We start from the raw sequence: 57,671 nt of genomic DNA on the forward strand, positions 1-57,671 counted from the left end.
CCTCGTGAACCAAGCAGCCCAAGCGCTGGGTCTGCGGGTGGAAGTGGTGAGCAAGCCGCCGGGGCAAAAAGGCTTTGTGGTGCTGCCCCGGCGCTGGGTCGTCGAACGCACCTTTGCTTGGCTAGGCAAGTACCGGCGCCTCGCCGGGCGTGATTACGAAACCAATCCCCGCAACAGTGAAGCCTGGATTAAAATCTGCCTCAGCAACTTAATGCTCAGACGACTCGCCAAACGGTCAATATCTAAACCTGACGATTAATTTATCCTATACCTTCTTAGAGGCTTCTGCCGAAAAGGCCACAAAAAACGGGGCTGCCCGCTACCAGCGAACAGCCCCGTCGAATTACTCATTTGCCGCTCAGCGACCACGACCGTGGCCGCCACCTCCGTGGTTGCCACCGCCACCGTTGTAGCCGCCATTGCCACCGCCGTGATAGCCCCCGTGGCCGCCTTCACCGTGGTAGCCACCACCGTAGCCACCCCGGTAATAAGGGCGCGCCACAATCACCGGACGCGGAGCATAATACGGGCGGCCATAGCCGTAGCCATAATAGGGCTGAGCCGAGGGATAATACCCGTAGCCAGCGCTGTAGCCGGGGCCTGAAGCAACACAGCCGCCCAACATGAACAGGCTGATAAACAAGGCAAAAATTACTGATTTGGTTTTCATGATATGGCAGCGTGTCGAAGCACGTCGAATTACAGGTGCGATTTCTGTGTACGCTGTCAACAAAATACGGACCAGAATTGGTGCCCAATAACCAATTGTGAAGCGAGAGGTTAAGCTTCGGTCGGCACTTCCGTTTCGCCGTTGATGACGCGGGCTTTGCCGGGTAGCGTCTTGTGGCGCTCCTTGCCGAGGGCGGCGCTGGGCTCGGGCACCCAGTGGTGGCGGCCGCCGGCTTTCTCGTCGTTGAACTCGGTGGGAACGTCGCCGGCTTCGGTGCGCTCTTTCCAGGTGAGGTGCTGGGTGCCGTCATCGGTGCGCTCCATCGTGATGCACTGCTCCACGGGGCAAACCAATGAGCACAAGTTGCAGCCCACGCAGTTTTCCTCGATGATTTCGGGCACGCGCGTCCCGGCATTCAGCTTAATAGCCTGGTGGGCCCCGTCTTCGCAAGCCGTGTAGCACAGCTGGCAGCCGATGCACTTGTCTTCGTTGATGTTGGCCGTGACCTTGTACTTCATGTTCAGGTCTTCCCAGTGCAGCACATTGGGCAGGGCCTTGCCCACCATGTCGTAGATGGTGTTGAAGCCCTTCTCGACCATATACTGTTCCAGCCCGGAAGTCATTTCCCGAATGATGCCGAAGCCGAAGTGCATGGCCGCCGTACACACCTGCACGCTGCTCGCGCCCAGCAGGATATGCTCCACGGCATCGCGCCAGTTTTCGATGCCTCCGATGCCCGAAATGGGCAAATTAATATCGGGGTGCTGAGCACAGTTTTTCACCATGTTCAGGGCGATGGGCTTCACCGCCGGGCCGCAATAGCCACCGTTGCTGCCCTTGCCGTCCACAATCGGATACGGGGCAAACTGGTCCAAATCGACGCCCACAATGCTTTGAATCGTGTTGATGAGCGAAATAGCATTGGCCCCACCGCGCCGGGCAGCCATGGCGGGCTCCGTAATGTCGGAGATGTTGGGCGTGAGCTTCACGATAACGGGCTTGGTGGCCACTTCCATCACCCACTCCACAATCATCTGGAGCACCTTGGGCTCCTGCCCCACCGCCGAGCCCATGCCGCGCTCGCACATGCCGTGCGGGCAGCCAAAATTCAGCTCGAAGCCGTCGGCGCCCGCGTCCTGGCTCTGGCGCACAATGTCGTGCCACTCCTGCCGGGTCTGCACCATGAGCGAGGCGATGACGGCGTGGTTTGGGAAGCGCTTTTTCACTTCCTCAATCTCGCGCAGGTTATCGGCCAGCGGGCGGTCCGAAATCAGCTCGATGTTGTTGAAGCCGATGAGGCGCTTGTCGCGGTAGTTCACCCCGCCGTAGCGGCTGGAAACGTTGACAACTGGCACGCCCAGTGTTTTCCAGACCGCCCCGCCCCAGCCGGCGTCGAAGGCTTTCATCACCTGATAGCCGGAGTTGGTGGGCGGAGCCGAAGCCAGCCAGAATGGGTTCGGCGATTTGATGCCGGCGAAGTTTATGGAGAGGTCAGGCATTGTAGGGACGCGCCATGGCGCGTTCAATTGTCAGGTAAAATATGTAATGCACAGCCAGCTTTTTTGCGCTGGTGCCGGAAGCGCCATGGCACGTTCCTACGACAGATAGGCGTGAATGCCGCGCGCCGTCAGCTTGGCCTCCGCCGCCGCGTTCACTACCTCAGCCCCGCCGTTCCAGGCATCTCCCGAAGCAAAGTATTTCGGGTTCGCAGTTTGTCCGGTGTGCGCATTTGCAATAATGCGGCCCTTGCCGTCCAGCTTCAGGCCGGGAATCAGACTCAGGAACTCGGCCTGCTTGGCCTGGCCAGTGGCCTTAATCACCATATCGCAGGTTTCCACAAACTCCGACCCGGCAATTTCCTGCACCCGGCCATCCTTCGTTTCAGTGCGGATAAACTTCACGCCCGTCACATAGCCATTACCGGTAATTTCAATCGGCGCCACGTTAAACAAGCCTTTCACCCCCACGCCCTTGGCGAGGTCGTACTCGAAATCATACGCGCCCATTTCCTCCTTGGCGCGCCGGTAAGCCAGAATCACGGTTTCGGCCCCGAGGCGTGAAGATTCCGAAGCGGCATCCATGGCGGTGTTGCCGCCACCCAGCACAATTACCTTGCGGCCCACGGCTACTTCGTGGTGGTGCTGACGCAATTCAGAAATAAACTCCACCGCACCGGTGCAGTTTATTTTATCCTCACCCGGCAGGCCCAACTCATTGGTTTTGCCCAAGCCGATGCCGAGGAAAATAGCATCGTATTTATTTTCTAGTTCAGCTAATTCCTCGCGTGATTTAATTAGCGAATTAAAGTGGGTATTATAACCGAATTGCGCCTGCAAATAGGCCATTTCGGCCAGCGTTTCTTCGTTGGTAATTTTGTATGGTGCGACGCCGTACACCGTCAGGCCCGAAGGCTGCGCTTTGGCTTCAAATACGTCAACTTCGTAGCCCAGCGAACGCAATTCACAAGCGGCAGAAATACCCGCCGGACCCGCGCCAATTACGGCCACTTTCTTCCCATTATCCACGCCGGGACCGAATAGCTTTTCGCCGCTTTTTATCACCTTAGTCGTGGCAAAACTCTGCAGCCGACCAATTTCAATCGGCTTCACTTCCTGCAAGTTGTATACGCAGGCGCCTTCGCACAGTACTTCCGTCGGGCACACTTTGCCACAGGCGTTACCGAAGTAGTTGGCCTCGTAAATAGTACGCGCTGCGCCGGTGTCGTTGCCCGAATTTATCTGGCGGATAAACTGCGGAATATCAATCCCCGAGGGGCAGGCCTTGATGCAGGGCGCATCGAAGCAGAAGAGGCAGCGGGAGCTTTCATAAAGCGCCTCGGTGCGGTTCATCACCGGCTTTAATTGCGCAAAGTTTTCCGCGAATTCCTGCTCGGTAGTTGGGGTGAAAAACTCGGCCACAGCTTTGAATTATGAGTTTTGAATTATGAATCATGAGTTTTGAATTACAAATCAAAGCGACTGCAAGGCCAACTTATAACTCATAATTCAAAGCTCATAATTTCCCTTACAGCTCCACCAGTTTCTCGTAGGTTTCGGGACGGCGGTCGCGGAAGAACTGCCAGGTATTGCGCACTTCCTCAATCATATCGAGGTCGAATTCGGCAATCAGCAATTCGTCCTTGTATTCATCGGCCTGCGCGATAATCTGGCCGCGCGGGTCCACGAAATACGAGGTGCCGTAGAAGCGGCCCAGGTTCCAGGGCTTCTCCTCGCCCACGCGGTTGATGCAGCCCATAAAATAGCCGTTGGCGGCCGCGTGGGCGGGCTGTTCCAGCTTCCAGAGGTACTGCGAGAGGCCGGCCACGGTGGCCGAGGGGTTGTACACGATTTCGGCCCCGTTCAGGCCCAAGATGCGGGCGCCGTCGGGGAAGTGGCGGTCGTAGCAGATGTACACACCGATTTTGGCGTACTTAGTCTGGAACACGGGGTAGCCCAGGTTGCCGGGCTTGAAGAAGAATTTCTCCCAGAAGCCGGTGGTGTGGGGGATGTGGTTTTTGCGATACTTGCCGAGGTAGGTGCCGTCGGCGTCAATCACGGCAGCGGTGTTGTAGAGGAAGCCGGCCTGCTCGCGCTCGTACACGGGCACAATCATCACCATGTTATACTTCTTGGCGTATTCGGCCATGCGGTCCGTCGTGGGGCCGGGCACCGCTTCGGCCGAGGCGTACCATTTTTTATCCTGGCCGGGGCAGAAGTACGGGGTGTTGAAGATTTCCTGCAGGCAGAGAATCTGCACGCCCTGGCGGCCGGCTTCTTCAATGAGCGGAATGTGCTTGGCTTCCATGGCCTGCATAATTTCGGCAATCGTGCCTTCGCCTTCGGTCATCGGCAGGCTCATCTGGATGAGGCCGGATTTAATAATTCTGGGCATTGTTTTTTTGGTGGGGTGAGAGTTTCGGTTTCGTCATTGCGAGGAGGCACGACGAAGCAATCCGCCCTCTCTCCGCGCAAAGTGTTGATTTGTGATGAACTGATTTATTTCAGCTGTCTAAAAAATCACTGATTAACGTATCAGTCAGCAATTAATAAAAAGCTTGTTACATTGTTAAACTAGCCGCTGAGAGAGGCAGAATTGGCTTCGTTGAACTGCGTTTACCGCCTTCCGCTGCGCTCCACTCGCAAAGACAGCCGTAACCTAAATATTCGGCTTATCACGTTTGATAAACTGCCCGTAGCCTTTCGAAACTTTGGTTTCACCAGCATCTACCGCTACTTGGCCGCGCAGCAAAACCGTGTCGATTTTGCCGGTTAGTTCCCAGCCTTCATAGCCAGAATAGTCGCAATTCATGTGGTGCGTTGCGGCCGAAATAGTGTGCTTTTTCTGCGGGTCAAAAATCACCAAATCGGCATCTGCGCCGATGCTGATGGTGCCTTTGCGGGGGAACATCCCGAAGATTTTAGCGGCATTGGTCGAAGTGACTTCCACGAATTTCTGCGGGGTAATGCGGCCCTTGTTTACGCCTTCGGAAAAGAGCAATTCCATGCGGTGCTCGATGGCTGGGTGACCGTTCGGGATTTTTGAGAAGTCATCTTTTCCCACTAATTTCTGCTCCCACATAAACGGGCAATGGTCGGTGCCGACCACATTCACAAGACCCTGATTGATACCGGCCCAGAGCGTGGCCTGGTCCTTTTTCTCGCGCAGCGGGGGCGACATTACCCATTTCGCGCCGTTGGCCTCGTCCTCATATAAGGACGCATCCAGCAGCAGATACTGAATGCAGGTTTCGACCAGCACGCGCTGGTTGCGCTCGGTGGCGCGGCGCACCTGGTTGAGCGCGCCCTCGCAGGTGAGGTGCACGATGTAGGCCTGCACGCCCGTGTAGTTGGCGATGTCGGCGAAGCGGCCGGAGGCTTCGGCTTCGGTCACTTCGGGCTGCGAGAGGTAGTGGTAGAGCGGGGTGAGCTTGCCCTGCGCCCGGTGCTGGGCGATGAGCGTGTCAATCATGTCGCCGTTGGTGGCGTGGGCCGTCACGAGGCCGCCGTGCCGTTGAACTTCCTGCATCAGGCCCACCATCTGCGCGTCGTCAATCATGAGCGCGCCCTTGTAGGCCATGAAGGTTTTGAAGGAGGTAATGCCTTCGGCAATCATGTCCTTGATTTCCTCCTTCGTGCTGGGGTTGAAATCCGTCACGGCCATGTGGAAGCTGTAGTCGCCCACGGCGTTGCCGGTGGCTCGGCCGCTCCACTCCTCGAAGGCCGAGCGCAGCGAATTGCCTTGCTTTTGCAGGATGAAGTCGATGACGGTGGTGGTGCCGCCGTGCAGCGCCGCGCGGGTGCCGGTTTCGTAGGTATCGGAGCTGAAGGTGCCCATGAAGGGCATTTCGAGGTGCACGTGCGGGTCGATGCCGCCGGGCATAACCAGCTTGCCGGTGCAGTCGATTACCTCCGCGCCATCGGCCGACAAATTGCGGCCGATGGACACGATAGTTTCGCCTTCAATCAGAATATCGCAGACGGCGTCCGAATCGGCGGTGACGACGCGGCCGTTTTTCAGGAGAATGGACATGGATTGGCAATGGTTTACTGGCGCGAGTTTAGCGAAGCGTAACTCGTGCCGATTATTCGGGCGAGGCTGCGCCTCGCATTAGAACGACGCTGCTGGCGCAGTCCTGCATCTCGCATCAGAACGAGGCGGCGCGGCCCTAGCTTGCCGCTGGCGCGGCAGTGGAGACTCAGCCTCCACGTCATTGCCAGTCACGAGTTACGCTTCGCTAAACTCGCGCCAGCACTAATTAACGTACTTATCTGCAATTTCCAGCGCCTCCGAAATAATGGCCAAACCTTCATCAATTTCCTCCTTATTAATGGTCAGTGGGGGGCAGATGAAAATGTAGTTCCAGCGCACAAAGGTGTACATGCCAAGCTCGCGGATTTTGGCAGCGACCTGGTTCATGATGGCCATTTGGTCGTTGGTGGCGTTCCAGGGGGCCATGGGCTCTTTGGTGTCGCGGTTCTTCACCAGCTCGATGCAGCCGAAGAGGCCGGTGTTGCGCCAGTCGCCGATGCTGGGGTGGTGGCGCATGAGCTGGGCCACCTGCTGGTCCATGTATTCGCCCATTTCCACGGTGTTTTCGAGCAGGTTGTCGCTCTCGTAGATGTCGAGCACGGCCACGGCGGCGGCGCAGGAGACCGGGTGCGCCGAGTACGTCAGGCCCAGCGGCAGGGGTTTGTCGTCGAAGGACTTGGAAATCTTCTCGTCCACCATCACCGCGCCCAGGGGCAGGTAGCCGGCGGTGATGCCCTTGGCCATGCACATGATGTCGATTTTGACGTTGTGGTGGTCGGAGCCGAACCACTTGCCGGTGCGGCCGAAGCCCGACATCACCTCATCGGCAATGAGCAGGATGCCGTGCTTGTCGCATATTTCGCGGATGCGCGTCCAGTAGCCGGGCGGGTACTTGATGCAGCCCGACGTACCCGACTCGCCTTCGAGCAAGATGGCGGCTACGCTGCCGGGGTTTTCGTAGCCGATGATGCGCTCCATGGCATCGGCGGCACGCTGGGCGCACTCCTCGGGCGTGGAGCTGTGCCAGGGGCAGCGGTAGAAAAACGGGTTTTCAACGTGGATGGTGCCGGGCATGGCCTGGCTATCCACGGCGAACTTGCGCGGGTCGCCGCCCACGCTCATCGCGCCATACGATGCGCCGTGAAACGACTGGTACAGCGACACAATCTTGTGGCGGCCGGTGTACACCCGCGCCAGCTTGATGGCGTTTTCGATGGCCTCGGCCCCGCCCAGCGTGAAAAATGCCTTGGTGAGGTTGGGCGCGGTGATTTCGGCCAGCTTCTTACCGAGGTCGCCGCGGGCCTTGGTAATCATGCCGGGGTACACGTAGCTGAGCTCGCGCATCTGGGCGGCCACGGCTTCGGTCACGCGCTGGTCGCCGTGGCCGATGTTCACGTTCATCAGCTGGGCCGAGAAGTCGAGGTAGCGCTTGCCGTCGCGGTCGTACAGGTACACGCCTTCGGCGCGCTCAGCGTTGATGGGGTTCAGGCCCGTTTGCTTCGACCACGAGAAAAGCGTATGGTCGAGGTTGTCGTGCAGGATTTGGGTTGGGTCGGGGGCGAGGGTGATTTCCATTTGGATGATTCTTTCAGAATGTGCTGCGGAAAACATCACTAAATATTTTCCGGATAATGCGTACTGAACGTGACGTTCTTTATTCCCAGATTATGGCACAAATTATTGAACGCTTCCTCAGAAAGCGGTCCATAAACAGGCTGGTCTTGAGATTCATTTTTCGTTCGTTTGATAAGATAATAGTGTGTTATTGATTCCAATACTTCGCTATCAAATTCACCAGTCAGCGGATGTTGCTTTACAAATAGATAATTTGAATTATAACCTACCGCCGAAATGTAAGCTGGTACAACTTCTTGGGTGTTATAAAGCGCACGGTGTGCGTGAAGGTCAATCCAAGTGACTGTGTAATTATCTACAATATTGTCAGTACCGTTGTCGAATAGTCCAAAGCAGCTAGTCAACAGCAATAAGAGAGCAACAACAGCCAATTTGTACCAATGCACATTTTTCACGCTAGCTCATCCAGTTCACCCGCGACTCGGGGTTCCACTTCGTCGTGGTCTTTTTCAACTGCGTCCAGAATTCAATCGAACTCTTGCCCGTGATGTCGCAGGCGCCGAATTTAGAGTCGTTCCAGCCGCCGAAGGAGAAGGGCTCGCGGGGCACGGGCACGCCGATGTTCACGCCAATCATGCCGGCGTTGGCGTGGTCCATCACGTAGCGGGCGCTGCTGCCGCTGCTGGTGAACACGGCGGCGGCGTTGCCGTAGGGGTTGGCGTTTTCGATGGCGATGGCCTCGTCCAGCGTGTTGGTGCGCATGATGGCGAGCACCGGGCCGAAGACTTCTTCCTGGGCGATGCGCATGTCGGGCGTCACGTAGTCGATGACCGTTGCACCTACATAATAGCCATCTTCGTGGCCGGGCACCACGGCGTTGCGGCCGTCGAGCAGGACCTTCGCGCCGGCGGCTTCGGCTTCGGTGATGTGCTGTTCGATGCGCTCCTTGGCCTCTTTGCTGATGACGGAGCCGAGGTTCTGACCGGCCACAATCTTCTTGGCTTCTTCCACGATTTTGGCCACGATGTCATCGACGGCCCCCACTCCTACCATAGTAGAGCCGGCCATGCAGCGCTGGCCCGCGCAGCCCGACATGCTGGCGGCCACGTTCGAGGCCGTCATTTCGGGGTGGGCGTCGGGCAGCACCATGAGGTGGTTTTTGGCGCCGCCGAGGGCTACGCAGCGCTTGAGGTTGCTGGTAGCGCGGATGTAGACGACTTTGGCAATTTTGGTAGAGCCCACAAAGCTCACGGCCTGGATATCCGGGTGGTCGCAGATGGCTTCCACGATTTCCCGGTCGCCGTTCACGACGTTCAGCACGCCGTCGGGCAGGCCGGCTTCCTTCAGCAGCTCGGCGATTTTTACGGCGCTCAGGGGCACCTGCTCCGAGGGCTTCAGAATCATGGTGTTGCCGAGCACGATGGCATTCGGGATGGTCCAGTGGGGCACCATGTTGGGGAAGTTGAAAGGGGCGATGCTGGCCACCACGCCCAGCGGCTTGCGCTCGGCGCGGGCTTCCACGCCCTTGCTCACTTCCAGGAATTCGCCCTGGATGAGCTGCGGCATGGAGCAGGCAAACTCGGTCAGCTCGATGGCTTTTTCGACTTCGGCGCGGGCTTCATCGAAGGTCTTGCCGTTTTCCTCGCGCACGAGGTCGGCGAGGGCTTTCATGTCGCGCTCCAGCAGTGTTTTATAGCGGTAGAAGATTTGCACCCGCTCCTTGATTGGCGTGGCCGACCACGAGGGGAAGGCGGCTTTGGCGGCCTGCACGGCGGCATCGAGCGCATCGGCGCCGCTGAGGGGCAGGGTGGAAATCAACTGCCCGTTGAGGGGGCTGAACACGTCCATCGTGGCCGTGGAGGCATTTTCTACCGAGTGGCCGGCCACGTAATTGCGGATGGCTGGATACTTCAACGTTTGGACTTCCATGTTACCTTAATGTTAAGCGGGGTGCAAGCTAAGGGTTTTGCGGGAGATGGGACAATGGCGCAAGTAGTAAATTTATCTTTTTTGCCCTCGCTTCCCCAAACAAACAAGCCGCCGGCCCCTGCGAAACACGCAGCAGCCGACGGCTTGTTCCGGGCTTTCGCCCCACGCAAATCCGCGCCTTCCTGACCTTTAGGCATTTAGCACCGCATTCTAATCTTGCCGCGCTTCCAGCCCAAAGGCCGAAATTTTATTCTTTCATAATCTTCCGCACTTCCGTGCCGTCGGTGCTGCTGATGGTGAGTAGATACACACCACTGGTCACTTTGGTCATATCGAAGCCCGTGACGGTGCGGCCAGCTTCGGCCGTGAGTTCCCGAACCACGGCTCCGCGCAGGTCGCGCAGGGTGAGCGTATGAGTCGAGGCCCCGCGCAGTTCCACCGTGAGCTGGTTGGTGACGGGGTTCGGGTAGGCCGCACCGGCGACGAGGCCGGTGGTGGTGGCAACCGTGGCCAGTACTCCACGGGCCTGGGGGCAAGCCGCGCCCGCCGTGTAGGAGAACGGCGTGGCGGAGGTGTTGCGCTCGGGGCCGCCAGCCCCGTACTGGTAGGTGAAGTACAGGTTGGTGACCGTGCCGGAGGCCAGGGCCTGGGTGTAGGTGAAATCGCCGGCCGCGTTCCTGGTCATCGTGTAGCCGGGGTACGTGTCGGTGGTACCTACCCGCAGGTAAAGGATGGCCAGGGTGCCGCCCGCAGTAGCGCCGAGGGGGTGGAAGGTGAAGGTCACGTTGCCGCCGCTGCTCACGGCGCCGTAACTGAAGTCGGTGGTAGTGGCGCAATACGCACCGGCCGGGGCGGTGCTGACGGTCACGCTGACGGCGGCCGAAGTTGTCACGGCGGCGGAGTTGTCGGTGGCCTTGGCCGTGATGGAGTAGGTGCCAGCGGCCACGCCCGTCCAGGGGTAGCTGTAGAGGCTGGCGGTGGCCGTGCCCAGCAATGTCGTGCCGTTAGAGAACTTCGTACTACTTAACCTCCTCTGCATCTTTATTAATCAGGAAGCTGCGGCCGTCCTTTTGCACGCGGGCTTTGCCATCAGCAAAGTCGGCGGCCTGCTGGTAGCGGCCGAAGGGCCTGGTGCCGGCGCTGGGGTCGTCGAGGTAATCGGCGGTGATGAAAGTGTAGCCGTCGGCCAGCTTTACCCGCGCCAAACCATCGGAGAAGGAATACGCTTCGAGGAAAATAACCGGCTTGCCGGGCTCGATGGGGCCGGCAATGTAGTACCAGCCGCGGTGGTCCAGCACGGCGGCGTGGCCTTCGGCGAAGTCGCGGGCGTTGAAATAATAGCTATCGAACTCCTCCCCTTGCTCATTCACAAAGGTATAGGCGTCGCCCACGCGGGCGCGGGCATAGCCGCCGGCGTAGGGGTTGAGGGCGTCGTAAGCCGGCGCCACTACCTCTTTACCAGCTTCATTCACAAAACCATAGGCACCATCCCTGGCCACCACCGCCCGGCCGGCCTGGAACGGACCAGCCGCCGTGAACTGCGCCGGAATCACGGGCTGGCCCTTGGCATCGGCAAAGCCCCAGCGGCCGTTTTTCTGGTAGGGCACCGGCTGGCTGCCGCCCAGGTGGCCGAGGCCCCACACGCCCAACGCAAGCACCGCCGCGCCCCCCACCGCGAGCGCCAAACGCGGCTGCCGCTGTTGCATGGCCCGCAGCTGCCGTACGCCCGCTTCCGTACCCGCCTTCAGCTTTTCGAGCACGACCGCTGGGGTAAATAGCGCCGTTGGGGGGGGTACTTGCTGCCCCGAAGCCCCGGCTGGCTCCGCCGCAGGCGCGGCCATCGGAGCGCTGGCGGGGGCTGGCGTGGGTGCGGGTGCGGCAGGCTGAGCATTGAGGCGCTCAATCAGCTGGCTTAGTTGCTGAATCTTGGCGTCAAGCTCCTGATTGCGGGCCGTCGATTCGGCCCGGGAGGCTTGCATGGCGGCTTCCAGGGCAGCTTTTTCGCGGGTTTCGGCGTGTAGGCGCGATACCAGCGCGGTGGCTTCGGCGGCTACGGGCGGGGCCTGGGCCAGCTCGGTGCGCAGCTGGGCAATGCTGCGCTCACGCTCGGTTTCGCGGGCTTCCATGGCTTGGAGCTGCGCGGCTACGTCGGCCTGCATTTGCTGCCGGGTGTGCTCCAGCTGCTGTTTTTCCTCGCTGCGGGCGGCCACGGCGGCAGCTGAGTCGTAGCCATACGGCAGGTCGTCGGGAATATCGGCGGCCCCGAGCCAGCCCCACAGCTGCCGGGCTTTCTGGGTCAGGAAATCGGTAGCGCCGTTTGGGACCGGTTGGATGGCGTGGTCGGGCTCGTCGGTTTCAGGCAATGAGTCCTCGTCGCACACCTCACTGTCGGCTTCGGGAGAAGAATTTCCGGCCGCCCCGGGCGCGGGCGGGGCCAGACTGGCGGCCCATTCGGCAAGGTCGGCGGCGCTCAGCTCGATTTCGGGAGTTGCCATTTGACGCAGTCGGCGCGGCAGCTCGGCCGGGTTGGTGAGCAGCTGGAAGCCGTTGCCAGTCCCGCTGTTGAGGGCCAGCTCCACATCGGGGCTAAAGGTGACGGGCCCGGCAAACACCACGATGCCGGTGATGAAGCGCAGATTGGCCTGCTCCGGGCTCAGGCGCGAGCCCAACCAAACTTCCAGCGCCTGCTTTTGCTGCACAAATTGCTCGAACGGATTGTCGAAACCGGCTGGGCTGGGCAACGGAGCACCATCGAGCAGCCACGAGCCGTAGCCCAACGCCGGAATGCTGAGCCGGCCGCCCCGCGGCACAAGCACGAGCAGCGTGATGCCGTGGGGCCGCAGCACCACCGCATCAAGCGGGGCGGCATCGGCCGTGGCTTCCACTTGTCCCAGGAGCACTGCATCGGGCCCGGATTTTTCGGCTTGCAGGGCCGCATTGGCCGCATCAAACAGGTCTTGCCGGAGGGAGTCAGTAAAAGGAGCGGAAAGGCAACGGTAAACCATACAATCGATTAAACGGGCCGGCTCCTCAGCCACCGGTTTCGGCAGCCGTGGCGGAGGAACACCGGCTAAAAACAAACCCAAAACCTGGCAAACTTCGGCAGGCCGTTAGTCGTCCTCGCCTTTCCAGCGGCCGTGGCCTTTGCCTTTGCCGTGGTGTTTTTTGGGTTTCTTGAATTTATAAGAACGGCCTTCATCGTCGCCCGAGCCGAAGATTTCGGCCAAAACGCCATGGTCGGACGGGCTTTCACGCACTACCACCGGGCGTGCCGACGCCGTGGGCGCATCCAATGCCAGCGCCCCCGTGGCCGTGGTGCGCACCGCCACGGGGCGCCCGCGCAAGTCGCAACCCTGACCTTCGCGCAGCTCGGTGCGGTGGCCGTTGGCGGCCACGATAAAGCCGTCTTTGGTGACCGTGGCGCCGGTGGGCAGGCGGGCATCGCGGGTCATGGGGCGGGCCTGGCCGTTGCGCACGACCTGCATTTCGCCATTTCGGCGCTGAAAACCGTCGTCGTTGGCGGCGTGCTGGGCGCGTACCGGGCCAATCAGCCCCAGCAACAGGCCGGCGGTTCCGATAAGCTTGAGGCTACGCATTGGCAAAGAGTAAACTGACTTAATAAGCAAGGTCACGGGGCATTGGAGTCCGTAGCAGGCCGTATACGTCAAATACGACGCCAGGCTGCCTCGACCGCAGCATTGAGTGGCCAGCCGCAGCGGCAAGGCCCCTGATAAACTGAGCTTTTGGCAGTTAAAATAGAAAGCACTGCCGCATGTGGCAGCATTAACCAACGGCCGGTTAAGGGTGGGCTGCCGGGCTTCTCCAGCTACTACTCACCGCGTGGCCGCAGCAGCTTGGCAATCAGGCCAGTCCAGCCAGTTTGGTGGCTGGCGCCGAGGCCGTGGCCATTGTCGGCGTGGAAATATTCGTGAAACCAGAGGTAATCACGAAAATTGGGGTCGGTTTGCAGCTGCTTGTCGTCGCCGAAGCACGGCCGGCGGCCGGTTTCGGGGTCGCGCAGGAAGAGCTTGGTGAGACGGGTGGTGAGGGCTCCGGCCACTTCGAGCAGGGTGTGCACCTGGCCGGAATTGGTGGGATATTCCACCTTAAAATCGTCGCCGTAGTAGTGATGAAACCGCTGCAACGACTCGATGAGCATGAAATTCATGGGCATCCAGACGGGGCCGCGCCAGTTGGAATTGCCGCCGAAGAGGCTGGTTTGGGACTCGGCGGGCTCGTAGTTTACCGTGAACTGGGTTTCGGTGCCGCGAAACACGAACGGGTGCGCTACATGGTAGCGCGAGAGGCTGCGGATGCCATAGGGCGAAAGAAATTCGGCCTCATCCAACATTCTGGCCAGCAGCCGCTTCACGCGGTGTCCGCGCAGCAGCGACAGCAGGTGCCGCGCCCCTTTGCCGGGTTCCTGCCAGCGCGAAACCAGCGAAGCCAGCACCGGCCGGTTGTCGAGAAACCAGTTCATGCGCGCCAGAAAAAGCGGAGCGCCCGCCAGCGTGTCCTCGTCAATCACCTCCACGGCAAACAGCGGAATCAGGCCCACCAGGCTTCGGACTTTCAGCAGCTCGTGGCCGCGGTCGGGCGTGTTTAGGGCGTCGTAGTAGAACTCGTCCTCGTCGTCCCAGAGGTCCATGTGCTCGTTGGCCACGTTGGTCATGGCATCGGCGATGTACAGAAAATGCTCGAAGAACTTGCAGGCCAGGTCCTGGTACACGGGGTTGGTCTGGCTGAGCTGCAGGGCAATACGCATCATGTTCAGCGCGTACATGGCCACCCAGGCGGTGCCATCGGCCTGCTCCAGAAAGCCGCCGAACGGCAGCGGGGCCGAGCGGTCAAACACGCCAATGTTGTCCAGCCCCAGGAAACCGCCCTCAAAAATATTGCGGCCGTCGCGGTCCTTGCGGTTCACCCACCACGTAAAATTGATGAGCAGGCGATGGAAAATGGTTTCCAGAAAAGCCACGTCCCCAGCATCGCCCCGGGCTTTTTGGTCTATTTTGAACACCCGCCAGGTGGCGTAGGCGTGCACCGGCGGGTTCACGTCGCTCAGTTTCCACTCGTAGGCCGGCAGCTGGCCGTTGGGGTGCATGTACCAGTCGCGGCACAGCAGCAGCAGCTGGTTTTTGGCGAATTCCACGTCGAGGTGGGCCAAGGGCAGGCAGTGAAAAGCCAGGTCCCAGGCCGCGTACCAGGGATATTCCCACGTATCGGGCATGGAGATGACGTGGGCATTGTTGAGGTGGGTCCAGCCGGTGCCATTGCGGCCTTCCAGGCGCTCGAGCGACGGCGGCGGCAAGGATGGGTCGCCCGCCAGCCAGCGGGGCACGTCGTAATAATAGAACTGCTTGCTCCACAGCATCCCCGCGTAGGCCTGGCGCTGCACCAGGCGAGAGTCGGCATCAGGCTGGTCGCACTGCACTGCTTCGTAAAACTGGTCGGCTTCGGCCAGGCGCAGCTTCAGGGTCTGGTCGAAATCAGCAAACGGCTGGGCATTGCCCGGCGCGGCCAGGCGCAGGCGCACCACGCGGGTAGCACCGGGGCCAATGGCCAGCTCGTAGTGCGCGGCGGCTTTGGTGCCGGTGCGTTCGGGGTTCACGGCCCCGGCCTGGCCGTGCAGCAGGTAGTCGTTGATGCCGTCCTTGAAAAACCGCTCGTCGGACGGCGCGTTGTAGAGGCGGCCGTTGTTGGTGGCATTGTCGCAGAACAGCAGGTTGGGCTGCTCATCGCAGTAGAGCGTGAGGGCGCCCAGGTCGCGGTGCTCGGCGTGCAGCTGGTTGTCGGCGGTGGCGGCGATGGTGGGCCGGTAGGCGTCGTTGCCCCAGGCCCAGGTATTGCGAAACCAGAGCTGCGGCAGCAGGTGCAACGTGGTATCGTCGGGCCCGCGGTTCACGATGGTGAGCTGAATGAGAATGTCTTCGGCATCGGCCTTGGCGAATTCCACGAACACGTCGAAATAACGGTTTTCGTGGAACATGGCCGTGTCCATCAGCTCGAATTCCGGCTTGCTGCGGTCGCGGCGGGCATTTTCCTTCACCAGCCACTCGTATGGGAAAGCGTGCTGCGGGTACTTGTACAGCATGCGCTGGTAGGAGTGCGTGGGCGTGGCATCGAGGTAGTAGTACACCTCCTTCACGTCCTCGCCGTGGTTGCCCTCCGGCCCGCTCAGGCCAAACAGGCGCTCCTTGAGAATGGGGTCCTGCCCGTTCCACAGGCCCAGGCCGAAGCAGATTAGCTGCTCGTCGTCGCAAAAACCGGCCAGCGCCTCCTCGCCCCAGCGGTAGGCGCGGCTGCGGGCCTGGTCGTGGGTGGTGAAGTTCCAGGCGTCGCCGTTGGCGCTGTAGTCTTCGCGCACGGTGCCCCACTGGCGCTCGGCTATGTAGGGGCCGAATTTGCGCCAGGGCTTGGTGTGGGCGTTGGCTTCGGCGAGGCGGGATTGTTCGGGATTCATTCGCAGGTTTCTATTAAAAAAGCACGTCATGCTGAGCGTAGTCGAAGCATCTCTACCGCAGCAGTAACAAATTACTTGCGCGGCAGAGATGCTTCGACTACGCTCAGCATGACGTGCTGATGTGATTATCCTTACCCGCCGGTGGCGAAACCGGGGTAGAGCGTCATGCCGCCGTCCATGAAAATGGTTTGGCCGGTGATGTAGTCGGCTTCGTCGGAGGCCAGCCAGGCGGCGAGGTTGCCCACGTCGTCGGGGTCGCCCACGCGGTTGTAGGGGATGAGGGTGAGCAGGGCTTTTTCCTCCTCCGGCGTGTCGCGCGCCGAGAGGTTGATGGGCGTGGCAATGGCGCCGGGCCCGATGCTGTTTGCCCGGATTTTGTGCGGGGCCAGCTCCTGGGCCACGCTTTTCATGAGCTGCATGATGCCGCCTTTGCTGGCCGCGTAGTTGACGTGCCCGCCCCACGGAATGACTTCGTGCACCGAACTCATGCAGATAATTTTGCCAGCCGCTTTGGAAATTTCGGGCTGCACGCCGCGCCGGATGAACTCGCGGGCCGCCTCGCGCAGGCACAGGAACTGGCCGGTCAGGTTCACGTCAATCACCTTCTGCCACTGCTCCAGGGTCATGTCGATGAACGCGGAATCCTGCTGAATGCCGGAGTTGGCCACCACAATGTGAATGGTGCCGAAGTGCTCGATGGCCTGCTTGAACATGGCCTGCACGTCGGCTTCCTTGCTTACATCGGCCTTGATGGCCAGGGCCGTGCCGCCGGCCGCCTCGATGGCGGCCACAGTGGCGTTGGCCCCGTCCACGTCGTGGCCGTAGTTCACAACTACGGAAGCGCCGTGAGCAGCCAGGCCTTTGGCCACGGCCACGCCGATGCCGGAGCTGGCCCCCGTGACGAGGGCAATTTGATTGGCGAGACGCCGGGGGTCGGGAGTAGCCATACGGGAAAATGGGGTTGGTAAAAGAAGATGTAAGCCTCAATTCTACGTGTCGGGCCTGTTCTTTTGATGAAGAACCAAGCGCAGCCAAATTGGGCCAACTCTGCTTACGCGGACGCCACCGCTTGGTTTATTAACTAAAAAAGCCCGACCACCTCCAAAGGCAATCGGGCTGCTGAAGAAGGAATAAGAGGCTACTTTTTTACCTCCCTACCGTCGGCATTGAAGAGTACATCGTGCTGTTTGCCGCCTTGGCTCACTTCGGCTTCGTAGGAAATGGCACCGGTGGCGACCGTCACGATTTTGGCAGCTTCCGTGATTTTGTAGGCGCTGTAGCGGGTAGCCAGCGTTTTCCGGACTGGGGCGGGGAGCTGAGCTACGGGTATTTCCGCTTCGGTTTCCCTGAGCACGCCGGCGGCGGTGATGACGGCCGACATTTCGGCCTTGCCCAGCGCAAAACCTGCTTCGTAGTCGGCGCCTTCTTTTTCCCATTTCACCGTCTTCACGGCGGGGAAGGCTGTTTGGAAGGCAGTGGTAACCGCGGCTGGCACTTGGGCCGCCACTAGTTTCTGGGCCTGCGCTGAACCACTCAGCAGCACGGCCGAGGCAAGTATTACTACGGTGGGTTTCATTGAATTGAGGATGAAGTGAAACATGGATTTCACTCCAAATCTATCCGGCCATTCTGGTGCTACTCTGTAGCGGCAAAACTGGGTTTACTTTTTTTCGGTGCCGGCACGGCCTGGGCTTTCAGCCTGACGCGCAACGTGTGCCGGGTACCGCCTTCGGCCACCGAATACCGCACGCCAAATCCGTAGTAGCCCCCGATTTGCTGCACAATGCTCAGGCCCAGGCCCGGCGACTCGGAGGCGGCGTTTTGTTTGCGGAACCGCTCGAAAAACCGGGCCGGGTCGCCGCTCACGGCCGGGCCGGTGTTGCTGATTTTCAACTCCTGGGGCGACAGGCTGACGGCCAGCTCGCCGCCGCGCACGTTGTGCTTCACGGCGTTTTGCAGCAGGTTTTGCAGCAGCGAGTCGGCCAGGCCAGGGTGCATGTACACCACCACCGGGCCGCTGATGTCCAGGCCGTAGCGCAGCTCGCGGGCTTCGAACAGCGGCTCCAGCTGCGCCATTTTTTCGGTCAGCAGCTGGTCGAGGCGGATGGGCACGGCCTCGGCGAACTGCCGGTTCTCGATTTTGCTGAGCAGGCTCAGGGCCTGGTGCAGGCGCGAGAGGCGCAGGGTGGCGCCGTAGAGGTCGGCCACGAGCGGGGCGGCGGCGGGGTCTTCGGCCAGGGCGGGCACCTGGAGCAGCTGCTCCAATTGGGCCTGCATGATGGCCAGGGGCGTCTGGGTTTCGTGGGCGGCGTTGGCCGTGAATTCGCGCAGGCTCTCGTAATCGGCCACCAGGCGCTGGCTGAGCACGGTGAGCGCCTGGTTCAGCTCAGCAAATTCCGACACGGCGGGCGTGGGCAGTTCCAGCACCTTGTGCTGCTGCAAATCGTAGGCGCGCAGGGTAGCCAGCGTGCCCCGAAAAGGCGCCCAGATGCGGTGCGACAGCCAGCGGTTTATCAGCACCACACCGCCGAGCAGCAGCGCCAGCACGCCCAGCATCACGCCCAGCACCACGCCCATCAGGTCTTCGGCCTCTACCAGCGACTTGCGCAGCGTGACCCACACCGTGCCGTCGCCGCTCACGGTGAGCGGGAACGTGAGCAGCCGGTGCGGCACCATTTCGTGCTCTATCTTGTCGAGCATCGTCGTGTCGCGGAAGCCCTCGGGCCGGCGCTGCCGGCTCACGGGCAGCAGGGTTTGGAGCAGCTCGACGGGCGGCAGCTCCTCGGCCCGGGCCTTCTCAACCAGTTCCTGCCGGCGGCTCTGCAGCTGCTCATCAATCTCGTTGCGCAGGGCCCAGTTGATGCCATAATACAGCCCCAGGCTTCCCACCACGAACAACAGGGCCGTGAGCAGCAGATAATAGCGGGTGGTGGCGGCGAGCAGGCGCATGATTATCGAAAAGAAGAATACGCTATACTGACCATACGCCTAAATTGCCCGAGCAGATTCCTACTCAGTGCTCAGCTTATAGCCGACGCCGTACATGGTACGGATGTAATTATCGGCGCCCTTCTCCTGGAGCTTTTTACGCAGGTTTTTGAGGTGGGTATAGATAAAGTCGAAAGAGTCTGCCGCGTCAACCGCATCGCCGCACAAGTGTTCGGCAATGGCTTCTTTGGTGAGGACGCGGCCGGGGTTGGCCAGCAGGTACAGCAGCAGGTCGTACTCTTTGCGGGTGAGGGTGAGCAGCTCGCCGCGCACGTGCACTTCGGCCAGGTCGGGCAGCACCAGCAAGTCGCGGAACACGAGCTGCTGCTGGCCCTGAAACTGCCGGCGCCGGATGATGGCCCGCAGCCGGGCATTGAGCTCGGAGAGGTGAAACGGCTTGATGAGGTAGTCGTCGGCGCCGAGGTCGAGGCCCGTGATTTTGTCGTCCAGCGCGTCGCGGGCCGTGATGATGAGCACGCCGGCCGGCGAGCCCGAGGCCTTGAGAATGCGGAGCAGGTCGAGGCCGGAGCCGTCGGGCAGGGTCAGGTCGAGCAGCACGCAGTCGTACTGATACAGCAGGATTTTTTCCTGGGCCTGGGCAAAATCGATGGCGGATTCGACAATATAGCCCGCCTGTTTGAGGGAGCTGAGCAGGGCCGTGCGCAAGGCCGCTTCGTCTTCAACGAGCAAGAGCTTCATGGAGAGGTATTTTTGGGCCCGTCGTATAATAACCGGGTGGGCTATCTAAAACTTCTCCGCGAAGGACGGCCAAAAGTTTGAAGACTTTCTGCGACAGGGCGCGTATGCGCAAGGATACGGCCTCCGCCGGGCCTGATTTTCTTCAGATTTGCGCCGGAGCTTTGCGTGGCTCATCATTCTTTCTGGCTCGTTTGTTCGTTCGCTTTTCCTGTTTGATTCGCGGTTTTGCCTCCGGCGTACTGGCCCTGGGGCTGTGGGCCGGGGCGGCCCGTGCGCAGGTGCCGGCGCCTCCCACGCTCGCGCCGCTGCCCGCCGTGGCCCCCGCCCCCGCCAGCCCCCGCCGGCTCGACGACTTCCTGCGGGTGGCCCGCCAAAACAGCCCGCTGCTGCGCGAAACGGCCAACCAGGTCAGCCAGAATAGCATTGACAGCCTGGTGCGCGCCCGCCAGAACGGCGTGCAGGTGGGCGGCATCGGCTCGGCGCTGTATTATCCTTCGATTACGAATAGCCAGGGCGAAAATGTGCTGGGCTACGACCAGGCCATTTCCAACGGCGGCAACTACGCGGCCATTGCCCAGGCCACCAAGCCCATTCTGAACCGGTTTCAGCTCCAGAACGACTACCAGATTCTGGCCAGCCAGGGCCAGGTGCTGCGCAACACGGGCCGCCTCTCGGCCCTTGATTTGCGCCGCAGCATCACCGACCAGTTCATCAATGCCTATGCCGCTGAAACGCAGCTTGCCTTCAGCCGCTCGCTGCTGGGCCAGCTGCGCCAACAGGATGCCCAGCTGCGCCAATTGGTGAACGGGGGCATCTTTAAGCAGACCCAGTACCTGAGCTTCTACCTCTCGGTGCGCACCCAGGAGGTGACCGTGGAGCAAAACCAGCTGGCCTACCGCCGCGAGCTGGGCACCCTGCGCGCCCTGGCCGGCGTGGCCGATACGGCCCTGATTTCCCTCGAAGCCCCTACCCCGCCCACCCACCGGCCGCTGGCCGGCCTGCTGGCCCCCAGCCAGCGCCAGTACACCCTCGACAGCCTGCGCCTGCTGCTCGACCGCCGCGCCATCGATGCCTACTACCGTCCCAAGCTCAGTGCCGTGCTCGATGCGGGCTTGCAGTCGTCGTCCTACCTGCCTATCGCGCTGGCGCACAGCGTGGGATTTGGCGGCGGCTTTCAGCTGGCCGTGCCGATTTTCGACGGGCACCAACGCCAGCTCCAATACCAGCGCATCGAGCTGAGTGAGCAGAGCCGGCGCGGCTACCGGCAGTTTCTCACGGTGCAGCGGCGGCAGCAGTACGAGCAGCTGGAAAGCCTGATTCGGGCGTCCGATGCGCTGCTGGGCCGCATTCGGGAGCAGGTGCGGGTGGCCGATGCGCTGGTGGGCGCGGCGCGGCAGCAGCTGGCCACGGGCGATGTGGCCATTCTCGATTACCTGAACCTGGTGACCAGCTACCGGACCTTGCAGTTTAGCTTAACGCAGGCCGAAACGGACCGGCTGAGGAGTAGGTTCGCCCTGGACTATCTGGCCGAGTATTAGCACAAGCTTCAGTACGTCATGCAACGCGAAGCGAAGCATCTTTACAGCGTAACTAATCAGATTTAGTATTGCGGTAAAGATGCTTCGCTTCGCGCTGCATGACGGCCTTTTTGTAATTTATGAATTTTCCCAACCGCTTCCTTTTTCTCCTGCTCCTTCCCTGTCTCGCGGCCTGCGGCTCGAAAGACCCCGCCGCCGGTGAGGCCGCCGCGCCTGCCGACGGCGAAGAAGAGCTGGCCGTGAAGCCCCGCGCCCTGGTCACCATCGGCACGGTGCAGCCGGATACGCTCACGGATGTGCTGCGCCTGAGCGCCGTGTCGGCCTTTCAGGCCAAGGATGCGCTGCGGGCCACCACCACCGGCTACGTGCTCCAACCAACCCCCGTGGTGGGCCAGCAGGTGCGCGCCGGCCAAACGGTGTTCACCATCCAAACCAAGGAATCGAAAACCCTGCACTTGGACCAGCTCACCGGCGACCCGCGCCTGAAATTCAGCGGCATTATCGCCATCAAATCGGCCCGCAGCGGCATTCTGGCAACCGTGGACAAGCTGGCCGGCGACTACGTGCAGGACGGCGAGCAGCTCGGCCTCACCTACGATAAAAGTCGGTTCGGCTTCGTGCTCGACGTGCCCGTGACGCAATTGCGCTACGTGCACACGGGCCAGAGCTGCCGCATTTTCCTGCCCGATGGCCGGGTGCTGAGCGGCCGCGTGGCCGAGGTGCTGGCCACGGCCGACGTCACGATTCAGACCCAGCGCTACACCATTCGGCCCGTGGGCACCTTCCCGGATTTGCCCGAAAACCTGGCCGTGCAGGTCGAGATTGACCGCACGGCCCCGCACCTGGCCAGCACCCTGCCCCGCGGCGCCGTGCTGACGGATGAAACCCAGACCCAGTTCTGGGTAATGCGCCTGCTGAATGATTCCACGGCCGTGAAAGTCCCCGTGACCGTGGGCGCGCAGGAAAAGGACCACATCGAAATCAAGAAGCCTGCGTTTTCGGCCAAGGACAAGATTCTGCTCAGCGGCAACTTCGGGCTGGATGATACGGCGGCGGTGAAAGTGACCAGATGAAAATTTTCACGCAGTGTTCCGTAGTGTCAAAGCGCAGTGTCTCGCAGTGCTGTTCAACGGAACAGGTAGAACGACACCGTGCGACACTGCGCTTTGACACTGCGGAACACTGCGTGAACCTGTAATGCGAACCATGCCCAATCGTCCTTCCATTTTCCAAGCTTACAAAGCGCCCATTGCGGTACTGCTGGCCCTGGCCCTGGCCCTGGGCACGGTGGCCTACCGGCGCATCAACGTGGCGCTGTTTCCAGAGGTGACGTTCCCGAAGGTGAAGGTGATTGCCGAGAACGGGCTGGAACCCGTCGACCGCATGATGGTGACCGTGACCAAGCCCATGGAAGACGCCATCAAGCGGGTGCCGGGGCTGAAGCTGCTGCGCAGCACCACCAGCCGGGGCAGCTGCGAAATCTCGGCTTTCCTGGACTGGAGCGCCAACGTGGCCACCAGCCAAACGCTCATCGAATCGCGCCTGAACCAGATTCGGGCCGACCTGCCGCCCACCGTCCAAATCTCCGTTGAGCGCATGAACCCGGCCATCCTGCCGGTGATGGGCTACACGCTGGAAGCGCCGGGCAAGTCGGCGCTGGAGCTGCGCAAGCTGGCCCTGTACACCATCAAGCCGTTTTTGTCGCAGGTCGATGGCGTGTCGTCGGTCCAGATTCAGGGCGGGCGCACCAAGGAATATCAAGTGCAGCTGCTGCCCGACCAGCTGGCCGCCCTCGGCCTCGGGCCCGATGACATCACGAAGGCCCTCACCGCCACCAATTTCGTGCAGAGCAACGGCTACCTGAGCGACTACCGCCGCCTCTACCTCACCGTCACCGACGCGACCATCCTGCAAAAGGAAGACCTCGAAAACATCGTGCTCCGCAACGACGGCCGCCGCATCGTGCGCCTCGCCGACGTGGCCACCGTGGCCCTCGGCGAGCAGCCCGAGTACACCCGCATCAACGCCAACGGCTCCGACGCCGTGCTCATCTCCATCCTCCGCCAGCCCGATGCCAACGTGGTGCTCGTCTCGGATGGCGTGAAGGCCAAGGTCGCCGCCCTCAAATCGGGCCTGCCGCGCGGCGTAAAAATGGCTACTTATTACGACCAGGCCGATTTCGTGGCCGAAGTCGTGCGCTCGGTGCAGGACGCGCTGTGGATTGGCCTGGCGCTGGCCCTGGTGGTCACGGCGCTGTTTCTGCGCTCCTTCCGGGCCACGATGACGATTCTCGGGGCCATTCCGGTGGCGCTGGCGCTCACCATCGCAGTGCTGTATTTCGGCCTGGGCTACTCCTTCAACATCATGACGCTGGGCGCCATCGCCGCCGCCATCGGCCTCATGATTGACGACGCCGTGGTGATGGTGGAGCAGCTGCACCGCGTGGGCGAGGAGCACCCCGGGGCCACGCCCAGCGAAGTGGTGCGCCGCTCGGTGGGCCATTTGCTACCCGCGCTCATCGGCTCCAGTCTGAGCACAATTGTGATTTTCCTGCCGTTCGCACTGCTGGGCGGAGTGGCGGGGGCCTATTTTAAGGTACTGGCTACCACGATGGTGGTGGCGCTGGTGTGCTCATTTTTGGTCGCGTGGCTGGGGTTGCCGGTGATTTATTTGCTGTTGAGCAGGAAATCCAAAGCCGCCCAGTCGTCCACCTCACCCCCTGACCCCCTCTCCAAAAAAGAGGGGGCACCGGTTCGTGAGGACGATTCTACCGGAAGCCTTTCCGGTGCCCCCTCTTTTTTGGAGAGAGGGTCGGGCGGTGAGGTCCAAAAGGACTCCGCCCACCACGAAATCCCCTGGGTGAAGGCCGTTATCCGGCACCCGGCCTACTCCATCATCGGCATTCTGGTATTGATAGGCAGCATGGTGCTCATCATCCCGCGCCTAGCCACGGGCTTCCTGCCCGACATGGACGAGGGTGCCATCGTGCTCGACTACAACTCACCGCCCGGCACCAGCATCGAGGAAACCGACCGCATGCTGCGCCAGGCCGAAAAGCTAATTGTGAAGGTGCCGGAAGTGGCCAGCTATTCCCGCCGCACCGGCACCCAGATGGGCTTTTTCATCACCGAGCCCAACCGGGGCGACTACCTCATCCGCCTCAAAACCACCCGCAAGCGCACCACCGAGGAAGTCATTTCCGACATCCGCGAGCGCATCGAAGCCACCCAGCCGGCCCTCACCATCGACTTCGGCCAGGTTATCGGCGACATGCTGGGCGACCTGATGAGCACCGTGCAGCCCATCGAAATCAAGGTTTTTGGGCCCGATGCCACCAAGCGCTACGCCCTGGCCAACCAGGTGACGGCCGTAGTAGAAAAAGTGGCCGGCACCGCCGACGTCTTCAACGGCATCGTGCGCATGGGTCCCGCCGTGGGCGTGCGTCCCGACCCGCGCCGCCTGGCCCAGTACGGCCTCACCGCCACCGATTTCCAGACCCAGCTCCAGACCCAGCTGGCCGGCACCACGGCCGGCTCGGTGCTCGAAGGCGAGCAGCTGCTCAACATCCGGATGCGCTACCCCAACGCCGCCCAGGCCACCCTGGCCCAGATGCGCGGCGAGCCCATCTTCCTGCCCAACGGCCAGCGCCGCCGCCTCGATGAGCTGGCTACGGTGAGCGTGACGGCCGGCGACGCCGAGCTGGAACGTGAAAACCTGCAGGCCATGACCGCCGTGACGGCCCGCCTCGACGGCCGCGACCTGGGCGGCGCCATGAGCGAAATCCGCCAGAAGCTGGAGCAGCAGGTGCCGCTGCCGCCCGGCTACTTCATCCAGTACGGCGGCTCGTATGCCGAGCAGCAGCAATCGTTTCAGGAGCTGCTCACCATCCTGGGCACGGCCTGCCTGCTGGTGTTTGCGGTGGCGCTGTTTCTGTTCCGGGACCTGAAGGCGGCGGGGCTCATTCTGCTCATTGCCGTGCTGGGGCCGGCGGGCGGCAGCCTGGCGCTGTATTTCACCAACACGCCGCTGAACGTGGGCTCCTACACCGGCCTGATTATGGTGGTCGGCATCATCGGCGAAAACGCCATTTTCACTTTCCAGCAGTTCTTCGAGATTTTGCAGGAAGGCCGGCCCGTGGAGCAGGCCGTGGGCTACGCCATCGCGGCCCGCCTGCGGCCCAAGTTGATGACGGCCCTGTCGGCCATTGCGGCGCTGCTGCCGCTGGCGCTGGGCATTGGGGCGGGCGCGCAGCTGCACCAGCCGCTGGCCATTGCCGTCATTGGCGGGCTGTTGCTGGCACTACCGCTGCTGCTCATGGTGTTGCCCAGCTTGTTGCGCCTCTCCTACCAACAGCAAACGTTGCCGGCAAACCCGGAATTAAGCGCTACTGTGAGGTAAAAGTATATTGTCCCGGAATGTGGCTTCTCAGTCGATAGAATTACCCCTCCTGGTCGATGGCAACGGCCTTTAGCACAATCATAGGGTTAATTTCGCCCCCTTAAGTCAACCATTGAGCCGCTTGCCCGGTTATTGACTCTTGCGGCTGAACCGGCTTGCCGCAGCTTTAGAACAGAAAATATGTGGATTGTTAGACTAGCGCTGGCACGCCCCTACACCTTCGTGGTGATGGCGCTGCTGATTCTCGTGGGCGGAGCGCTGACCATTCAACGGATGGCGGTGGACATTTTTCCCGACATCCCAATCCCCGTGGTGGGCATCGTGTGGACGTATTCCGGCATCGCCCCCGAGGAAATGAACCAGCGCATAGTGGTGCCCGTGGAGCGCGCCATCACCACCACGGTGAGCAATGTGGAGCACCAGGAAAGCCAGAGTTTGAAGGGCATTGGCCTGATTAAAGTATTCTTCCAGCCCGGCTCCAACCCCGACGCGGGCGTGGCCCAGCTCACGGCCATCACCCAAACCTTGCTGCGGGTGCTGCCGCCCGGCATCACGCCGCCGCTCATCATCCGCTATTCGGCTTCTAATGTGCCGATTGCGCAAACCTCGCTCAGCTCCGAGACGTTGGGCGAATCGGACTTGTTTGATGCGGCCAACGCCTTTATCCGGCCCGGCCTGGCGGTGGTGCAGGGCGCGTCGGTGCTGCTCCCGAATGGGGGCAAGCCCAAGCAAATCATGGTCGACCTCGACCCCGATAAACTAGCCGGCAAAAACCTGAGCGGCAACGACGTAGTGAACGCCCTGCTCGCGCAAAACCTCATCATCCCGGCCGGCTCGGCCAAAATCGGCGACCGGGAATACGACGTCAAGCTGAACTCCAGCCCCGAGGCCATTGCTACGCTCAACGACCTGCCCATCAAGACGCTGGACGGCACCACGGTGTACATCCGCGACGTGGCTTTTGTGCACGAGGGCGCCGCCGTGCAGCAAAACATTGTGCGCCAGAACGGCCGCCGCACCGCCATCATCCCCATTCTGAAAAGCGGCGCGGCCAGCACGCTGGACATCATCGACAAAATCAAAAAGGCGCTGCCGAACATTCAAGCCAATGCCCCCCCCGGCCTGAACATCAAGCTGTTGTTCGACCAGTCGTTTTTCGTGCGGGCCAGCATCAAGGGCGTTATCATTGAGGCCAGCATCGCGGCGGCCCTCACCGCCCTCATGATTCTGCTGTTTCTGGGCTCCTGGCGCTCTACGCTGATTATCGCGACGAGCATTCCCCTGAGTATTCTCGTCAGCATTATCATCATGAACATCCTGGGGCAAACCCTGAATATCATGACGTTGGGCGGCCTCTCGCTGGCCGTCGGCATCCTGGTGGATGACGCGACGGTGGAAATCGAGAACATCCACCGAAACATGGGCATGAAGAAGCTGCTGAAACGCAGCATTCTCGATGGTGCTCAGCAGATTGCGACGCCCGCGCTAGTGGCTACGCTGGCTATTTGCATTGTGTTTGTGCCGGTGTTTTTCCTGGGCGGGGTGGCGTCGGCCATTTTCGCGCCGCTGGCCACGGCCGTGATTTTTGCCATGCTGGCGTCCTACATTCTCAGCCGGACGCTGGTGCCCACGCTGGTGATGTTTCTGTTGCGCAAGGAGTTGCCCATCTACCACGCCCAGGAAGAACCCGACCTGCCCAGCCTGCACATGCGCAACGGCCAGCCGGTGAGCAAGGTAGAGCGAGAGCTGGAAGCCATCCGGCGCGAGCAATACGAGAAGGCCCACCCCAGCGGCACGCCCGAGGAAGAGGCCGAAAATCAAATCACCGATTCGGAGCGGAAATCGGCCGAGGGCATTACTCAAACCTGGGTCTGGAAGCTCCATAAGGGCTTTGAGCACCAGTTTGAGAAGTTCCGGGCCGTGTATGGCGGAGCGCTGGATTGGTCCTTGAGCAACCGCCCGAAGGTGATTGTGGCCTTCGCGGTGCTGTTCATCGGCTCGCTCGGGCTGTTCCCGCTCATCGGCCAGAACTTCTTCCCGACCGTGGATGCCGGCCAGCTGCGCCTGCACGTCCGGGTGCCCACCGGCACGCGGGTTGAGGAAACGGAAGTCCGCTTCCGGCAGGTGGAGGACGTGATTCGTAGCGTGATTCCGGCCAATGAGCTGGACCTGGTGCTCGATAATATTGGCCTGCCGGCCATTCCCATCAACCTGCTGCTCAGCGACAACCCCACCATTGGGGCCGGCGATGGCGAAATCCTGGTGAGCATGAAGGAGGAACACGGCCCGACGGGCGGGTACATCAACGAAATCCGCCGTCGAATCCATAAGCAGTACCCGGATTTGACCATCTTCTTCCAGCCGGCCGATATTGTTAACCAAACGTTGAACTTCGGCCTGCCCGCCCCGATTGACATTCAGGTAATCGGCCGTGACAAGGCCGCCAATCAGCGCATCGCGGGTGAGCTGCGGGCGAAGGTCAACAAGGTTCCCGGCGTGGTTGATGCCTTTATTTACCAGGCATTTGACCAGCCCCAGCTGCGCCTCGATATTGACCGGGTACGGGCCCAGGAGGCCGGCCTGTCGCAGCGCGACATTGCCAACAACGTGCTAGTGAACCTCTCGTCCAGCACCCAAACCAGCCCCAACCAATGGCTGAATCCCACCACCGGCGTGAACTACACCGTGGCCGTGCAAACGCCCCCCAGCGCCTTGTCCACGCTCGATAAAATCAACAACATCGGCGTGACTGGCCCTACCCAAAGCCAGGCCCAGCTGCTCAGCAGCTTCGCCACCCTGCGCCGCACCCAAACCACGGCGGTGGCCTCGGACTACAACATTCAGCGCACCGTGGACCTTTACGCCAGTGTCTCGGGCCGCGACCTGGGCGGCGTGAGCAAGGACATCCGTAAAATACTGGCCGAAACCGAGAAAACCCTACCCAAAGGCACCACGCTGGCCCTGCGCGGACAGGCCGATTCCATGCGTACGTCCTTCGCGGGCCTGGGCCTGGGCCTGGCCGGCGCCATCGTGCTGGTATACCTTCTGATGGTGGTGAACTTTCAGAGCTGGATGGACCCACTCATCATCATCACGGCTTTGCCGGGCGCGCTGGCGGGCATTTTGTGGATGCTGTTCGTGACCCAAACCACGCTCAGCGTGCCGGCCCTGATGGGCGCCATTATGTGCATCGGCGTGGCCACGGCCAACTCTATTCTACTCGTCACCTTCGCCAACGAGCGGCGCGAGGAAGAGCCCGACCTCTCGCCCCGCGACGCGGCCCTGGATGCCGGATTCACCCGCCTGCGCCCCGTCCTGATGACCGCGTTGGCCATGATTATCGGCCTGTTGCCCATGTCCTTGGGCATGGGCGAGGGCGGCGAGCAAAATGCCCCGCTGGGCCGCGCCGTGATTGGCGGCCTCATGCTGGCTACCGTTACGACGCTGTTCTTTGTACCCATTATGTTCTCGTATTTGAAGAAGGCCGCGCCCGTGCAAACGGCGCAGGCGTAGGTTCCCACAGAGGGCGCAGAGGTTTTCGCAGAGGAAGCTGAACATTCTGCGGCTTCTGCGAAAGCTTCTGCGCCCTCTGCGGGCTACATACGCTCCAGCAAGTCCCCACCACCTCAAACTCCCGCTTTCCGCCCCCTGCATTCTCAAAATAATGTCCGATTCTAATTCATCCGGCTCCGGTCGGTTCTGGTTACTGATTTTCGTTGTGCTGGTCGTATTCGGCGGCCTGTTCGTGCTGGGCTATTTCCCCCGCCACAAGCAGGAGAAAGCCCGGGATGCCGAGGCCAAGCAAACCGCCGATGCCGCCCCCACCGTGACCGTGGTGCCGGCCAAAGCTGCGCCCGATACCACCACCGTCACCCTGCCCGCCGACACCAAATCCCAGCGCGAAACCTTCGTATTTGCCCGCGCCAATGGCTTTGTGAAGTCCTGGTCGGCCGATATTGGCCAGCATGTACAGGCCGGCCAGGTGCTGGCCGAAGTCACCACACCGGAGCTGGACCAGCAGATTGCCGAGTCCCGCGCCAACCTCGGCCTGGCCCGCACCAGCTACAACCGCCTGGCGGGCGTGGCCTTGCCCGGTGCCATTTCCAAGCAGGAGCTTGACGCCGCCCAGGCGCAGTACGCGGCCCAGCAGGCCGGCGTGCAGCAGCTCCTGGCCCAGCAGGCGTTTCGGCGCGTCACGGCTCCTTTCAGCGGCACCGTGACGCAGCGTAACGTGGAAGTGGGTAGCTTGGTAAACAGCAGCAATGCCACTGGTTCGCAGCTGTTTAAGCTGGAGCAAACCGAAAAACTCCGGGCCTTTGTGCAGGTGCCCCAGAACTTCGCCACGGTTATCAAGAATGGGCAGCAGGCTGACTACATCGTGCCGGAGTTTCCGGGCCGGACCTTCAGCGGGCGCGTGGTGCGCAACGCGGAATCCCTCGACCCCAGCACCCGCACCCTGCTCACCGAAGTACAGGTGCCCAACGGCAAGGGCGAACTGCGGCCCGGCAGCTACGCCCAGGTGCGCTTCCACCTGCCGCGCACCGCACCGAGCGTCATCATTCCCGCGAACGCGCTGGTGCCCGGCGGCACCGATAGCCGCGTGGCCACGGTACTCGATGGCAAGATTCACTACCTGCCCGTGGTCACGGGCCGCGATTTTGGCAACCAGTTGGAAGTAGCCCAGGGCCTGAAAGGTGGCGAGCTACTCGTGCTGAACCCCGTTGAAACCCTGAGCGAAGGCCAGGCCGTGCAAACCAAAGCCTTCACCCCGCCCACAAAGCCCGCCGGCCCACCGCCCGCCACACCCCGGTTCAACGACCCCGATGCGCCCCGCGTGTCCTCGCCGGTGAAGTAGGTATTAGTTGGCAATTATTAGTTGCTCGTTGTCAGTTGTTAGTTATTGGTTTCAATAAAGAGCCAGACAACGAGCAACTAATAATTGCCAACCAACAACTAGCAACTCAAAATGACTTTCCGTCCCGCTTTTTCTTTTGTTGGTTTGCTGCTGTTGGGTGCCTGCGCCACGGCCTCGCACTACCAGCCGCCCGCCGTGAGCACGCCCGTGGCCTGGCAAAACGCCGTGCCCACCGACACCACCCGCTCCCACATCCCGACGGCGGCCGAAACCATTGCCCAAACGCCGGCGGCTCCTTTTGGTGGGCCCGCTACCCAGGCCCAGACCACGGCCGCCACCCCGGCCCCGGCCGCCACCGATACTTCCGCCGCCGCTCGCAACGCGCCGCCCCAGCTGCTGCCCCAAGCCCCGCCCGAAACGACGTGGTGGACGATTTTCAACGACGCTACACTCAACCAACTCGAAACGCAGGCGCTGGCCCAGAACTTCACCGCTCAGGCCGCCGTGGCGCGCGTCGACCAGGCCCGGGCACGCCTGCAAGTGGCTAACTCTTACCGCAGTCCGGAAATCACACTGAATCCTTCGGCCTACCGCACTCAGCTTTCGGGCTTGCGGCCGGTGCCGTTCGACGTGCCCGCCAACGCCGTGACCCAGACCCAGTACTACCTGCCGCTTAACGTGAGCTACGAGGTGGACGTGTGGGGCCGCATCCGGCGCAGCGTGCAGGCCGCCCGCAACGATGCAGAGGCCGCCGCGGCCGATGTGCAAGCCGTGCGCCTCTCCCTCACCGCCGATGCGGCCACCTACTACTTCAACCTGCGCGGCCTCGATGCCGAGCTGGCCGTGCTCGACAGTGCCCGGCAGGCTCGCATCCGCAATGTGCAGCTCACCCAAACCCGGTTTCAGGCCGGGGTTGACAATGAGATTGGCTTTCGCCGGGCCGAAACCGAGCTGGCCAACGTCGAAGCCAGCCTCCTGGATTTGACCCGGCAGCGGGCCGGCGTGGCCGCCGCGCTGGCCACCGTGGTGGGCCAGCCGGCCAGCAGCTTCGTGCTGCCCGCCCGGCCCGATGCCCAGCTGCCCGCAGCCCCCGCCGTGCCCCTGGCCTTACCCGCCACCCTGCTGGCGCGCCGGCCCGACCTGCGCCGCGCCGAACGCCAGCTCGCCGCCGCCGATGCCCGCGCCGACGTGGCTCACCTCGCCCGCCGCCCCACCGTGCTGCTCAATGGCTTCGTTGGCCCGCAGAGCGCCACTTTGGCCAAGCTGCCGCAGCTTTCCAACGCCTACACCTACTACCTGGGCGGCGGCATCGCCATCCCCATATTCAACGGCGGCCGCCTGCGGGGCAACGAGCAGCTGGCCCAGGCCCAGTACCGCGAGCTGGAAGCTCAGTACCGTGGTTCGGCCCTCACTGCGTTTCAGGACGTGGAAACGGCGCTGGCCGACGTGCGCCTGAGCGCGGCCCAGCTCGCGGCCCAGCAGCGGGCGCTGCACGCCGCCCGCCAGGCCGGCCGCCTCACCGACGTGCGCTACCGCAGCGGCCTCACCAACTACTTTGAAGTGGTGGACGCCGACCGCCAAACCCTGGATGCCGCCCGCCTGCTGGCCCAAACCCAGACCGCGCAGCTGCGCTACGAAGTGCTGCTGGTGCGCGCCCTGGGCGGCAGTTGGCAATAAGTCATTGCTGGGGCCTGACCTCAGCAAGAATCAGATGTTCAAAGACTGTTCGAAAATCCCCGCTGGCGCAGCGGGGATTTTTTTATTTAACCCAAGGGACGGTCAATCAAAAGCTTAAGATTTTCCACAGAATCTGACGTTACGTTTATATTAAGAGCCCGTATCAGGGTCTGGCAATGCCTTTATCTTAACTAAAAAAGATGTTCATGCGCTCCTCTTTACTTACTCGCTTCGCGGGGGTCTTCCTGTTTCTTGGTGCCCTAAGCCCCGCTTACGCCCAGGTTACCCCACCACCAGCCGCAGATACCACCAGAAAATATGAGAACCCCAGCGGCGTATCCTCGTCGGTGAAGGCCCCCTTTTTCAAGAGCAAACTATTTAAAGCCGTGGCGATTCCAGCTGTGCTGCTGACCTACGGCGCGATTACCGCGCAGGGCGATGCGGGCATCAACCACAGTGAGCGGACGTTCGTCCAGAAGCAATTCCGGCCCGTCAGCACTGGTTTCGATAACACGCTGATTATCGCACCTTATTTTGAGTTGGGGGCCGTAGCCCTGGCCGGCGTGCAATCGCGCAACGACCGCATCAACGTGCTGCTTATCATTGCCAAGGGCGAGGCCATCATGCTGGCCACCACGTTTGGCGTGAAGTTCCTGCGCGGTGAGCCCCGGCCTGATGGTTCGGATAACCTGTCGTTCCCGTCGGGCCACACGGCGCAGGCCTTTCTGGCGGCCAGCATCGTGCACACCGAGTTTCGGGATAAAAGCCAGTGGTACGGCGTGGGTGCCTACACCATCGCAACCAGCGTGGCCGCCCTGCGCATGATTAATGACAAGCACTGGCAGAGCGACGTGGTGGCTGGGGCGGGCTTCGGCATTCTGTCCGCCCACTTGGCCTACCTCAGCCATCGCAACCGCTGGGGCCGCAAGCCCATTGGCCGCGACGTGAGCATGTCTCCCACCTACTTCGGCAATGGCACGCCGGGCATGACAATTAGCTGGCGGCCAAGCAAATAAGGCCCACCGCGACAAACCAAAAATCCCGCTGACTGCGTACCGTCAGCGGGATTTTACTATTTAAAATGCTTTTAACGCAGTACTTTCCAATTGCACCACCGATATTGCTGCCATTTGCCACTTTTCCACCTTCATCAATTCATTGTATGAAAAAAATCGTACTTTATTTTTGCATCACACTCGCAAGCAGTGCCTTGGCTGCTACTAACGCCCAGGCCCAGCAGGCCGTATCCAACGGCGCCATGGAAACCTGGACTACCCGCAACGGCGGCGATGCCCCCGACCTGTGGCGCACCACCGATGATGTGCTGCAGACCCAGCTGCCGGGCTTTCCGCCCACCATCTCGGTCATCAAATCCACCACTCCGCATGCCGGCAGCTTCGCGGCTCAGCTCACCAGCCAGAACACGTTTGCGGGCGCCGTGCCCGGCTTTATGGTGCTGGGAGCCGGTTTGGGCAATGTTTCCAACGTTGATTCCCTCGTGCAGCTGGGCGGCCTGCCCTATACCTCGCGCCCGGCCCGGATGCAGTTTTACTACCGGTTTGCCGGCACCATCGCCACTCCCGACGACCGGCCGCTGGCCCGGGTGATGCTCACCAAAACCACCGGCGGCGTGCGGCAGGTAGTGGCAACCGGCCGCCTGTACCTAACCGCGGCGGCGGCGTACACGCTGGCCGACTTGCCGCTGCGCTATCGGCTCGGGGTTGCCCCCGATTCTATTCACATAGCATTCGGCTCGGGCGACTTTGACGGCGGCTCTTTCTCCGTGGGCAACACGCTCCTGGTCGACGATATTGCCATGACCGGAACCGCAGCCGCTACCCGCGATGCCCAGCTGCAGGCCGCCGTGAGCGCCTACCCAAACCCCAGCGCCTCCGGCCTGTTCACCCTGGCCGGCCCGCAAGACCCCACCCTGCCGGCCGCGCCCTTCACCGTGACCGATGCCCTCGGCCGGGTGGTGCTCCAGCAGGCCGCCCAGCCCGCCAGCGGGCCTGCCGGCCGCATCATTGATTTGCGGCCGCAGCCGGCCGGGCTGTACGTACTGCGCCTTGATACCTCGCGGGGTCAGATTATCAAGCAATTGCAAATCAACTAGCTGCTGTACATTCAGTAACTCATCTATTCAGCTGCCCTTCGCGCTGGTGCCGTTATTCGGGTGCCGGGCGAGGGGCCGCTTTTTTACTGGTTTTACGTGCGCTTCGGCCACTGGCTTTACCGGCCTTCCACCCACACCGGCACGGCCGAAAGGGCGGCATTGCCCGTCAGCTCATCGAGCCGGGCATCGTCCGTCAGGTCGTTGATGCTGGCGCCGGCGTGGGCCTTGGCCACGTCCAGCTGCGTGCCGGGGCGGTGGTGGCCGTAGCCGTGGGGCATGCTGGCCACGCCGGGCATCACGCTGGGCGTAATTTCTACGGGCAGCTCTACCGCGCCCACCCGGGAGCGGATGCGCACCGTCTGGCCGTCGGTGAGGTGGCGGGCGGCGGCATCTTCGGGGTGCAGCTGCAGGGTGCAGCGGTTGCGGCCTTTGATGAGGCGCGGCAGATTATGCATCCAGGAATTGTTCGAACGCAGCTCGCGGCGGCTGATGAGCAGCAGCTGGTCAGGGGCCGCCACGGGCGCCGCGGCCAGCACGCGCCGGGCCCGGCCGAGGTCGGCGAGGAAGAGCGGTGCGGCGAGGTTGATGCGTTGGTTGGCAGTGCGCAGGGCGGCGGGCAGGCGTGGCTGCAACGGGCCGAGGTCGATGCCGTGCGGGTTCTCGCGCAGTTGCGCCAGCGAGAGGCCGGCTTTGCCGTAAGCACCGTCGCGTAAGCCGAGGTCAAGCTTGGTTTCGGGGTTTTCGAGCGGCGGGGCGGTGGCTGGCTCATACCCGTCGCCGGCTTCGAGGCGCTGACGCAGCCCTTCGAAAATCTCCCAGTCGTAACGGGCCGCCGGGCCTTTGTCGAACAGCGGCTCCGAGTAGCGGCTGGTGTTCCGGATGGCCAGTGCGTGGAAACTGACGTCGTAATGCGCCGTCTCCAGACCAGTGGCGGGCGGCAGAATATAATGCGCGTGGCGGGTGGTTTCGTTGAGGTAAATGTCAATCGAAACCATGAAATCCAGGCTGGACAGGGCAGTCTCCAGCTGCGCGCCATTGGGCGTGGAGAGCACCGGATTGCCGCAGCTCGTGACCAGCGCGCGCAGCTGCCCCTCGCCCGGCGTGAGGATTTCCTCGGCCAGGCAGGCCACCGGCAGCTCGCCCATGAACTCCGGTGCCTGGCGCACGCGGCTGCGGTACCGGTCGTAGCGGCTATAAATCCCCGGCTTGCCCAGAATGTCCAGCGCGGGCGTGGCAAACATGTAGCCGCCCGGCTCATCCAGGTGCCCGGCGAGCAGGTTCAGGGCATTTATCAGCCACAGGCACAGCCCGCCAAACTCCTGCACCGACACCCCTACCCGCCCGTAAATCACCCCTTGCCCGGCCGCCGCCAGCTCCCGCGCCAGCGTGCGAATCGCCCCTGCTTCAATGCCCGTGATGGTGCTGACGTGCTCCGGCGTGAACTCCGCCACGGCCGCGCCCAGCTCCGCAATGCCATCGGTAAACCCGGCCAGGCGGCCCGGATTTACCAGGTTTTCGGCGTATAAAACCTGCGTCATGGCCAGCAGCAGGAACACGTCGGTGCCGGGCCGGATAAAGTGGTGGGCATCGGCGCGGGCGGCGGTTTCGGTGCGGCGCGGGTCGATGACCACCACCTTCCCGCCGCGGGCCTGAATGGCTTTCAGGCGGTTGGCCACGTCGGGCGCGGTCATCAGGCTGCCATTGGAAACCAATGGGTTACCGCCAAATATCAGCCAGTGGTTGGTGCGGTCGAGGTCCGGCACGGGTAGCAGCAGCGGGTGGCCGTAGAGCTGCCAGGCGGCAAAATGGTGCGGCAGCTGGTCGACTGATGAGGCCGAAAACAGGCTGCGCGAGCCCAGCGCCCGCAGGAAGCCCGGCGCGGCCAGCTGCGTGCCGGAGTTGTGCACGCTGGGATTGCCGGCGTACCAGGCGGTGGCGTGCGGGCCGTGCTGGTCGCGCTGCTGGCGCAGGCGGGCGGCCACTTCGTCGAGGGCCGTGTCCCAGTCAATTTCCTGCCAGCCGGTGGCGGTGCGCTTCAGGGGGCGGCGCAGGCGGTTGGGGTCCTCGTAGATATCCCTGAGGCCCACGGCTTTGGGGCAGATGTGGCCCCGGCTGAACGGGTCCTGCGCATCGCCGGTGATGCTGAGCACCTGGCCGTTTTCGTGTTTGATTTCGAGGCCGCAAATGGCTTCGCAAAGGTTGCAGGCACGGTAGTGGGTTTCGACGGACATGGGTGGGACTGGCTTGTAGCGTGGACTCTGCGAGGCCGCGCGTGGTGGGGACCGCAGGAAGGATGGCAAGGCAAAGAACGTCATGCTCAGAGAACGGCCATGCCGGGCACGGCCGGGGCACCTCGCGGGCAGGAGTAATCAAAACTGTTTTCACGATTGGGTCACTGTTGCACGCGGGATGCTTCGGCTCCGCGGACGCCAGATGAAGCAGGACGTTCTTTTTGTTTTACCGAACGCAACGTTACTTGGCTTCGCCTGTCTTTTTGATTAAGATTTGTGCCCATCTTTACGAATCTGCTTTTTCTATTTCCGAAACACTACCCTCCTTTGAAACGACGCGACTTTGTGGGACTGACCGGCCTGGCGGCCGGCGCCCTGTTTCTGCCCAGCTTCCCCAGCCTGGGCGGCACGCCGGTGGACCCCGCCCGCCTCCTGGAACCGGGCCTCGACCCTGCCGCTAAAAAGCGCCTCGCCGACGCGGCCCTGAACGCGGCCAAAACCGCTGGCGCCAGCTACGCCGACGTCCGCATCGGCCGCTACCTCAACCAAAGCATTTTCACCCGCGAGAAGCAGGTGCAGAACATTGCCAGCGGCGAGAGTTTTGGGGCCGGGGTGCGGGTGCTGGCCAACGGCACCTGGGGCTTTGCTGCCACCAACACCGTGACGGAAGCCGGCCTGGCCAAAGCCGCCCAGCTGGCCGTGGCCATTGCCAAAGCCAACTCGAAAGTGCAGAAGGAAAAGGTGCAGCTGGCCCCGCAAAAAGGCTTTGGCGAGGTGAGCTGGAAAACGCCCATCCAGCAGAATGCCTTCGAAGTGCCCATTGCGCAGAAAGTGGAATTGCTGCTGGCCACCAACGCCCGGGCAACGGATAATGGCGCGAGCTTCGTCAATTCCTCGCTCTTCCAAATCAATGAGCAGAAGTACTTTGCCAGCACCGACGGCTCGTACATCAACCAGGACGTGCACCGCATCTGGCCCACGTTTTCGGTCACGGCCATCGACCGGGCCAGCGGAAAATTCCGCACCCGCGATGCGCTGAGTGCGCCCATGGGGCTGGGCTACGAGTACCTCACGCCCCAGGCCGCCGACAAGATTCAGGGCGCCGCCGGCACCGGCCTCATTGGCTATCGCAACAGCTACGACATGGTGGCAGACGCCACGCTGGCTGCCAAGCAGGTGAAAGAAAAGCTGACCGCCAAGTCGGTCACGGCTGGCAAATACGACCTCGTGCTCGACCCCAACCACCTGGGCCTGACCATCCACGAAAGCGTGGGCCACCCGCTGGAGCTGGACCGCGTGCTGGGCTACGAAGCCAACTACGCCGGCACTTCGTTCGCCACCCTGGAGTGGAAAGCCAGGCAGATTCCCTACGGCTCGAAGCTGGTGAACATCGTGGCCGACAAGCTACAGCCCGGCTCGCTGGGCGCGGTCGGCTACGATGATGAGGGCGTGAAGGCCAAGCGCTGGGACCTGATTAAGGACGGCGTATTGGTTAATTACGAGAAGATTCGCGACCAGGCCCACATCGTCGGCCAAACCGAATCGGACGGCTGCTGCTACGCCGATTCCTGGGATTCGGTGCAGTTCCAGCGCATGCCCAACGTGAGCCTCCAGCCTGGCAAAGCCAAACTGAACGTGGATGAGCTGATAAAAGGCGTGGACAAAGGCATTTACATTGCCGGGCGTGGCTCCTATTCCATTGACCAGCAGCGCTACAACTTCCAGTTCGGCGGGCAGGTGTTCTACGCCATCGAGAAAGGCAAAATCACCGAGATGCTGGAAGACGTGGCCTACCAGGCCAACACCCAGGAATTCTGGAACTCCTGCGCCGCAATTTGCGACGAATCGGACTACCGCCTGTTCGGGTCATTTTTCGATGGCAAGGGCCAGCCTTCGCAGGTTTCGGCCGTGAGCCACGGCTCGTCCACCTCGCGCTTTAATGGCGTGAACGTGATTAACACGGCCCGCAAAATCGGGTAGGAACGCGCCATGGCGCGTTCGGCGGCCGCGCACCTACGGGTCGGCGCCATTTTTCAACGATTGAACGCGCCTTGGCGCGTTCCTACATCCCCATCAACTTCAATGGCCATTCTCTCCCAAGACGAAGCCCAGACCATCCTCAAGAAAGTCCTCAGCTTCGGCACCGCCGATGAGTGCGAGGCGACCCTGAACGGCAGCACCGGCGGCAACGTGCGCTCGGCCCGCAACTCCATCAGCACGGCCGGCGCGGCGGAGAATGTGTCGCTGGCCGTGCAGTCGCGCTTTGGCAAGCGCAGCGGCTTGGCGACGTGCAACGAGTTTGACGAAGCCAGCCTGCGCCGCTGCGTGCAGCGGGCCGAGGAAATCGCCCGCCTCGCGCCGGAGAGTCCGGAGTACGTGCCGCTGCTCGGGCCACAGACGTACCTGGCGTCACCGGGCTCGTTTGCGGCGCGCACGGCAGGTATTACGCCCGATTATCGGGCCGAGCAAATTGGGGCCAGCATGGCTTTGTGCGAGGCGAAGAAACTCAGCTCCGCCGGCTTTTTCAACGACTCGGCGGGCTTCGTGGCCAAGCGTAATTCCAAGGGGCTGGAGGCGTACCAGCAGCTCAGCAGCGTGGATTTTTCCATCACGGTGCGCACGGCCGACGGCACCGGCTCGGGCTACGCCATTGCCAACTACACCTATTTGGCGAAGTTCGATGCGGCCCGCCTCACCCGCGTGGCGGCCGATAAGGCGGCTTCGTCGGTGAATGCCAAGGCCATTGAGCCGGGCAAATACACCGTAATTCTGGAGCCGGCGGCGGCTATCGACTTGCTCAACAACATGATGGGGGCCATGGACGCACGCAACGCCGACGAAGGCCGCAGCTTCCTCAGCAAAAAAGGCGGCGGCAACCGCAAGGGCGAAAAGGTCTTCGACGAGCGGGTCACCATCTACTCCGACCCCACCCACCCCGACGTGCCCGACCTGACCTTTGCCGGCGACGGCCGGCCGCAGCAGAAAACCACCTGGGTAGAAAAAGGCATCGTTAAAAACCTCTACACCTCGCGCTTCTGGGCGCAGAAATCCGGCGTGCCCGACATTCCGCCGCCCGGCGGCTGGATTATGGCCGGCGGCACCCAAAGCACGGCCGAGCTCATCAAGGGCACGGCCAAGGGCATCCTGGTGACGCGCCTCTATTACATTCGGGCGGTGGACCCGCAGACGCTGCTCTACACCGGCCTCACGCGGGATGGCACGTTTTACATTGAGAACGGGCAGATTAAATTTCCGGTGAAAAACTTCCGCTTCAACGAAAGCCCGGTCATCATGCTCAACAACCTGGAGGCGCTGGGCAAGCCCGTGCGGCTGAATGGCAGCCTGGTGCCCCCGCTCAAAATCCGGGATTTCACCTTCACCAGCTTGTCGGACGCGGTGTAGCGCGGACTTTGTAGTCCGCGTCTGAACTGCCCTTTTGCCTCCCTCTTCAAACTATCAACACGCGGACTACAAAGTCCGCGCTACATTCCACTTATGAAAAGACGCGACTTTGTAGGACTGACCGGCCTGGCGGCCGGGGCCCTCTTTCTCCCCAGCCTGCCGGGTTTCGGCGGCACCCTCGTGGACCCTGCCCGCCTGCTGGAACCCGGCGCCGACACGACCATAAAAAAGCGCCTAGCCGATGCCGGCCTCAACGCGGCCAAGGCGGCCGGGGCCAGCTACGCCGACGTGCGCATCGGCCGCTACCTCAACCAGGGCGTTTTCACCCGGGAGAAACAGGTGCAGAACATTGCCAGCACCGAGAGCTATGGCGTGGGCATCCGCGTGATTGCCAACGGCACCTGGGGCTTTGCGTCCACCAACAATGTGAGCGAAGCCGGCATTGCCAAAGCCGCCCAACTGGCCGTGCAAATCGCCAAGGCCAACTCGAAAGTGCAGAAGGAAAAGGTGCAGCTGGCCCCGCAAAAAGGCTACGGCGAAGTGAGCTGGAAAGCCCCCATTCAGCAGAATGCGTTTGAGGTGCCCATTAAGGACAAGGTGGATTTGCTGCTGGGCGTTAACGCCAAGGCGCTCGATTTGGGCGTGTCGTTCATCAATTCGGTGCTGTTTCAGGTGAACGAGCAGAAGTATTTTGCCAGCACCGACGGCTCGTATATCGACCAGGACGTGCACCGGATTTACCCCACGTTTTCGGTCACGGCCATCGACCGGGCCAGCGGCAAGTTCCGCTCGCGGCAGGCCCTGAGCTCGCCCGTAGGCATGGGCTACGAGTACCTCATGCCCAAAGCCGCCGACAAAGTGGCCGGCCCCACCGGCTCCGACATCATCGGCTACAAGTACAGCTACGACATGCTGGAAGACGTGGCCTCGGCGGCCAAGCAAGTAAAGCAAAAGCTGACCGCCAAATCGGTGACGCCCGGCAAGTACGACCTCGTGCTCGACCCGCACCACCTGGGCCTGACCATTCACGAATCCGTTGGCCACCCGCTGGAGCTGGACCGCGTGCTCGGCTACGAGGCCAATTTCGCCGGTACATCGTTCGCCACGCTGGAGTGGAAGGCCAAAAATATTCCCTACGGCTCGAAAGCGGTGAACATCGTGGCCGACAAGACGCAAGTGGGCACGCTGGGCGCGGTGGGCTACGACGACGAGGGCGTGAAAACCCGCCGCTGGGACCTCATCAAGGAAGGCCGGCTGGTGGATTACGAGAAAATTCGCGACCAGGCGCACGTCGTGGGCCAGGACCATTCGGATGGCTGCTGCTACTCGCAGTCGTGGCAGGACGTGCAATTTCAGCGCATGCCCAACGTGAGCCTCCAGCCCGGCACCGCCAAGCTGAGCGTGGATGAGCTGGTGAAGGGCGTGGACAAGGGCATTTACATCGCCGGCAACGGCTCGTTCTCCATCGACCAGCAGCGCTACAACTTCCAGTTCGGCGGGCAGGTGTTCTACGCCATCGAGAAAGGCAAAATCACCGAGATGCTGGAAGACGTGGCCTACCAGGCCAACACCCAGGAATTCTGGAACTCCTGCGCCGCCGTGTGCGACGAGTCGGACTACCGGTTTTTTGGGGCTTTCAACGACGGCAAGGGCCAGCCCTCGCAAAGCTCGGCCGTAAGCCACGGGTCGAGCACGTCGCGGTTCAACGGCGTGAATGTGATTAACACGGCCCGGAAAATCGGCTGATTGTCACCTCACCCCCGGCCCCTCTCCCGCGGAGAGGGGAGCCTGACGATTTCCGTCCAGAGCAAGACCGGTGCCCCCTCTCCATGGGAGAGGGGGTCAGGGGGTGAGGTTGGCGCCAGAATATCAACTACTAATCATCAACCTCATGGCCATTCTCACCAAAGACGAAGCCCAAACGATACTCAAAAAGGTCCTCAGCTTCAGCACCGCCGACGAGTGCGACGCCACGCTGAACGGCAACACCGGCGGTAACGTGCGCTCGGCGCGCAACTCCATCAGCACGGCCGGCGCCTCCGATAACATCTCCCTGGCCGTGGAAAGCCGCTTCGGCAAGCGCAGCGGCATCGCCACCTGCAACGAGTTCGACGACGCTACCCTGCGCCGCTGCGTGCAGCGGGCCGAGGAAATTGCCCGCCTCGCGCCGGAAAGCCCCGAATATATGCCGCTGCTCGGACCGCAGCAGTACCTCGATGGCAGCCACTCCTACGCGGCGGCTACGGCCGGCATCACGCCCGATTACCGGGCCGCCCAAATCGGGGCCAGCATGGCGCTGTGCGACCAGAAGAAACTCAGCTCGGCGGGCTACCTCGACGACTCGCACGGCTTCGTGGCCAAGCGCAATTCCAAGGGGCTGGAGGCGTACCAACAGGTGTCGAACGTTACGTTTAGCGTGACGGTGCGTACGCCGGACGGGTCCGGTTCGGGCTACGCCTCGGGCGATTACGTGGATGCCACCAAGATGGACGCGGCGCGCTTCACGAAAATAGCCGCCGACAAAGCTGCTTCCTCAATGAAAGCGCGCGCCATTGAGCCGGGCAAATACACCGTCATCCTGGAGCCCAACGCACTGCTGTCCAACGTAGATACCTCGCTGATTGGCGCCCTCATGCAAAGCCTCGACGCGCGCAACGCCGACGAGGGCCGCAGCTTCCTCAGCAAAAAAGGCGGCGGCAACCGCAAGGGCGAAAAGATGTTTGATGAACGGGTCACCATCTACTCCGACCCGCTGAACCCGGAAATCAGCGACCTCACCTTCAGCGGCGACGGCCGGCCCCAGCAGCGCACCACCTGGATTGAAAAGGGCGTGGTGAAGAACCTGTATTCCTCCCGTTTCTGGGCCCAGAAAGCCGGCATTCCCGACCTGCCGCGCCCCAACGGCTGGATTATGGAAGGCGGCACCCAAAGCACGGCCGACCTCATCAAGGGCACGGCCAAAGGCATTCTGGTGACGCGCCTCTGGTACATCCGCCCCGTCGACCCGCAGACGCTGCTCTTCACCGGCCTCACGCGGGATGGCACGTTTTACATTGAGAATGGCGTGATTAAATTCCCGGTGAAAAACTTCCGCTTCAACGAAAGCCCGGTCATTATGCTGAATAACCTGGAAGCCATCGGCAAGCCCGTGCGCCTGAACGGCAACCTCGTGCCCCCGCTCAAAATCCGGGATTTCACGTTTACCAGTTTGTCGGACGCGGTGTAGCGCGGACTTTGTAGTCCGCGTCTGAACTGCCTTTTAGCCTCCCTTTTCAACCCCTCAACTCGCGGACTACAAAGTCCGCGCTACATTCCACTTATGAAAAGACGCGACTTTGTGGGGCTGACCGGCCTTGCCGCCGGAGCCCTGTTTCTGCCGAGCCTGCCGGGCTTCGGCCACACGCCCGTAGACCCCGCCCGCCTGCTGGAGCCGGGCGCCGACGTCATCATAAAAAAGCGGCTGGCCGACGCGGCCCTGAACGCCGCAAAAACCGCTGGGGCCGACTACGCCGACGTGCGCATCGGCCGCTCGCTGAACCAGTACGTCTTTACCCGCGAGAAGCAGGTGCAGAACATCGTGAGCACCGAGAGCTACGGCGTGGGTATCCGGGTGCTGGTGCAGGGCTGCTGGGGCTTCGCCTCCACGAGCGTCGTGACCGAGGCCAACCTGGCCGCCACCGCCCGCGAAGCCGTGAGCATCGCCAAGGCGAATAAGCTGGTGATGAAGGAACCCGTGCAGCTGGCTGCCCAAACTGGCTACGGCGAGGTGAGCTGGAAAACGCCCATTCAGCAAAGTGCTTTTGAGGTGCCCATCAAGCAGAAAGTGGATTTGCTGCTGGCCGCCAACGCCGCCGCCCTCGACGCCGGGGCCAATTACATCAATTCGGCCCTGTTCCAGGTGAACGAGCAGAAGTACTTCGCCAGCACCGACGGCTCTTATATTGACCAGGACGTGCACCGGCTCTGGCCCACGTTTTCGGCCACGGCCGTTGATACGAAGTCGGGCAAGTTCCGTTCGCGGGAGGCGTTGAGCGCACCGGTAGGGCTGGGTTTTGAATACCTCACGCCCAACGCGGCGGAGCAGGTGCGCGGCCCGCAGGGCACCGATACCGTCGGCTACAAGCTGCGCTACGACATGCTGGCCGATGCGGCGCTGGCCGGCAAGCAGGCCAAGGCCAAGCTGAGCATGAAATCGGTGACGCCCGGCAAGTACGATTTGGTGCTCGACCCCGGGCACCTGGGCCTGACCATTCACGAGTCCGTCGGCCACCCCACCGAGCTCGACCGCGTGCTGGGCTACGAGGCCAACTACGCCGGCACTTCGTTTGCCACGCTGGAATGGAAGGCCAAAAACCTGCCCTACGGCTCGAAGGCCGTGAACATCGTGGCCGACAAGCTCCAGCCCGGCTCGGTGGGCAACGTGGGTTACGACGACGAGGGCGTGAAAACCCGCGAGTGGGACCTCATCAAGGAAGGCAAGCTGGTGAACTACCAGAAAATCAGGGACCAGGCGCACATCGTGGGTCAGAAGGAGTCGGATGGCTGCGCCTACGCGCAGTCGTGGGAAGACGTGCAGTTCCAGCGCATGCCCAACGTGAGCCTGCGCCCCGGCACCGCCAAAATGAGCCCCGACGAGATGGTAAAAGGCGTGGATAAGGGCATCTACATTGCCGGCGCGGGCTCGTTCTCCATCGACCAGCAGCGCTTCAACTTCCAGTTTGGCGGGCAGCTGTTTTTCGCCATCGAGAAGGGCAAAATCACGGAGCCGCTGGAGGACGTGGCCTACCAGTCGAACACCCAGGAGTTCTGGGGCGCCTGCGCAGGCTCGTGCGACCAGTCGGACTACCGCCTGTTCGGCACTTTCTTCGACGGCAAGGGCCAGCCGGCCCAGGTGTCGTCGGTGAGCCACGGCTCGGCCACCACGCGCTTCAACGGCGTGAACGTCATCAACACGGCCCGGAAAGTTGGCTGATGTGCTGATTATCTGATTTACTGACGTGCCGCTTCTATAAGTATGGAGTCGCTCAGCCATCAGCCAATCAAAATCATGCTTTAAAATCAGCACCTCAACACCTCAAAAAATCAGCACCTCAACCCATGGCCATTCTCTCCAAAGACGAAGCTCAAACCTTGCTCAAGAAAGTATTGAGCTACAGTACGGCCGATGAGTGCGAAGCCTCCTTGCGGGGCCGCACCAGCGGCAACATCCGCTACGCCCGCAACAGCGTGAGCACGGCCGGCTCGCAAAACTCCGTGTCGCTGGCTGTGGAGTCGCGTTTCGGCAAGCGCAGCGGCATCGCCACCTGCAACGAGTTCGACGAAACCACCCTGCGCCGCTGCGTGCAGCGGGCCGAGGAAATTGCGCACCTCGCCCCTGAAAGCCCGGAATACGTGGCCCTGCTCGGCCCGCAAACCTATCTGAGCCCGCCTTCCACGGCCACTACCCTGCTCACGGCCATCACCCGCGCCCAGGCCGCCGCCGATAGCATGACCCTGTGCGCCGCCAAGAACCTGACTGCCGCCGGCTTCCTCGATGGCGGCACCAGCTTCGTGGCCAAGCGCAACTCCAAAGGCCTCGAAGCCTACCAGCAGTCCACCAACACCGACTTTTCGGTGACGGTGCGCACCGCCGACGGCCGCGGCTCCGGCTACGCCATTGCCGACGTGACGGACCCCGCCAAGCTCAACGCCAAAGCCCTCACCCAACGCGCCGCCGACAAGGCGCTCAGCTCGGTGAATGCCAAGGCCATCGAGCCCGGCAAATACACCGTGATTCTGGAGCCGGCCGCCCTGATGGCCGGCGACGACCTCTCGCTCCTCGGCGGGATGATTTTTGGGATGGGTGCCCGCGAGGCCGACGAAGGCCGCAGCTTCCTGAGCAAAAAAGGCGGCGGCAACCGCAAGGGTGAAAAGCTGTTCGATGAGCGGATAACCATCTACTCGGACCCCATGAATGCCGAGGCCCCCGGCAATGCCTTCGATGGCGACGGCCTGCCCACCAAACGCCAGACCTGGATTGAGAAAGGCGTGGTCAAAGACCTGTTTTACACCCGCTTCTGGGCCGAAAAAAGCAAGTTGCCCGCCACCGCTTTCCCCAACGGTTTCATCATGGCCGGCGGCACCCAAAGCACGACTGAGCTCATCAAAGGCACTGCCAAAGGCATCCTAGTCACGCGCCTCTGGTACATCCGCGAAGTCGACCCGCAGACGCTGCTCTACACCGGCCTCACGCGCGACGGCACGTTTTACATTGAAAATGGGGTCATCAAATTCCCCATCAAAAACCTGCGCTTCAACGAAAGCCCGATTATTATGCTGAATAATATTGAGGCGATTGGGAGGCCCCAGCGGCTGGCGGGCTGCATGGTTCCGCCCCTGAAAATCCGGGACTTCACGTTCACGAGTCTGTCGGATGCGATTTAGAAAGTAGCGTGGACTCTGCGAGTCCGCGAGCGAGCACCGCGAGCATTCGGAACCTTGCCGTTTGACCACCGCTAATTGCTCGCTACGCTCGCTCGCGGACTCGCAGAGTCCACGCTACTGCTACTTCTTCCCGCCAAACTGCAGAGCCGCGTACACCTGAAAAACGCGGTTTTGCAGCCGGGGGTCGTTGATGCCGGACAGGTTCTTGGCGTCGTTGATATCGTTGAGGCCGGCCACCAGGCGGCCACCCAGGGAGAAGCCGCTGGCCAGTTTCAGGCCCACGCCACCTACCACACTGAAATCGCTGCTCTTGAAGTTGCTGCTGGTTGTGCGGGACTGATTGCCATACGCGGGCGTGCCATCGGCCGCGAAACCGACCTGCACCTGGCCCGACTGGTTGGCGCTGAGCAATATCCCGTATTGCGGGCCGGCTTCCAGAAACACCGGGCCCAGGGTGAGCTTGGCCAGAATGGGCACCGTGAAGTAATGCAGTTCCGTGTCGTAGTTGGTGAAGGCCGATTTCAGGTTGCCGCCGGCTACCGAATACTGGACCTCGGGCTGAATGGAAAGCGGCCCCAGGATATTGGCCTGGTAAAAGATTCCGACGTGATAAAATGCTTTATAGGAGGCACTTTCGCCGTCGCGGCCGGTCATTTCCGCCACGTTCAGCCCGCCCTTGATGCCGAACTGCGCCTGCGCGAGCGGCGTAAGGAACAAACTCAGAAACCCGATAATCAGGAGCTTTTTCATAAGACAGGAAGGAAATATAGTGTTGGGACTGAACTAGGCTGGTCTGGGGTTTCGGCAGTAGCTTAGGCCGCTACGGCCCCATTGGAAGCCGCTGTTGCAATAACTACACGAATGACCGGGTGAAAAGTTGCGCCCGGCTGTTAGCTCCGATGCTCAGGCCCAACCCGGGTTTAAGCACCGCGAGGCAACGAAAAAGCAACTCGTTTATTTTTCGTCCGACTATCATCCCGGTGCCCGGCTGGCCCGCGCCCCGTTTTCTCCCGCTTCTATCCCGATACCTGTGCCCGCTGCCCCTTTCACTTTTGTGCGCCTGAAATATCACTCCGGCGACTGGGACGCGGTGGACGAGCGCATGCCCGCCAACCTGCTGCACTCGCTGGTGCAGTACACCAAAGTCCCCATCGACCCCAAGGAAAAAGTGGTGGCCCTGGACAGCCCGGAGCTGTTCAACTACCCGTTCTGCTACCTTTCGGGGCACCGGCTGGTGCAGTTTTCCAGCCCTGAGAGACAGAACTTTATCCAGTACGTGCGCAACGGCGGCTTCGTGTTTGTGGATGACTGCAACCACGACATCGACGGCCTCTTCGCTCGCTCGTTTGAGGAGCAGATGCGCCAATGCTTCGGCGCGGGTACGCTAAAGAAAATCCCCAAAACCCACCCCATCTACTCCCAGTTCTTCACCTTCAAGGACGGCCCGCCCAACACCGGCTTCGAGCTGAACGGCTGGGGCGACGACCTCGTGCACGACTACCTGAAAGCCGTGGAAATCAAGGGCCGCATCGGCGTGCTGTACTCCAACAAAGACTACGGCTGCGAGTGGGACTACGACTTCCGCAACAAGCGCTTTTTGGCAGAGGATAACACGAAGTTTGGGGTGAATATTTTGCTGTATGCGCTGACATGATTTAGTTGTTAGTTGCTCGTTGTCAGTTGTTAGGCCCAGAGCTTGCAGCAGACTCCTAACAACTGACAACGAGCAACTAACAACTAAAGAATGACCGAACAAGAAGTAAACGCCCTCCTCGCCAAGCTGCCGGTCCTGAAAGCCGAAATCGCCAAGGTTATTGTGGGCCAGGAAACCGTGCTCGATGAAGTGCTGGTGGCCCTGCTGGCCGGCGGCCACGCTCTGCTCGAAGGCGTGCCCGGCCTGGCCAAAACGCTGCTGGTCCGCACCCTGGCTGCTGCCACCGATTTGCCCTTCCGCCGCATCCAGTTCACGCCGGATTTGATGCCGACCGACATCCTCGGCACCGAGGTGTTGGAGGAGGACCACGGCACCGGCCACCGCTCGTTCAAGTTCAACCCCGGCCCCATTTTCGCTAGCCTGGTGCTGGCCGACGAAATCAACCGGACGCCGCCCAAAACTCAGGCCGCCCTGCTCGAAGCCATGCAGGAAGGCCACGTCACCTACGCCGGCCTGGAGCACGCGCTGCCCAAGCCCTTCTTCCTGCTGGCCACCCAAAACCCCATCGAGCAAAGCGGCACCTACCCCCTGCCCGAGGCCCAGCTCGACCGGTTTTTGCTGTACGTGCGCATCGGCTATCCCACGGCGGCTGAGGAGTTGGCGGTGTTGCGCGGCACCACCGGCGCGGCGGGCCAGGCCGTGCAGCCGGTGCTGGGCGGGGCCGATATCCGCGCCCTGCAGGCACTGGTGCGGCAGGTGAGTTTGAGTCCCGAGTTGATGGATTTCGTGAACCGGCTGGTGCGGGCCACGCGCCCGGCTACCTCGGAGGTGAAGTTTATCAAGGACTACGGGCGCTGGGGCGCGGGGCCGCGGGCCGGGCAGGCGCTGATATTATGCGCTAAGGCCAGGGCCTTACTACACGGCCGCTTCGCCGCCACGCTGGAGGATATCCGCACGCTGGCGCCGCCGGTGCTGCGGCACCGGGTGTTGCTGAATTTCAACGCCGAAGCAGAAAACCTTACGGCCGACGATGCCGTGGTGGAGCTGCTGAAAGCGGTGGCAGTGTAGCGCAGACTTTCAGTCCGCGAGCACCTTACCTTTTTTATCGTTGGATTCGCGGACTAAAAGTCCGCGCTACTTATGCTCACCCCCGAACTCCTGCACGGCTTGCGCAACTTGTCCCTCGCCGCCCGGCAAGCGGCCAAGGGCTTCCTGAATGGCGCGCACGCCAGCCGGCGGCACGGCGCGGGCATGGAGTTCAGCCAGTACCGCCCCTACCAGCCCGGCGACGACCTGCGCCGCCTCGACTGGCGCCTGGCCGCCCGCTCCGACCGCTACTACCTGCGCGAATCCGAAATTGACACCAGCCTGACGGTGCACCTGCTGCTCGACGCCAGCGCCAGCATGAACCACCGCGACGACAACGGCCTCACCAAGCTCGACTACGCCCGGCTGCTGCTGGCCGCGCTGGCCTACCTCGCCACCCAGCAGGGCGATGCCGTGGGCCTGACCATTCTCGGCCCTGCCGGCCTTGCCCACCTGCCGCCCCGCGCCGACGCCCGCCAGCTCCCGCGCCTCTACCACGCCCTTGAAACGGCCGAGGCCGCCGGCCGCTTTCCCAGCGCCGCCACGCTGGCCCCGCTCACCGCCCGGCGGCAGCGCGCCCTCACCGTGTGCGTGAGCGATTTGTATGAGGAGGAAGCCGAAATCAACACGCTGCTCACCCGCCTGCGCGCCACAAGCGGCGACGTGCTGCTACTGCATCTGGTAGCGCATAATGAACTCACATTCAGTTACCAAGGCCCGGTTACTTTCAGGGAATTAGAAACTGGACAAACCCTGCAAATCGATGCCGACCAGCAGCGCCCGGCTTACCAGCAACAGCTTCAGCAGTGGCTGCGCGACACTGCCCAAACCGCCCGCCGCCAGGGCTTCGACTACCACCAGCTGGATACTTCGCAGCCGCTGGACGAGGCTGTTCGGGAGTTCTTACGCCGGCGTAATTCGTCGGGATAATTTGAGCCAAGCCGCGACTCAACCCTGCGCCTCTCGGCAGCAAATGACGTCCCTGCTACCTCAGTTCCTCCAAACTGCAAAGAGTTGCCACACGACAATCCTCGAGTTCCTTAGGCCGTCCCAGCATCGTTTCCGAATCTATTTCCTAACGTTATTCTGATTCCACTATCCGTTGTTTACGCTGCTTAATCCTGCCGCATTACTGGCCCTGCTGGGCTTGCTGGTGCCGGTAGCCATTCATCTCTGGAACCGCCGGCCGGGCCGCGAGGTAGCCGTGGGCAGCCTGCGCTGGCTGACTGCGGGTGCCAACCGCCGCCTGCGCAGCCTGAAGCCGGAGCAGCTCTGGCTGCTGCTGCTGCGGGCCGCCCTGCTGGTGGTGCTGGCGGTGGCGGTGGCCGGGCCGGTGTGGCGCACGGCGCAGCTCACCAGCCGGGGCGTGGTCCTGCTGAGCCCCGAAGTAGCTGCCAATTCTGCTTTCGCGACGCTGCGGCCCACCATCGATTCGTTGCGCCGCCGGGGCTACGCTTTGCGCTGGCTATTGCCAACGTTTCCGGTCGTACCAGCCCGGCAGTGGCGAACAAGCTCGCTCGAAGCGCCGCGGATGGGGGTTCCGGGCCGACGGGTGTCATTGCCAACGACGGAAAGCTTCTTGTGGGCGCGGGTGCAGCAGGCGGCCGGCGTGTTTACAGGCCAGCCGCTGTACGTGGTGGCTTCCGCCCAGCTGTCCCATTTGCGCGGCCCGCACCCGCCGCTGCCCACGCAAGCGCCGATAACCTGGCAGCTATTGCCTCCCCCGCCCACCGCGTGGCTGGAAAATGCCGTGGCCGTGGCCGATAGCCTGCACCTGTTGGTGGGGCAGAGCGATGAAAACCACACCATCTTTCGGCAGGTGACCATGCTTCGGCCGCCAGCTGCACATTTAATCGACATTGCCGGCCTGCCGGATTTGCGCTACGAGCTAGCCAGCGGCGATGGCTTGCAACTTAATCCAGTCGCCAAGCCCGACGCTGCCCGCGAGATGCACGAGGCAATGCACGAGGCAATTCGCGTTGCCACCGCGCCGTTGCGCGTGGCCGTGTTCGCTGGCCCCGGCTATGCCGAGGATGCCCGATACCTGCGGGCGGCCCTACGCGCCGCGGCCCTGGGACTGCCCGTACCGTTGGAACTGACGGCTGCCGGCACGTCGCCCACGGCCACGAGTCTCGATTGGTTGTTCTGGCTATCCGACGCCCCGCTGCCGGCCGCCTGGGGGGCCGCGGCAGCCTCTAAAGGCGTGCGGGTGTGGCAGGAAGCCAGTGGCGCGGGCACGGCCGACACCACCTTTTTAGCCCCCCAACCGGGAAATACCGCGCTTGTCCGGCTCTACCGGCGCGACCTGGCAACTGTTTCAGAGGCGGAGTCGCAGTGGACCGATATTCTCGGCCGCCCGGTGCTGAGCCGGCGATTTGCGCGCTCGGGTATTTTCTACCGGCTGCACACGCGGCTGCTGCCCACCTGGAGCGAGCTGGCCGACAGCCCCGCTTTGCCCGGCCTGCTGCTACACCTGTTGCGGGCCGAACCCGCATCGGGTGTTACTGACCGGCGCAGCCTCGACCCGGCCCAGCTACTGCCCGCCCGCCCGACGCCTGGCCCGGCTGTTTTCCCACCGCAACCAGCCTTCCGCTTCACGGATTTACGGCCGGGGCTGGTGCTGCTGGCCGGGCTGTTATTCATCATGGAACGCCTGCTGGCCCGCCGCCGGGAAGCGCCGTCCTTGCCTTCTACCCCATGAGCCAGGTCCTCGAATCTTCGCCCACCGCCGCTGTAGCGCAGGCCCGGCAGCTACTGCGCAAGGTAGCGCACGCCCATGCCGGCCGCCAGGCCGCAGCAGTGCTGCTGCCCGTTATCGCCGGGGCGGTGCTGCTGGCGGCCGGGGGCCGGCACTGGCCCGTAGCGCTGCCAGGATTGATAGTTGCGGCTGTGGTGGGGGTTGTGGTGTTGTGGTTCCTGCTCGGCCCATTGCGGGAAGTAGGTGCGGCTAGCGTAGTCCCCCGGCTCGACCGGCGCTTTATCGAGCTGGAAGACAGCACGGGGCTGCTGCTCCGAAATCCGGAAGACCTGAACCTGCTGGAGCAGCTCCAGCAGCAGCGCGTGGCCCGGCGGCTAGCCGGGCTACGGGCCGCCGACACCCTCACCCTGCCTGTAGATTTCCGGAAGGCAGCGTGGCTGGCGGGAGGATTACTGGCCGCCAGCGCGGCGCTGTGGTGGTGGCCACAGGCACCAGCAGCGGCCAAGCCTGCGGGCGTGGCGGTTCGTTTTTCTCCATCGGCCAGGCCCGCCGCACCCGGCCGGCCAGTGCCGTCCCGCATCACCGAAACCCAGTTGCTGGTGACGCCCCCGGCCTACACGCATCAATCGGCTTTCGCGCCCAAGCAGGCTTCGTTTCAGTGCCCGCAGGGGGCGCGGGTGCGGTGGCAGGTGCGCGTGAGCGGGGCCAACCGGCAGGTGCCAGAGCTGGAATTGGGCCAGCGGCAGCGGCGCTTGCAGCCAGTGGCCGGGCAGGCCGGGACTTTTTTTATTGAGCAAAATCTGAACGCCTCCACGCTTTACCGGCTGCGGTTCGCGGGTACGGTTTCGGATGATTACGCCATTGATGTGCGGGCCGACCAGGCACCGGTGGTGCGCATCATCACGCCGAAGCCCTACACCATGGTGAATGCCATTGGCCAACGGCCCGAGGTGCCGATTCGCGCCACGGTGCGGGATGATTACGGCCTGAGCCGGGCCGAGCTGGTCATCACCGTGGCGCAGGGCCAGGGCGAGGCGGTGAAATTCCGGGAGGTGCGGCGCGATTTGAGCGCGGGCCGGGGCGGTAATTCCCCCCAGGCCAGCCTCACCAGCCAGCTAAACCTGCCGAAGCTGGGCCTGACGTACGGCGACGAGCTGTACTTCTATATTTCGGCCAGCGACAATAACGGCCACAGCACCCGCACCGATTCCTACCTCGTGCAGTGGCAGGATACGGCCGTGGCCGATAGCGCCCCCGACATGGGCATGGGCGTGAAAGTGGCCCCCGCCTACTTCCGCAGCGAGCGCCAGATTATCATCGACACCGAAAAGCTCATCGCCGAAAAGGCCAGGCTGGACGCCGCCACCGTGGCCAGCCGGGCCAACGCCCTCGGCTTCGACCAGCAGACGCTGCGCCTGCGCTACGGCAAGTTTATGGGCGAGGAAGCCGAAGCCGGCATCGGGGCCACGGCCGTTCATTCGCCCATCGCGGAGGATGAGGATGCCCCCGCCGCGCCCACCGCCGAAGCCCCGGCCGAGGACGACCACGACCACGCCGCCCCGCCCACTTCATCCGCCAAAGCCTCGCCCACCGCCGAAACCGACGCGCTGATGGAGCCCTACATCCACAAGCACGACGACGCCGAAACGGCTGACTTCCTGGAGCCCGCCGTGAAGGCCAAGCTCCGCGCCGTGCTCGACCAGATGTGGGCCGCCGAGCTGCGCCTGCGCACCGGCCAGCTCAAAGATGCCCTGCCCTACGAGTACCGCGCCCTGCGCCTGCTGAAGCAAGTGCAGCAGCAAACCCGGGCCTTCGTCAAGAAAGCCGGTTTCACCCCGCCGCCCATGCCCGAGGCCACCCTGCGCCTCACCGGCGAGCTGGCCGGGGCCGCCGTGCCCCATCGCCAGCAAACGCTGCCCGCGCCCGTTACCCAGCCCGCCGTGCGGGCCGCCCTCCACTGGTTGGCGGCGTCGGAAAACGGCCTGCCTACCCGCCCCGCCGATGCCGCGCTGCTCGACCAGGCCGGCAGCATGCTGGCCGGCGCGGCCCTGGAGCGGCCGGGGGTGTACCTGCCGGCGCTGCGGGCCCTGCGGCAGCTGGTGGCCGACGTGCACGCCGGCCGCCCCGCCTGCGCCGCCTGCCGCCCGCCCGTGGCCCGCGCCCTCACCGATTTGCTGGCGGCCCCCGCCCCCACGCCGGCCACCCCGCCGGCCCCCGACCGATTGGCGCGGCGCTATTTTCAGGAGTTAAGCCGCTAGAATTTTGCCCGTACTACTTCCCAATCCCACTCTTTATTACGGCCTGCTGGCTTTTTGCTTGGCCCTTGGCCTCGGGCTGATATTTACGGCCTGGCGGCGGCCCCGCATCCGGCAGCGCGGGGCGCGGGTGCTGGCCGGTGCGGTGGCCGCCGCCGCGCTGTGGCTGATGGCTTTTCCACCCATGCGCCACCTGCCAGCGGCGCGAGCCGAAGCCATTCTGCTCACCGAAGGCTACCCGTCCGACACGCTGCGGGGGCTGCTGCGCCGGCTCGGCGCGGGCACGCCAGTCTGGGCGTATGGCGACTTTGCGCCACCCGTCAAAACTCGCACGCTAGCCAGCCTGCTCAGCCTGGCCGAGCAGCGGCCGGCCCTGCGGCGCCTGCACATCATCGGCCATGGCCTGGCGGCCGCGGAGCTGCCCATCCTGCGCGGGTTGCCGGTGCAGCTGCACGCGGGGGCGGCCTTCGCGGGGTTCCAAACCGCGTTCTGGCCGGCCAGCCTGCCCTTGGGGCAGGCGCTGCGCGTGGAAGGCGCGGTGGCCGCCGCCGGGGGCGCGGCGCCGGTTTGGGTGAGCCTGCGGGCGGCGGGCACCGGGCGCGACTCTGTTCTGTTGCCGACCGGCGGAGGCCAGTTTCGCCTGCAATACCAGCCCAAAGCCGCCGGGCTGGTCCTCTATGAGCTGCGGTTGCGCCGGGCAGGCCAGCCGCTGGTGGCGGAGCCGGTGCCCGTGGAAATCACGCAGCCCCCGCTGCCGGCCGTGCTGCTGCTCACGGCCTCGCCCTCGTTCGAATTCAAGTTCCTGAAAAACTACCTCGCCGAAGCGCATTACCCGGTGGCCCTGCGCACCAGCGTGAGCCGGGGCCTGGTGCAAACCGATTTCGTGAATCAGCCCACGCGGGTTCTCGACCGCCTCACGCCCGCGCTGCTGGGCCAGTATTCCCTCGTTGTTGCCGATGCGGGCACTTTGGCCACGCTTACCAGCAGCGAAAGCCAAGCCCTGCAAACGGCGGTGAGCGCCGGCCGCCTCGGCCTCATCACCCTGGCCGAGGCCGCGCCCCTGCCCCGAACTGCCCCCGCCCGCGCCGACTTCACGGTGCTGCCCCGGGCCGCCGCGCCCGCCGCCCAGCTGGCCCTCACCTGGCCCGATGCGCCCGGCGAGGCCCGCGCCGCCCTGCCGGCCCAGCTGCAACTGCGGCCCACAATCCGGCCCCTCGTCACTGGCCCCAACCAAGCCGTGGTAGTGGCCGGCCGGCGCGTGGGGCTGGGCTTTGCGGTAGTGTCGGTGGTGCCCGAAACCTTCCGCTGGGGGCTGCAAGGGCACCCAGCCGTGTACGCCTCCTTCTGGAACCGGCTGCTGACGGCCGCCGCTCCCCCGGCCCCGGCGGAGGCCACCTGGCGGGAGGGTTCGCGCTGGCCCCGGCCCTTTCAGCCGCTCACGCTGCACCTGGAAGCGGCTTTCCCCGCCACCCCGCCCACGGTGGCCCCGCTGGCGGGCGGCCCCGCCATCCGCCTGGCCCTGCGCCAGGATACCCGCCTGCCGGAGTGGAGCACGGCGCAGTACTGGCCCGGCGCAGCGGGGTGGCAGCAGGTGCGCGGGCCGGGCCGCGCCACCCACCATTTCTACGTGTACCCGCCGACGGCCTGGCTGGGACCGGAATTGCAGGAACGGGTGCTGGCGGCGCAACGGACCACGTCCTTGCCAACCGCCGCAATTTCAGCCACCCCGGATACTACCACCGAACCGTGGCCGGTGGGCTGGTTCTTCGGCCTGTTTCTGCTGGCGGCCGGGTACCTGTGGCTGGAAGAGAAGCTCTGAGCCACCAAGGAGGCCCCGTTGCGGTCGCAAGATGGACCCCGGGATTTCTCGGAGTATCGGCGCTGACACCATTTCTGAGGCTGTGTTGGCGGATGTAGCGCGGACTTTGTAGTCCGCGTCCCCGTGCCGTTCGGGTTTTCGTTGGAGACGCGGACTACAGAGTCCGCGCTACATCTGGCGGCGCTATTTGTGGGCTTCACCCGCGCCCTTTTGCCAGGCGGGGTAGTCTTTGGCCAGGAGGGCGGCGGGCCAGGTGCCAGCGTAGAGGTAGCCGGCGCGGCGCTCGTTTTCGATTTCGCTGAGCTGGTAATGCACCTGGCTGTCGCGGCCCACGTAGATGGGCCGGTCGGTGCCCAGCTCGTAAAACCGGGCCCAGATGGTGGTGCCGGGCTGGGGCACGATGACGCGGTCGCGGCCGGTTTTTTCCTGCGGCGCGGCAACTTCCCGGAGCGCGTAGCCGGTCATTTTCACCCTCTCAAACCACGCCACAGCTCCTTCGATGGCGGCTTTTACTTCCGCCGAAGGCTGCTCCGTATCCATCAGAAAGCGGACGATGCCCACCGATTCTTCGCCGCTGAGCGAGGGCAGCTCGAAGGCTCGGGCCTTGGCGGGGAGCAGGCTCACGTCGTCGTACTGGGCGCACCAGGCAGTGGGACGGCCGTGCTCCACCACCTGCGTTTTGAGGATGCACTCGATGCCGCGGGCCACGGCCGGCTTGGCCAGCGCCACCAAATCGGGGTCCACGATAGCAAACTGGTCCTGCTGGCGGGCCACGTTGCGCAGCACGGTCAGGGCCCGAATCATGGCGTCGTCGTTGTAGGTTATTTCGCGCCGGTAGCCGCTCAGGTCGGGGTAAAACTGGGGGAAGCCGCCGTTGGGGTACTGCATTTTCAGCAGGTAGCGGATGCCGTTTTCGGCCCCTTTGCGATAGGCCGGGTTGTTGGTTTTCTGGAAAGCCTGCACCAGGTAGTTGATTTCGCGGGTTGTGGCATCGTTGTCGATGGTGGCATCGTTCTGGTTCTTGCTGTCGAGCAGGCCGGCGCGGGCCCCGGCGCTGAGGCGGGCGGCGTAGTTCACCTTCACCTCGCCCAGGGCCTTGGGCCAGCCGCCCACGGCGCGCTGGTAGAGCAGCATTTTCTCGGCAATGGTGTCGACCTGCGCGGCGAGCGCGGGCGGCGCGGCGCGCACGGCCCCGGTCAGCGGGTTCCAGAGCCCGCCGAAGGTCCAGGCGGCGGTGAGGTCCCTGGGTTTCGGGGCGCCCTCGGCGGTGCTCAGGTTGTCGTGCATCCAGGCGTAGTCGCCGCCGGCGCGGTGGCAGCCGGCGTAGTACACGCGCCGCCCCCACTGCTTGGCCCCCGGCCCCGATACGGCGTGGTAGATGTCGGCATCGGCCATGTTCGCCGGGAACTGGCAGTCGACCAGATAAAACTGCGCCTCCCGATGAAACCGGCCCAGCTTGAAGCCGTCGTCGCCGGTGAAGGTGCAGTTGCGCAGCACCGTTTTCGAGTCGCGGTTGCCCGAGCCGTCGTGCCAGATGGCGGCCTCCTTGCTGTGGCAGATGAAGCGGCAATTCTCGGCGTAGGCCCAGCCGCGCGGGCAGTAGAAGTCCACGCCGCCCTCCATCGTGCAGTCCTTGAAGTAGTAGGCGCCGGCCTCCGTGTCCCAGGGG

39 protein-coding genes and 1 pseudogene (1 of these 40 running past the window's edge) are annotated in these 57,671 nt (G+C 62.8%); 21 read left to right on the forward strand and 19 right to left on the reverse strand.

The genetic code is table 11. The features are described from left to right. Nucleotides 1-64: 64 nt before the first annotated feature. Nucleotides 65-155, forward strand: a pseudogene (locus tag J4G38_RS29245) (IS5/IS1182 family transposase); the annotation flags it as partial. 203 nt (nucleotides 156-358) lie between these two features. Here the strand turns inward: J4G38_RS29245 and J4G38_RS21725 are convergent. The 16 genes from J4G38_RS21725 to J4G38_RS21800 all read right to left on the reverse strand — a co-directional run bounded on the left by J4G38_RS21725 (nucleotide 359) and on the right by J4G38_RS21800 (nucleotide 19,853). After that, on the reverse strand, nucleotides 359-670 hold the full coding sequence (locus J4G38_RS21725; protein WP_210517028.1) for a hypothetical protein: 312 nt from the start codon (nucleotides 668-670) through the stop codon (nucleotides 359-361). Nucleotides 671-780: 110 nt separating this feature from the next. Then, on the reverse strand, nucleotides 781-2,169 hold the full coding sequence (gene preA / locus J4G38_RS21730; RefSeq protein WP_210517030.1) for an NAD-dependent dihydropyrimidine dehydrogenase subunit PreA: 1,389 nt from the start codon (nucleotides 2,167-2,169) through the stop codon (nucleotides 781-783). Between the two features lie 96 nt (nucleotides 2,170-2,265). Continuing rightward, on the reverse strand, nucleotides 2,266-3,588 hold the full coding sequence (locus tag J4G38_RS21735; RefSeq protein ID WP_210517032.1) for an FAD-dependent oxidoreductase: 1,323 nt from the start codon (nucleotides 3,586-3,588) through the stop codon (nucleotides 2,266-2,268). A gap of 106 nt (nucleotides 3,589-3,694) precedes the next feature. Beyond that, complete coding sequence (locus J4G38_RS21740; RefSeq protein ID WP_226163655.1) at nucleotides 3,695-4,561, reverse strand: nitrilase-related carbon-nitrogen hydrolase; 867 nt, start codon at nucleotides 4,559-4,561, stop codon at nucleotides 3,695-3,697. 264 nt (nucleotides 4,562-4,825) lie between these two features. Beyond that, nucleotides 4,826-6,199 carry a dihydropyrimidinase gene (gene hydA, locus J4G38_RS21745; RefSeq protein WP_210517034.1) on the reverse strand — a complete coding sequence of 458 codons (1,374 nt, stop codon included), beginning with the start codon at nucleotides 6,197-6,199 and terminating at the stop codon, nucleotides 4,826-4,828. Between the two features lie 222 nt (nucleotides 6,200-6,421). Next, nucleotides 6,422-7,774, reverse strand: a complete 1,353-nt coding sequence (locus J4G38_RS21750) for an aminotransferase class III-fold pyridoxal phosphate-dependent enzyme (RefSeq protein ID WP_210517036.1) — start codon at nucleotides 7,772-7,774, stop codon at nucleotides 6,422-6,424. Nucleotides 7,775-7,812: 38 nt separating this feature from the next. After that, nucleotides 7,813-8,229 (reverse strand): DUF3997 domain-containing protein, encoded by a 417-nt coding sequence (locus J4G38_RS21755; RefSeq protein ID WP_210517038.1) that lies wholly within the window; start codon nucleotides 8,227-8,229, stop codon nucleotides 7,813-7,815. 1 nt (nucleotide 8,230) lies between these two features. Continuing rightward, on the reverse strand, nucleotides 8,231-9,703 hold the full coding sequence (locus J4G38_RS21760; protein WP_226163657.1) for a CoA-acylating methylmalonate-semialdehyde dehydrogenase: 1,473 nt from the start codon (nucleotides 9,701-9,703) through the stop codon (nucleotides 8,231-8,233). 247 nt (nucleotides 9,704-9,950) lie between these two features. Further along, nucleotides 9,951-10,742 (reverse strand): T9SS type A sorting domain-containing protein, encoded by a 792-nt coding sequence (locus tag J4G38_RS21765; RefSeq protein ID WP_210517040.1) that lies wholly within the window; start codon nucleotides 10,740-10,742, stop codon nucleotides 9,951-9,953. Then, a complete protein-coding gene (locus J4G38_RS21770; RefSeq protein WP_210517042.1) occupies nucleotides 10,723-12,708 on the reverse strand; it encodes a WG repeat-containing protein in 1,986 nt (661 codons plus the stop codon). Before J4G38_RS21770 ends, J4G38_RS21765 begins: the two co-directional genes overlap by 20 nt. A 105-nt stretch (nucleotides 12,709-12,813) precedes the next feature. After that, complete coding sequence (locus J4G38_RS21775) at nucleotides 12,814-13,299, reverse strand: DUF6799 domain-containing protein (protein WP_210517044.1); 486 nt, start codon at nucleotides 13,297-13,299, stop codon at nucleotides 12,814-12,816. Nucleotides 13,300-13,532: 233 nt separating this feature from the next. Continuing rightward, a complete protein-coding gene (locus J4G38_RS21780) occupies nucleotides 13,533-16,166 on the reverse strand; it encodes an MGH1-like glycoside hydrolase domain-containing protein (protein ID WP_210517046.1) in 2,634 nt (877 codons plus the stop codon). A 131-nt stretch (nucleotides 16,167-16,297) separates the two neighbouring features. Next, entirely contained in the window at nucleotides 16,298-17,113 is an 816-nt protein-coding gene (locus J4G38_RS21785) for an SDR family oxidoreductase (protein ID WP_210517048.1), read from the reverse strand. Between the two features lie 191 nt (nucleotides 17,114-17,304). Next, complete coding sequence (locus tag J4G38_RS21790) at nucleotides 17,305-17,742, reverse strand: PepSY-like domain-containing protein (RefSeq protein WP_210517050.1); 438 nt, start codon at nucleotides 17,740-17,742, stop codon at nucleotides 17,305-17,307. 59 nt (nucleotides 17,743-17,801) lie between these two features. Beyond that, the gene (locus J4G38_RS21795) at nucleotides 17,802-19,115 is read right to left on the reverse strand and encodes a sensor histidine kinase (RefSeq protein ID WP_210517052.1); all 1,314 of its coding nucleotides are present in this window, start codon (nucleotides 19,113-19,115) and stop codon (nucleotides 17,802-17,804) included. 60 nt (nucleotides 19,116-19,175) lie between these two features. Next, the gene (locus J4G38_RS21800; RefSeq protein ID WP_210517054.1) at nucleotides 19,176-19,853 is read right to left on the reverse strand and encodes a response regulator transcription factor; all 678 of its coding nucleotides are present in this window, start codon (nucleotides 19,851-19,853) and stop codon (nucleotides 19,176-19,178) included. Nucleotides 19,854-20,065: 212 nt separating this feature from the next. Between J4G38_RS21800 and J4G38_RS21805 the strand changes: the two genes are divergently transcribed. The 8 genes from J4G38_RS21805 to J4G38_RS21840 all read left to right on the forward strand — a co-directional run bounded on the left by J4G38_RS21805 (nucleotide 20,066) and on the right by J4G38_RS21840 (nucleotide 34,434). Next, nucleotides 20,066-21,391, forward strand: coding sequence for a TolC family protein (locus J4G38_RS21805; RefSeq protein ID WP_210517055.1), 1,326 nt, complete (start codon nucleotides 20,066-20,068; stop codon nucleotides 21,389-21,391). Between the two features lie 119 nt (nucleotides 21,392-21,510). Beyond that, nucleotides 21,511-22,464: an efflux RND transporter periplasmic adaptor subunit gene (locus tag J4G38_RS21810; protein WP_210517057.1), complete on the forward strand. Its 954-nt coding sequence runs from the start codon at nucleotides 21,511-21,513 to the stop codon at nucleotides 22,462-22,464. A 133-nt stretch (nucleotides 22,465-22,597) separates the two neighbouring features. Beyond that, the gene (locus J4G38_RS21815) at nucleotides 22,598-25,789 is read left to right on the forward strand and encodes an efflux RND transporter permease subunit (protein WP_210517058.1); all 3,192 of its coding nucleotides are present in this window, start codon (nucleotides 22,598-22,600) and stop codon (nucleotides 25,787-25,789) included. 180 nt (nucleotides 25,790-25,969) lie between these two features. After that, nucleotides 25,970-29,302 carry an efflux RND transporter permease subunit gene (locus tag J4G38_RS21820; RefSeq protein ID WP_210517060.1) on the forward strand — a complete coding sequence of 1,111 codons (3,333 nt, stop codon included), beginning with the start codon at nucleotides 25,970-25,972 and terminating at the stop codon, nucleotides 29,300-29,302. Nucleotides 29,303-29,453: 151 nt separating this feature from the next. After that, nucleotides 29,454-30,644, forward strand: a complete 1,191-nt coding sequence (locus J4G38_RS21825) for an efflux RND transporter periplasmic adaptor subunit (protein WP_226163658.1) — start codon at nucleotides 29,454-29,456, stop codon at nucleotides 30,642-30,644. Nucleotides 30,645-30,755: 111 nt separating this feature from the next. Beyond that, nucleotides 30,756-32,321, forward strand: a complete 1,566-nt coding sequence (locus tag J4G38_RS21830; protein WP_210517063.1) for an efflux transporter outer membrane subunit — start codon at nucleotides 30,756-30,758, stop codon at nucleotides 32,319-32,321. Between the two features lie 386 nt (nucleotides 32,322-32,707). After that, entirely contained in the window at nucleotides 32,708-33,337 is a 630-nt protein-coding gene (locus J4G38_RS29035) for a phosphatase PAP2 family protein (RefSeq protein ID WP_210517065.1), read from the forward strand. A 146-nt stretch (nucleotides 33,338-33,483) separates the two neighbouring features. Beyond that, nucleotides 33,484-34,434, forward strand: a complete 951-nt coding sequence (locus tag J4G38_RS21840) for a T9SS type A sorting domain-containing protein (protein WP_210517067.1) — start codon at nucleotides 33,484-33,486, stop codon at nucleotides 34,432-34,434. Nucleotides 34,435-34,550: 116 nt separating this feature from the next. Here J4G38_RS21840 and J4G38_RS21845 read toward each other — a convergent pair whose 3' ends face one another. After that, nucleotides 34,551-36,665 (reverse strand): molybdopterin oxidoreductase family protein, encoded by a 2,115-nt coding sequence (locus J4G38_RS21845; protein ID WP_210517068.1) that lies wholly within the window; start codon nucleotides 36,663-36,665, stop codon nucleotides 34,551-34,553. Nucleotides 36,666-36,992: 327 nt separating this feature from the next. Between J4G38_RS21845 and J4G38_RS21850 the strand changes: the two genes are divergently transcribed. From J4G38_RS21850 to J4G38_RS21875, 6 genes are all read left to right on the forward strand, one after another. Then, on the forward strand, nucleotides 36,993-38,645 hold the full coding sequence (locus tag J4G38_RS21850; protein ID WP_210517070.1) for a TldD/PmbA family protein: 1,653 nt from the start codon (nucleotides 36,993-36,995) through the stop codon (nucleotides 38,643-38,645). Between the two features lie 102 nt (nucleotides 38,646-38,747). Next, nucleotides 38,748-40,067: a TldD/PmbA family protein gene (locus J4G38_RS21855; protein WP_210517071.1), complete on the forward strand. Its 1,320-nt coding sequence runs from the start codon at nucleotides 38,748-38,750 to the stop codon at nucleotides 40,065-40,067. A gap of 93 nt (nucleotides 40,068-40,160) precedes the next feature. After that, a complete protein-coding gene (locus J4G38_RS21860; protein WP_210517073.1) occupies nucleotides 40,161-41,813 on the forward strand; it encodes a TldD/PmbA family protein in 1,653 nt (550 codons plus the stop codon). A 145-nt stretch (nucleotides 41,814-41,958) separates the two neighbouring features. Next, nucleotides 41,959-43,293 carry a TldD/PmbA family protein gene (locus tag J4G38_RS21865; RefSeq protein WP_210517075.1) on the forward strand — a complete coding sequence of 445 codons (1,335 nt, stop codon included), beginning with the start codon at nucleotides 41,959-41,961 and terminating at the stop codon, nucleotides 43,291-43,293. 93 nt (nucleotides 43,294-43,386) lie between these two features. Beyond that, a complete protein-coding gene (locus tag J4G38_RS21870; protein ID WP_210517076.1) occupies nucleotides 43,387-45,039 on the forward strand; it encodes a TldD/PmbA family protein in 1,653 nt (550 codons plus the stop codon). 125 nt (nucleotides 45,040-45,164) lie between these two features. Continuing rightward, entirely contained in the window at nucleotides 45,165-46,490 is a 1,326-nt protein-coding gene (locus J4G38_RS21875) for a TldD/PmbA family protein (protein WP_210517078.1), read from the forward strand. Between the two features lie 120 nt (nucleotides 46,491-46,610). On the opposite strand, the gene J4G38_RS21880 is transcribed toward J4G38_RS21875, so the two are convergent. Then, a complete protein-coding gene (locus tag J4G38_RS21880) occupies nucleotides 46,611-47,240 on the reverse strand; it encodes a porin family protein (RefSeq protein ID WP_210517080.1) in 630 nt (209 codons plus the stop codon). Between the two features lie 280 nt (nucleotides 47,241-47,520). On the opposite strand from J4G38_RS21880, the gene J4G38_RS21885 reads away from it, so the two are divergent. From J4G38_RS21885 to J4G38_RS28765, 6 genes are all read left to right on the forward strand, one after another. Continuing rightward, complete coding sequence (locus J4G38_RS21885; protein ID WP_210517081.1) at nucleotides 47,521-48,144, forward strand: DUF4159 domain-containing protein; 624 nt, start codon at nucleotides 47,521-47,523, stop codon at nucleotides 48,142-48,144. A 90-nt stretch (nucleotides 48,145-48,234) separates the two neighbouring features. Beyond that, nucleotides 48,235-49,212: an AAA family ATPase gene (locus J4G38_RS21890; RefSeq protein ID WP_210517083.1), complete on the forward strand. Its 978-nt coding sequence runs from the start codon at nucleotides 48,235-48,237 to the stop codon at nucleotides 49,210-49,212. A 72-nt stretch (nucleotides 49,213-49,284) separates the two neighbouring features. Continuing rightward, a complete protein-coding gene (locus J4G38_RS21895; protein ID WP_210517084.1) occupies nucleotides 49,285-50,160 on the forward strand; it encodes a DUF58 domain-containing protein in 876 nt (291 codons plus the stop codon). A gap of 172 nt (nucleotides 50,161-50,332) precedes the next feature. Next, nucleotides 50,333-51,931, forward strand: coding sequence for a BatA domain-containing protein (locus tag J4G38_RS21900; RefSeq protein WP_210517086.1), 1,599 nt, complete (start codon nucleotides 50,333-50,335; stop codon nucleotides 51,929-51,931). Continuing rightward, nucleotides 51,928-54,186, forward strand: a complete 2,259-nt coding sequence (locus J4G38_RS21905; RefSeq protein ID WP_210517088.1) for a hypothetical protein — start codon at nucleotides 51,928-51,930, stop codon at nucleotides 54,184-54,186. Before J4G38_RS21900 ends, J4G38_RS21905 begins: the two co-directional genes overlap by 4 nt. A gap of 4 nt (nucleotides 54,187-54,190) precedes the next feature. Further along, nucleotides 54,191-56,002 (forward strand): hypothetical protein, encoded by a 1,812-nt coding sequence (locus J4G38_RS28765; protein WP_210517090.1) that lies wholly within the window; start codon nucleotides 54,191-54,193, stop codon nucleotides 56,000-56,002. Nucleotides 56,003-56,185: 183 nt separating this feature from the next. Here J4G38_RS28765 and pelA read toward each other — a convergent pair whose 3' ends face one another. Then, nucleotides 56,186-57,671: the 3' portion of a pectate lyase gene (gene pelA / locus J4G38_RS21915; RefSeq protein WP_226163659.1), read on the reverse strand. The gene runs 569 nt beyond the window's last position; 1,486 of the gene's 2,055 nt are visible here — the last part of the coding sequence; its start codon lies off the right edge, out of view — the gene reads right to left on this strand; it ends in the stop codon at nucleotides 56,186-56,188.

Origin of the sequence: Hymenobacter terricola (genome assembly GCF_017921975.2) — a bacterium.
GTDB classification, from domain to species: Bacteria; Bacteroidota; Bacteroidia; order Cytophagales; family Hymenobacteraceae; genus Hymenobacter; species Hymenobacter terricola.

Excerpts from the sequence above, each read along its gene's own strand:
- J4G38_RS21725 (WP_210517028.1), bottom strand. The coding sequence starts at position 670 with ATGAAAACCAAATCAGTAATTTTTGCCTTGTTTATCAGCCTGTTCATG.
- preA (WP_210517030.1), bottom strand. The coding sequence starts at position 2,169 with ATGCCTGACCTCTCCATAAACTTCGCCGGCATCAAATCGCCGAACCCA.
- J4G38_RS21740 (WP_226163655.1), bottom strand. The coding sequence starts at position 4,561 with ATGCCCAGAATTATTAAATCCGGCCTCATCCAGATGAGCCTGCCGATG.
- hydA (WP_210517034.1), bottom strand. The coding sequence starts at position 6,199 with ATGTCCATTCTCCTGAAAAACGGCCGCGTCGTCACCGCCGATTCGGAC.
- J4G38_RS21750 (WP_210517036.1), bottom strand. The coding sequence starts at position 7,774 with ATGGAAATCACCCTCGCCCCCGACCCAACCCAAATCCTGCACGACAAC.
- J4G38_RS21760 (WP_226163657.1), bottom strand. The coding sequence starts at position 9,703 with ATGGAAGTCCAAACGTTGAAGTATCCAGCCATCCGCAATTACGTGGCC.
- J4G38_RS21765 (WP_210517040.1), bottom strand. The coding sequence starts at position 10,742 with ATGCAGAGGAGGTTAAGTAGTACGAAGTTCTCTAACGGCACGACATTG.
- J4G38_RS21770 (WP_210517042.1), bottom strand. The coding sequence starts at position 12,708 with ATGGTTTACCGTTGCCTTTCCGCTCCTTTTACTGACTCCCTCCGGCAA.
- J4G38_RS21775 (WP_210517044.1), bottom strand. The coding sequence starts at position 13,299 with ATGCGTAGCCTCAAGCTTATCGGAACCGCCGGCCTGTTGCTGGGGCTG.
- J4G38_RS21780 (WP_210517046.1), bottom strand. The coding sequence starts at position 16,166 with ATGAATCCCGAACAATCCCGCCTCGCCGAAGCCAACGCCCACACCAAG.
- J4G38_RS21785 (WP_210517048.1), bottom strand. The coding sequence starts at position 17,113 with ATGGCTACTCCCGACCCCCGGCGTCTCGCCAATCAAATTGCCCTCGTC.
- J4G38_RS21790 (WP_210517050.1), bottom strand. The coding sequence starts at position 17,742 with ATGAAACCCACCGTAGTAATACTTGCCTCGGCCGTGCTGCTGAGTGGT.
- J4G38_RS21795 (WP_210517052.1), bottom strand. The coding sequence starts at position 19,115 with ATGCGCCTGCTCGCCGCCACCACCCGCTATTATCTGCTGCTCACGGCC.
- J4G38_RS21800 (WP_210517054.1), bottom strand. The coding sequence starts at position 19,853 with ATGAAGCTCTTGCTCGTTGAAGACGAAGCGGCCTTGCGCACGGCCCTG.
- J4G38_RS21810 (WP_210517057.1), top strand. The coding sequence starts at position 21,511 with ATGAATTTTCCCAACCGCTTCCTTTTTCTCCTGCTCCTTCCCTGTCTC.
- J4G38_RS21815 (WP_210517058.1), top strand. The coding sequence starts at position 22,598 with ATGCCCAATCGTCCTTCCATTTTCCAAGCTTACAAAGCGCCCATTGCG.
- J4G38_RS21820 (WP_210517060.1), top strand. The coding sequence starts at position 25,970 with ATGTGGATTGTTAGACTAGCGCTGGCACGCCCCTACACCTTCGTGGTG.
- J4G38_RS21825 (WP_226163658.1), top strand. The coding sequence starts at position 29,454 with ATGTCCGATTCTAATTCATCCGGCTCCGGTCGGTTCTGGTTACTGATT.
- J4G38_RS21830 (WP_210517063.1), top strand. The coding sequence starts at position 30,756 with ATGACTTTCCGTCCCGCTTTTTCTTTTGTTGGTTTGCTGCTGTTGGGT.
- J4G38_RS21840 (WP_210517067.1), top strand. The coding sequence starts at position 33,484 with ATGAAAAAAATCGTACTTTATTTTTGCATCACACTCGCAAGCAGTGCC.
- J4G38_RS21845 (WP_210517068.1), bottom strand. The coding sequence starts at position 36,665 with ATGTCCGTCGAAACCCACTACCGTGCCTGCAACCTTTGCGAAGCCATT.
- J4G38_RS21855 (WP_210517071.1), top strand. The coding sequence starts at position 38,748 with ATGGCCATTCTCTCCCAAGACGAAGCCCAGACCATCCTCAAGAAAGTC.
- J4G38_RS21860 (WP_210517073.1), top strand. The coding sequence starts at position 40,161 with ATGAAAAGACGCGACTTTGTAGGACTGACCGGCCTGGCGGCCGGGGCC.
- J4G38_RS21865 (WP_210517075.1), top strand. The coding sequence starts at position 41,959 with ATGGCCATTCTCACCAAAGACGAAGCCCAAACGATACTCAAAAAGGTC.
- J4G38_RS21870 (WP_210517076.1), top strand. The coding sequence starts at position 43,387 with ATGAAAAGACGCGACTTTGTGGGGCTGACCGGCCTTGCCGCCGGAGCC.
- J4G38_RS21875 (WP_210517078.1), top strand. The coding sequence starts at position 45,165 with ATGGCCATTCTCTCCAAAGACGAAGCTCAAACCTTGCTCAAGAAAGTA.
- J4G38_RS21880 (WP_210517080.1), bottom strand. The coding sequence starts at position 47,240 with ATGAAAAAGCTCCTGATTATCGGGTTTCTGAGTTTGTTCCTTACGCCG.
- J4G38_RS21890 (WP_210517083.1), top strand. The coding sequence starts at position 48,235 with ATGACCGAACAAGAAGTAAACGCCCTCCTCGCCAAGCTGCCGGTCCTG.
- J4G38_RS21895 (WP_210517084.1), top strand. The coding sequence starts at position 49,285 with ATGCTCACCCCCGAACTCCTGCACGGCTTGCGCAACTTGTCCCTCGCC.
- J4G38_RS21905 (WP_210517088.1), top strand. The coding sequence starts at position 51,928 with ATGAGCCAGGTCCTCGAATCTTCGCCCACCGCCGCTGTAGCGCAGGCC.